General features: G+C 60.7%; 53 protein-coding genes (1 of these 53 running past the window's edge). 29 read left to right on the top strand and 24 right to left on the bottom strand.

Annotated features, from left to right (window positions below):
* The 5 genes from RS75_RS20995 to RS75_RS20975 all read right to left on the bottom strand — a co-directional run.
* A protein-coding gene (locus RS75_RS20995; protein WP_045024101.1) for an inorganic phosphate transporter crosses the window boundary here: on the bottom strand, positions 1–1,056 show its 5' portion. The gene continues 450 nt to the left of window position 1, outside the view; 1,056 of the gene's 1,506 nt are visible here — the first part of the coding sequence; it begins with the start codon at positions 1,054–1,056; its stop codon lies off the left edge, out of view.
* A gap of 160 nt (positions 1,057–1,216) precedes the next feature.
* Positions 1,217–1,657 carry an NUDIX hydrolase gene (locus tag RS75_RS20990; RefSeq protein ID WP_045024098.1) on the bottom strand — a complete coding sequence of 147 codons (441 nt, stop codon included), beginning with the start codon at positions 1,655–1,657 and terminating at the stop codon, positions 1,217–1,219.
* A 280-nt stretch (positions 1,658–1,937) separates the two neighbouring features.
* On the bottom strand, positions 1,938–2,711 hold the full coding sequence (locus tag RS75_RS20985; protein WP_045024096.1) for an HAD family hydrolase: 774 nt from the start codon (positions 2,709–2,711) through the stop codon (positions 1,938–1,940).
* Complete coding sequence (locus tag RS75_RS20980; RefSeq protein WP_162484817.1) at positions 2,708–4,054, bottom strand: glycosyltransferase family 4 protein; 1,347 nt, start codon at positions 4,052–4,054, stop codon at positions 2,708–2,710. The genes RS75_RS20985 and RS75_RS20980 overlap by 4 nt, the downstream gene beginning before the upstream one ends.
* A gap of 102 nt (positions 4,055–4,156) precedes the next feature.
* Positions 4,157–4,930 carry a FadR/GntR family transcriptional regulator gene (locus RS75_RS20975; protein ID WP_045024092.1) on the bottom strand — a complete coding sequence of 258 codons (774 nt, stop codon included), beginning with the start codon at positions 4,928–4,930 and terminating at the stop codon, positions 4,157–4,159.
* Positions 4,931–5,224: 294 nt separating this feature from the next.
* On the opposite strand from RS75_RS20975, the gene RS75_RS20970 reads away from it, so the two are divergent.
* A complete protein-coding gene (locus RS75_RS20970) occupies positions 5,225–6,499 on the top strand; it encodes a DUF3422 family protein (protein WP_045024090.1) in 1,275 nt (424 codons plus the stop codon).
* Positions 6,500–6,526: 27 nt separating this feature from the next.
* On the opposite strand, the gene RS75_RS20965 is transcribed toward RS75_RS20970, so the two are convergent.
* Positions 6,527–7,426, bottom strand: coding sequence for a LysR family transcriptional regulator (locus RS75_RS20965; protein ID WP_045024131.1), 900 nt, complete (start codon positions 7,424–7,426; stop codon positions 6,527–6,529).
* A 98-nt stretch (positions 7,427–7,524) separates the two neighbouring features.
* On the opposite strand from RS75_RS20965, the gene RS75_RS20960 reads away from it, so the two are divergent.
* The 3 genes from RS75_RS20960 to glcF all read left to right on the top strand — a co-directional run bounded on the left by RS75_RS20960 (position 7,525) and on the right by glcF (position 11,752).
* The gene (locus RS75_RS20960) at positions 7,525–8,973 is read left to right on the top strand and encodes an FAD-linked oxidase C-terminal domain-containing protein (RefSeq protein WP_407691587.1); all 1,449 of its coding nucleotides are present in this window, start codon (positions 7,525–7,527) and stop codon (positions 8,971–8,973) included.
* 259 nt (positions 8,974–9,232) lie between these two features.
* Positions 9,233–10,447, top strand: coding sequence for a glycolate oxidase subunit GlcE (gene glcE, locus RS75_RS20955; protein ID WP_045024088.1), 1,215 nt, complete (start codon positions 9,233–9,235; stop codon positions 10,445–10,447).
* 3 nt (positions 10,448–10,450) lie between these two features.
* Positions 10,451–11,752 carry a glycolate oxidase subunit GlcF gene (glcF, locus tag RS75_RS20950; protein WP_045024086.1) on the top strand — a complete coding sequence of 434 codons (1,302 nt, stop codon included), beginning with the start codon at positions 10,451–10,453 and terminating at the stop codon, positions 11,750–11,752.
* Between the two features lie 228 nt (positions 11,753–11,980).
* Here the strand turns inward: glcF and RS75_RS20945 are convergent, their stop codons facing one another.
* Positions 11,981–12,640, bottom strand: a complete 660-nt coding sequence (locus tag RS75_RS20945) for an outer membrane beta-barrel protein (protein WP_045024129.1) — start codon at positions 12,638–12,640, stop codon at positions 11,981–11,983.
* A gap of 262 nt (positions 12,641–12,902) precedes the next feature.
* Positions 12,903–13,679 carry a L,D-transpeptidase gene (locus RS75_RS20940; RefSeq protein WP_045024084.1) on the bottom strand — a complete coding sequence of 259 codons (777 nt, stop codon included), beginning with the start codon at positions 13,677–13,679 and terminating at the stop codon, positions 12,903–12,905.
* A gap of 236 nt (positions 13,680–13,915) precedes the next feature.
* Here RS75_RS20940 and RS75_RS20935 point away from each other — a divergent pair, with 236 nt between their 5' ends.
* Together RS75_RS20935 and RS75_RS20930 are read left to right on the top strand one after the other, a co-directional pair.
* Positions 13,916–14,545 carry a DNA-3-methyladenine glycosylase I gene (locus tag RS75_RS20935; protein ID WP_045024082.1) on the top strand — a complete coding sequence of 210 codons (630 nt, stop codon included), beginning with the start codon at positions 13,916–13,918 and terminating at the stop codon, positions 14,543–14,545.
* Positions 14,542–14,985: a hypothetical protein gene (locus RS75_RS20930; RefSeq protein WP_045024080.1), complete on the top strand. Its 444-nt coding sequence runs from the start codon at positions 14,542–14,544 to the stop codon at positions 14,983–14,985. Before RS75_RS20935 ends, RS75_RS20930 begins: the two co-directional genes overlap by 4 nt.
* A 15-nt stretch (positions 14,986–15,000) precedes the next feature.
* Here RS75_RS20930 and RS75_RS20925 read toward each other — a convergent pair whose 3' ends face one another.
* Complete coding sequence (locus RS75_RS20925) at positions 15,001–16,044, bottom strand: YeiH family protein (RefSeq protein ID WP_045024078.1); 1,044 nt, start codon at positions 16,042–16,044, stop codon at positions 15,001–15,003.
* Positions 16,045–16,125: 81 nt separating this feature from the next.
* On the opposite strand from RS75_RS20925, the gene RS75_RS20920 reads away from it, so the two are divergent.
* On the top strand, positions 16,126–17,043 hold the full coding sequence (locus RS75_RS20920; protein ID WP_045024076.1) for a LysR family transcriptional regulator: 918 nt from the start codon (positions 16,126–16,128) through the stop codon (positions 17,041–17,043).
* A gap of 52 nt (positions 17,044–17,095) precedes the next feature.
* Here the strand turns inward: RS75_RS20920 and RS75_RS20915 are convergent, their stop codons facing one another.
* Genes RS75_RS20915 through relB form a run of 3 tightly spaced genes read right to left on the bottom strand, consistent with a single transcriptional unit; the run spans position 17,096 to position 18,353 of the window.
* Positions 17,096–17,860, bottom strand: a complete 765-nt coding sequence (locus RS75_RS20915) for a hypothetical protein (protein WP_045024074.1) — start codon at positions 17,858–17,860, stop codon at positions 17,096–17,098.
* 6 nt (positions 17,861–17,866) lie between these two features.
* Positions 17,867–18,136, bottom strand: a complete 270-nt coding sequence (locus RS75_RS20910) for a type II toxin-antitoxin system RelE family toxin (protein ID WP_045024071.1) — start codon at positions 18,134–18,136, stop codon at positions 17,867–17,869.
* Positions 18,120–18,353: a type II toxin-antitoxin system RelB family antitoxin gene (gene relB, locus RS75_RS20905; protein ID WP_045024069.1), complete on the bottom strand. Its 234-nt coding sequence runs from the start codon at positions 18,351–18,353 to the stop codon at positions 18,120–18,122. Before relB ends, RS75_RS20910 begins: the two co-directional genes overlap by 17 nt.
* A gap of 156 nt (positions 18,354–18,509) precedes the next feature.
* Between relB and hisS the strand changes: the two genes are divergently transcribed.
* From hisS to hisG, 4 genes are all read left to right on the top strand, one after another.
* Complete coding sequence (hisS, locus tag RS75_RS20900; RefSeq protein ID WP_045024067.1) at positions 18,510–20,030, top strand: histidine--tRNA ligase; 1,521 nt, start codon at positions 18,510–18,512, stop codon at positions 20,028–20,030.
* Between the two features lie 278 nt (positions 20,031–20,308).
* Positions 20,309–20,677 (top strand): VOC family protein, encoded by a 369-nt coding sequence (locus RS75_RS20895; protein ID WP_045024065.1) that lies wholly within the window; start codon positions 20,309–20,311, stop codon positions 20,675–20,677.
* A gap of 16 nt (positions 20,678–20,693) precedes the next feature.
* On the top strand, positions 20,694–21,821 hold the full coding sequence (locus RS75_RS20890) for an ATP phosphoribosyltransferase regulatory subunit (RefSeq protein ID WP_045024063.1): 1,128 nt from the start codon (positions 20,694–20,696) through the stop codon (positions 21,819–21,821).
* Positions 21,818–22,510 carry an ATP phosphoribosyltransferase gene (gene hisG / locus RS75_RS20885; RefSeq protein WP_045024061.1) on the top strand — a complete coding sequence of 231 codons (693 nt, stop codon included), beginning with the start codon at positions 21,818–21,820 and terminating at the stop codon, positions 22,508–22,510. The genes RS75_RS20890 and hisG overlap by 4 nt, the downstream gene beginning before the upstream one ends.
* Before the next feature lie 68 nt (positions 22,511–22,578).
* Here the strand turns inward: hisG and RS75_RS20880 are convergent, their stop codons facing one another.
* The 4 genes from RS75_RS20880 to groES all read right to left on the bottom strand — a co-directional run bounded on the left by RS75_RS20880 (position 22,579) and on the right by groES (position 26,299).
* Positions 22,579–23,025, bottom strand: a complete 447-nt coding sequence (locus RS75_RS20880) for a DoxX family protein (RefSeq protein ID WP_045024059.1) — start codon at positions 23,023–23,025, stop codon at positions 22,579–22,581.
* A gap of 142 nt (positions 23,026–23,167) precedes the next feature.
* Positions 23,168–23,602: a hypothetical protein gene (locus RS75_RS20875; RefSeq protein WP_045024128.1), complete on the bottom strand. Its 435-nt coding sequence runs from the start codon at positions 23,600–23,602 to the stop codon at positions 23,168–23,170.
* 691 nt (positions 23,603–24,293) lie between these two features.
* On the bottom strand, positions 24,294–25,928 hold the full coding sequence (gene groL, locus RS75_RS20870) for a chaperonin GroEL (RefSeq protein ID WP_045024057.1): 1,635 nt from the start codon (positions 25,926–25,928) through the stop codon (positions 24,294–24,296).
* Positions 25,929–26,002: 74 nt separating this feature from the next.
* Positions 26,003–26,299, bottom strand: coding sequence for a co-chaperone GroES (gene groES / locus RS75_RS20865; RefSeq protein ID WP_045024055.1), 297 nt, complete (start codon positions 26,297–26,299; stop codon positions 26,003–26,005).
* 369 nt (positions 26,300–26,668) lie between these two features.
* On the opposite strand from groES, the gene RS75_RS20860 reads away from it, so the two are divergent.
* From RS75_RS20860 to RS75_RS20845, 4 genes are all read left to right on the top strand, one after another.
* Entirely contained in the window at positions 26,669–27,517 is an 849-nt protein-coding gene (locus RS75_RS20860) for a TIGR01459 family HAD-type hydrolase (protein WP_045024053.1), read from the top strand.
* Positions 27,518–27,550: 33 nt separating this feature from the next.
* Positions 27,551–28,531 carry a bifunctional riboflavin kinase/FAD synthetase gene (locus tag RS75_RS20855; RefSeq protein WP_045024051.1) on the top strand — a complete coding sequence of 327 codons (981 nt, stop codon included), beginning with the start codon at positions 27,551–27,553 and terminating at the stop codon, positions 28,529–28,531.
* A gap of 268 nt (positions 28,532–28,799) precedes the next feature.
* Complete coding sequence (gene ileS, locus RS75_RS20850) at positions 28,800–31,703, top strand: isoleucine--tRNA ligase (RefSeq protein WP_045024049.1); 2,904 nt, start codon at positions 28,800–28,802, stop codon at positions 31,701–31,703.
* A gap of 142 nt (positions 31,704–31,845) precedes the next feature.
* The gene (locus RS75_RS20845) at positions 31,846–32,496 is read left to right on the top strand and encodes a hypothetical protein (protein ID WP_045024047.1); all 651 of its coding nucleotides are present in this window, start codon (positions 31,846–31,848) and stop codon (positions 32,494–32,496) included.
* A 51-nt stretch (positions 32,497–32,547) separates the two neighbouring features.
* On the opposite strand, the gene RS75_RS20840 is transcribed toward RS75_RS20845, so the two are convergent.
* Positions 32,548–33,006: a nucleoside deaminase gene (locus RS75_RS20840; protein WP_045024045.1), complete on the bottom strand. Its 459-nt coding sequence runs from the start codon at positions 33,004–33,006 to the stop codon at positions 32,548–32,550.
* Between the two features lie 71 nt (positions 33,007–33,077).
* Here RS75_RS20840 and RS75_RS20835 point away from each other — a divergent pair, with 71 nt between their 5' ends.
* From RS75_RS20835 to RS75_RS20825, 3 genes are all read left to right on the top strand, one after another.
* Positions 33,078–35,072: a pseudouridine synthase gene (locus RS75_RS20835; RefSeq protein ID WP_045024043.1), complete on the top strand. Its 1,995-nt coding sequence runs from the start codon at positions 33,078–33,080 to the stop codon at positions 35,070–35,072.
* On the top strand, positions 35,053–35,610 hold the full coding sequence (gene rsmD / locus RS75_RS20830) for a 16S rRNA (guanine(966)-N(2))-methyltransferase RsmD (RefSeq protein WP_045024041.1): 558 nt from the start codon (positions 35,053–35,055) through the stop codon (positions 35,608–35,610). Before RS75_RS20835 ends, rsmD begins: the two co-directional genes overlap by 20 nt.
* Before the next feature lie 87 nt (positions 35,611–35,697).
* Positions 35,698–36,624: a patatin-like phospholipase family protein gene (locus RS75_RS20825; protein WP_045024039.1), complete on the top strand. Its 927-nt coding sequence runs from the start codon at positions 35,698–35,700 to the stop codon at positions 36,622–36,624.
* Positions 36,625–36,822: 198 nt separating this feature from the next.
* Here the strand turns inward: RS75_RS20825 and RS75_RS20820 are convergent, their stop codons facing one another.
* Entirely contained in the window at positions 36,823–38,652 is a 1,830-nt protein-coding gene (locus tag RS75_RS20820; protein WP_045024037.1) for a monovalent cation:proton antiporter-2 (CPA2) family protein, read from the bottom strand.
* A 116-nt stretch (positions 38,653–38,768) separates the two neighbouring features.
* Here RS75_RS20820 and RS75_RS20815 point away from each other — a divergent pair, with 116 nt between their 5' ends.
* The 6 genes from RS75_RS20815 (at position 38,769) to lpxK (ending at position 44,796) form a co-directional block, all read left to right on the top strand.
* Positions 38,769–40,115, top strand: a complete 1,347-nt coding sequence (locus tag RS75_RS20815; RefSeq protein ID WP_045024127.1) for a TldD/PmbA family protein — start codon at positions 38,769–38,771, stop codon at positions 40,113–40,115.
* Between the two features lie 93 nt (positions 40,116–40,208).
* Entirely contained in the window at positions 40,209–41,015 is an 807-nt protein-coding gene (locus RS75_RS20810) for a 3'(2'),5'-bisphosphate nucleotidase CysQ (protein ID WP_045024035.1), read from the top strand.
* Between the two features lie 61 nt (positions 41,016–41,076).
* Positions 41,077–41,316 carry a DUF4170 domain-containing protein gene (locus RS75_RS20805; RefSeq protein WP_045024033.1) on the top strand — a complete coding sequence of 80 codons (240 nt, stop codon included), beginning with the start codon at positions 41,077–41,079 and terminating at the stop codon, positions 41,314–41,316.
* A 215-nt stretch (positions 41,317–41,531) separates the two neighbouring features.
* Positions 41,532–42,854 carry a lipid IV(A) 3-deoxy-D-manno-octulosonic acid transferase gene (waaA, locus tag RS75_RS20800; protein ID WP_045024032.1) on the top strand — a complete coding sequence of 441 codons (1,323 nt, stop codon included), beginning with the start codon at positions 41,532–41,534 and terminating at the stop codon, positions 42,852–42,854.
* Positions 42,848–43,585, top strand: coding sequence for an HAD family hydrolase (locus tag RS75_RS20795; RefSeq protein WP_045024031.1), 738 nt, complete (start codon positions 42,848–42,850; stop codon positions 43,583–43,585). Before waaA ends, RS75_RS20795 begins: the two co-directional genes overlap by 7 nt.
* A 164-nt stretch (positions 43,586–43,749) precedes the next feature.
* Positions 43,750–44,796: a tetraacyldisaccharide 4'-kinase gene (gene lpxK, locus RS75_RS20790; protein ID WP_045024030.1), complete on the top strand. Its 1,047-nt coding sequence runs from the start codon at positions 43,750–43,752 to the stop codon at positions 44,794–44,796.
* A 205-nt stretch (positions 44,797–45,001) separates the two neighbouring features.
* Here the strand turns inward: lpxK and RS75_RS20785 are convergent, their stop codons facing one another.
* Both RS75_RS20785 and mutL read right to left on the bottom strand, forming a co-directional pair.
* Positions 45,002–45,223 (bottom strand): DUF2093 domain-containing protein, encoded by a 222-nt coding sequence (locus tag RS75_RS20785; RefSeq protein WP_045024028.1) that lies wholly within the window; start codon positions 45,221–45,223, stop codon positions 45,002–45,004.
* 149 nt (positions 45,224–45,372) lie between these two features.
* Entirely contained in the window at positions 45,373–47,193 is a 1,821-nt protein-coding gene (gene mutL, locus RS75_RS20780) for a DNA mismatch repair endonuclease MutL (RefSeq protein ID WP_045024026.1), read from the bottom strand.
* Between the two features lie 408 nt (positions 47,194–47,601).
* On the opposite strand from mutL, the gene RS75_RS20775 reads away from it, so the two are divergent.
* Both RS75_RS20775 and RS75_RS20770 read left to right on the top strand, forming a co-directional pair.
* Positions 47,602–49,221, top strand: coding sequence for a response regulator (locus RS75_RS20775; protein WP_045024126.1), 1,620 nt, complete (start codon positions 47,602–47,604; stop codon positions 49,219–49,221).
* A gap of 141 nt (positions 49,222–49,362) precedes the next feature.
* Positions 49,363–50,715: a putative bifunctional diguanylate cyclase/phosphodiesterase gene (locus RS75_RS20770; RefSeq protein ID WP_045024024.1), complete on the top strand. Its 1,353-nt coding sequence runs from the start codon at positions 49,363–49,365 to the stop codon at positions 50,713–50,715.
* Between the two features lie 48 nt (positions 50,716–50,763).
* Here the strand turns inward: RS75_RS20770 and RS75_RS20765 are convergent, their stop codons facing one another.
* The 4 genes from RS75_RS20765 to RS75_RS20750 form a co-directional block, all read right to left on the bottom strand.
* Positions 50,764–51,651 (bottom strand): SMP-30/gluconolactonase/LRE family protein, encoded by an 888-nt coding sequence (locus RS75_RS20765; protein ID WP_045024023.1) that lies wholly within the window; start codon positions 51,649–51,651, stop codon positions 50,764–50,766.
* Between the two features lie 4 nt (positions 51,652–51,655).
* Entirely contained in the window at positions 51,656–52,285 is a 630-nt protein-coding gene (locus RS75_RS20760; RefSeq protein ID WP_084687130.1) for a 2-dehydro-3-deoxy-6-phosphogalactonate aldolase, read from the bottom strand.
* A 79-nt stretch (positions 52,286–52,364) separates the two neighbouring features.
* A complete protein-coding gene (locus RS75_RS20755; protein WP_045024021.1) occupies positions 52,365–53,279 on the bottom strand; it encodes a 2-dehydro-3-deoxygalactonokinase in 915 nt (304 codons plus the stop codon).
* Positions 53,279–54,049, bottom strand: a complete 771-nt coding sequence (locus tag RS75_RS20750; RefSeq protein ID WP_045024019.1) for an SDR family NAD(P)-dependent oxidoreductase — start codon at positions 54,047–54,049, stop codon at positions 53,279–53,281. The genes RS75_RS20755 and RS75_RS20750 overlap by 1 nt, the downstream gene beginning before the upstream one ends.
* A gap of 83 nt (positions 54,050–54,132) precedes the next feature.
* Between RS75_RS20750 and RS75_RS20745 the strand changes: the two genes are divergently transcribed.
* From RS75_RS20745 to RS75_RS20735, 3 genes are all read left to right on the top strand, one after another.
* On the top strand, positions 54,133–55,002 hold the full coding sequence (locus RS75_RS20745; protein WP_045024017.1) for an IclR family transcriptional regulator: 870 nt from the start codon (positions 54,133–54,135) through the stop codon (positions 55,000–55,002).
* Positions 55,003–55,189: 187 nt separating this feature from the next.
* Positions 55,190–55,930, top strand: coding sequence for a helix-turn-helix transcriptional regulator (locus RS75_RS20740; protein WP_045024015.1), 741 nt, complete (start codon positions 55,190–55,192; stop codon positions 55,928–55,930).
* Between the two features lie 79 nt (positions 55,931–56,009).
* Positions 56,010–56,753: ABC transporter substrate-binding protein (locus RS75_RS20735; protein ID WP_045024013.1), on the top strand; the 744-nt coding region annotated here is incomplete at its 3' end.

The raw sequence follows: 56,753 nt of genomic DNA, 5'->3' as shown, positions 1-56,753 counted from the left end.
CCAGAGCGGTGCGCGGGCGGATGTCTGCACCGCTTCGTCGTGCAAAGCCCGCACGATGGCCACCACCGGGCCGATGGCGTTGGAAACGTCATTTGCCCCATGCGCGAAGGACATCAGCCCGGCGGCGAGAACGAGCGGCCACTGGAACAGCGTTCGCAGCGACTGGTTGCGGTTCTCCAGCCCCACCGATTGTTTGCGAATGATCGGCACACAGAGCCGCCAGGCGACGAGGCCCGTCGCCAGTCCGATAGCGCTCGCCTGGCCAAGCGACACATGCATGAGCTGCCGTAATCCGACCCAGATGAGGTAGGCGGTGAAAACGCCCGCCATCAAGCCGATGAGAACCGGCACCCAGCGCCGCGCAGAACTGATCTTGTCCTCGCGGTAGATGATGAATTCCTTGATGAAGGCGAGAATGGCAATGGCGATGGCGGCACTGATGAAGGGTGCGAGCACCCAGGCGAAGGCGATGCTGCCGAGCGACAGCCAGTCCACCGCTTTTGCTCCGTAGGCCGCCATTCCCGCGCCGGCGACCCCGCCGACCACCGTATGGGTGGTGGAGATAGGCGCTTTCGTCCAGGTCGAGATATTGACGAGAAGGCCGGCGGCGAGCAGAGCGGACAACATCGCCCAGGAAAAAGCCGTCCTGTCGGGAATGGTCTGGATGTTGATGATGCCGCTGGAAATGGTCTCGACGACGTTGCCGCCGGTGATCAGCGCGCCCGCGATCTCGCAGATGGCCGCGATGATCAGCGCTGCCGCAAGCGGCAGGGCCTTGGCGCCGACCGCGGGGCCGACATTGTTCGTCACGTCGTTCGCGCCGATGTTGATCGCCATATAGGCGCCGATGGCGACGGCGGCGATGATGATCGCGGCACCCGCCGTGCCGGTGACGAAAACGCCGGCGAATATGGCGGCGAGAACGACGAACATCACCCCCGCGCCAAGCCCGGCAAGCTGCTGCGTGACGTGCAGCGTCGCCTCTTCGACACGGGTGATCTTGTCGAGATCCTTGTCGAGCGTCGACTTCATCTTCGGTGACGGCTTTATTGCCATTCAGACCTCGTTCGCCAGCATTCCTTTTCGTCCGGCAATTTCGCGGGCTGAAGGCAATTACAGAAAGACTGTTACATCTCGCACATCTTTCCAAAATGAAAGACGGTAAAAGCCATGTTGGAAAAACAAACCGCAAATTGCCACTATCAGGGCATTCGCGCTATTTCGAAAGCGCCATCCGCTTGTCGAAAGCCAGCATAAGCGCTTTCAGTTCCGGTTCGTTAACCCGCGCGGCCGCCTCTTCGGGGCTGACCCATTCCAGCCGCCGGGACTCTTTTTCCGGAAAGCTGTCCTGCAACTCCGCCACTTCGAGCAGATGGACCTGAACCTTGCACAGCACATTGATGCCGCTGTTCAGCTTTTTCTCATATTCATAAAATCCGAAGGGGGCCTTATCCACCCTGCCTTTGACGCCGGCTTCCTCATAGGCTTCCTGTTCGGCCACCGCATGGGCCTTCTTGTTGGCCATGGGCCAGCCTTTGGGAATGACCCAGCGTCCGGTATCCCTGCTTGTCAGCAACAGGACTTCCGGTTCCGGATGTTTTTTGGAAAATCGATAGCACAGCGCTGCATATTGCTGTCGCGGCGGTCTGCGCAACATCAAGCCAACATCTGTCGCCAATCGATTCAAAATCTTCAATCCGAATAAGTCCTTATTATTGGTCAGCCATAGTTGCTAATATAGACATCCCGCATGCTGCGCCAATCCCCCATTGCCCTTAACCCACTACTGTCTTCACGCTGATGAAGCCTTTGGGGCAAAAATGGAGGCGGCAGTTTTGCGAACGGGAATTTCGTCCGGGCGGTTCCCCAGACAAACAGCCGATTGCGGCAATTCCGCATCTGTCTGCTTTCACGTTGTCCGGAGTGCTAAACCGCTATCAATCGGTGTCGGAATTGCGTTGACCGGGATGCAGTCCCAGTCCCCAATGCCGGAGACCTTCGATTACACCGTTTGCTTCCGTCGCGCTCGAGAGGAAAAAACGGCTGTCTTGATCCGCCAGCGAGACAAGCTCCGGCAGGGCATTACCCACGATCACGCCGCGAACGCCGTTCAATTCGAACATTGCCCGGTCGTTGCCAGTATCGCCCGCCACAACTGATTCGTCGAGGCCGATACGCAGTTGTCCACATAACCATGCCAATGCCGCGCCCTTGTCGGCGGCCTTCGGCAATATGTCGAGGTCACGATTGCTGGAATAGACAATCCGGGCATCGATATCCGCCGCCACAAGTGCGGTTTCGATCTCGCCGAGCGTCTTTTCCTCCGCGCCATGCAGGAACCAGCTGGATTTCAGGCCGTGCTGGTATCGTTCCGCCTGCATGGTCACGCCCGGCAGGCCGGCCATGACATCCGCGATCTTTTGCCGGTCGAAACCCGTGCCGAGCGAATGCGTATAGGCGCTTTCCAGCTCGCTTCGCTCCCTGGCGTGCAGCATGGTGCCGACGCCGCCAATGATATAGTCAGGCCGGGGCAGGGGCACCTCTTCGATGAGCGCAAGCTGATCGTCGATCAGCCTGCCGCTGTTGAAGACGAGGACCGGGCGAAGATCGTCCGGCAGCGATTGCCAGAAATCGCGGAACCGGCGCGTGGCGTCATTATCGCCGACGACGGTTCCGTCGAGATCGGTGGAGAAAAGGCGAAGCGGTCTCAATCGCCGTCGTTCCATGGTTCGGCCCAGTCGGATTCTTCCAGAACCGGCATCATCGTCCTGCCTTCCACCAGCGCCAGCAATTGCTGGGCGATACCCGTCCAGGTGAAGAGGCTGCGCGCCTTATGCGCGCCCATGCGGGAAAGCCGTCCGTAGAGCCGCTCATGCTTGAACGGCTTCATCATGGTGATGCCGAGATCTTCCTTGTCGAAGGGATCGGCAAACAGCGCGTGGCGGCCATAACTGACGGCGCGGAACAGCCCGCCATGGATCGTCACGACGGTCGGCGTGCCGCTGGCCATGGCCTCGATCGCGGTCATGCCGAAGGGTTCGTAACGGCTTGAAAGCACGAAAAGATCGGCTGCCCGATAGATATCAGGCAAATCCTCGTCCTCGACATAGCCGGAGAACGCCACCTTGTCTTCCAGATCGAGCGATTTGACCCGCTCTTTCAGTTGGTTGAGGATGGTCGTTTCCTGCTCGTCCATGTTTTCGCCGCCGACGGCCAGATGCAGCCTGGCTTCCGGTTCCCGCTGCGCCAGCACGGAAAATCCGTCGATCAGCAGATCGTAACCCTTGTTGGTGGCAAGGCGTCCAAGCGCCAGCACCGTCTTGCCTTCAAAGCCGAAACGCTGCCGGATCATCTGCCGCGTCGCATCCGAGACGGGGAAGAAGCGGTTGTCGTCGTAACCCGGCGGGATCATGTGGATATGCTTGCGCTTCAGACCATAATCCTCGATCAGAACGTCGAGCTGCACCGGGGTCGTGGCAATCACCATGTCGCAGCTGCGATAGATGATGAGTTCGTGCTGGATGCGTTCCCTGAAATTGAACTCCAGTTCGAACGTATCGGCCTTTTCCGGATAGTCGGTCTCCATCTGGCGTTTTTTCCAGAGGCCGAGCGAATGCGGCGTATGCAGATGGGGGATTTTCAGCGCTTCGGAAAGCCGCTGCCCGGCCACGCCTGCATCCCAGTAATGGCTGTTGATGAAAGAGTAGTTGAGGTCGTTTTTCTTGATGAAGCGCAATGCGTTTTCGCACCATTCCATCAGGTGGCGGTGCAGATATTCCTTGGGAATGAAATCGCGGCCGCCGCAGGGAATGCGCACCACACGGACGCGCTCGTCAACTTCGTCGAATTCCGGCTGGTCTTCGAAGCGGCGGGTATAGAGATCGACAGTGTAACCGAGCTGGCCGAGTTTGCGTGCAAGCTCAAGCACATAAACCACCTGTCCCCCGGTGTCTGCCGCGCCGAGTGGCGGGTGCGCGGCGACATAGCCATGCGTCGATATGAGAGCTATCCGCGGATAACGTTCAGTTTCGCTCGTGGTTGTCATGGGTCCCATCTTGGTAAATTTTTCCAATTAACCCGATAAAAAGACCGAAACGGACAAAAGGTTCCATAAAAATGTGAATAAAAGCGACTGCGTATTTCGTCTGGCGACGGTTTAGGCGTTTCGCTGCTGTTGCCGCAGACGTGAAATCCGGTCCCATTCCTGAGCCTGATGCGCCTTCGATGTGGTGTCGACGATGAAGTCGATATGGGCTTCCGCCGCCGCCCTTGCCGCCGCCGCATCGCCACTCGCAATGGTGTCGTGGATGGCGATATGCTGTCTCAGCACCTCGTCATGTGCGCCCGCAACGGTGAAGATGAGGTGGCGGTTATAGAAGATGTCGTCGCTTAAAAGCCGGTAGCAGGACCGCAATGTGTGCATCAGCACGATATTGTGTGCCGCCTCGCCAATGGCGTTGTGAAATTCCACATCACCCGTCAGCTCGTCCTCGAAATGGCCCGCCTCATGGGCGAGACGCATTTTTTCGACGATGGCCGCGAGGTTGCGCCTGTCCGGTTCGGTCGCGCGCTGTGCCGCAAGCTCGGCGGCCATGCCCTCGATATAACGGCGATATTCTAGAAAATCCCGCGTTGCCCGGCTGTGGCGGGTGATCAACGCGCTTAAGGGATCGGAAAAGACCGGGCCGACAATATCGGCGACATAGGTGCCGCCGCCATGCCTGCTGGTGAGAAGGCCGCGCGTTTCGAGTTCCTTCAACGCTTCCCGCAGGATCGGCCGTGAGACGTCGAGCTTCTGCGCCAGTTCCCGCTCGCCGGGCAGCCGGTCGCCATCGCGCAATATGCCATCGAGGATCAGCTCCTCGAAACGTAAGATCACCTCCTGCGATGTGCGGCTGTGCTCTATTCGGGCGAATAGTGTTTCGTCCATCGCAACATTCTCCGGCGAAATCCCGCCCCGTATTCGATGGGGCAAATTATCAGCGAAGCATCGCACTGGTCAAATATTCTGTCCAGTTCTGCCGCAAGCTTTGCGTCATGCCTGCGGCAACACGGCACCTGCCTTTTTAAACTGGCTTTTGTTAAAGCTGCACCCGGACAGGGTGGTGATGGCGGTTTTTTTGCCGTCAGGTGCATCAAAACAATTACATCGGCCTCGATTGCGGTGTCATCATCGCGATGGATGCTCTAGAAAACCGGCGAAGCAGGCGGGGACGATATCGCAATGGCCAAGGGTAGATTTGCTTTCGCAAGCGCGCCGGAGAGGTCGCTGGCTCTCGGCGAGGTTCATGCGCGCCCGACAGTGCTTTTGGCCCCGTCGCGCATCATCGTCCAGCTTGCTTTCATGATGGATGGCGGCTCGGCCGTGCATCACTCGGTCATTGCGGAAATGTCGCGCAGCCGTGGCGTTGCGCCGCCGGAACGCGATGCCCGCCATCACGCCATGCCCTGGGGGCAGGGCACGCTGCGCTGGGAGCGGCATACCGAATTCTCGACCTGGTTCTGGGACGGCCCCGCGCCGGAAAAATTCGGTGGCGACATTGTCGGCGACCCCTTCGGCGACGGCTTTTCGCCGCCCGGCTCGCTGATCTCAGGTGTGCGGCTGGAAATCCGTCCCGAAAGCGGAACGCTCGCCAATGCGGAAACCATGTTCGAACCGACGAGCCTCTGTCACAGCGACGTGCGCGACGGTCAGGCAACGATCCTCACCGATTTTCGGCAGGATCGCGATGGGCTGACGCAGATATTGGTAATCGACCGGGGCTTGAGCGATTATAGCCGCGGCGCGCTGGTGCAGCGGCTGCTGGATATCGAGACCTATCGAACGCTCGCCATGCTCGGCCTGCCGATGGCGCAGACGCTGTCGCCGGAAATCCGCCGCATCGAGGACGGTTTGACGGGCATTACCCAGCGCATGAAAAACGGCGCGCGCGACGAGGCCGATGCGCTTCTGGCGGAGATGACCCGGCTTGCGGCGGAACTGGAAGCCAACGCCGCGCTCAGCCTCTATCGCTTCGGCGCGAGCCGCGCCTATGACGGCATCGTGCGCGAGCGCATCCGCGCGCTTGCGGAAACGCCGGTTCAGGGGCACGAGACCATGGGCAGCTTTCTGGAAAGACGGCTGGCGCCCGCCATGCGCACCTGCCAGTCCGTCGAGGAGAGACAGGCCAACCTGTCACGCAAGCTCTATCGCGCCACGGCTCTCGTCAGAAGCTGGATCGACGTGGAGCTGGAGCGGCAGAACACGGTGCTCCTGAACACCATGAACAAGCGCGCCGCCATGCAGCTTCGCCTGCAGCAGACGGTGGAAGGGCTGTCGGTGGCCGCCATCTCCTATTACGTCGTCGGCCTTATCGGTTATCTCACCAAGGCGATCAGCCACGACATGCTGCCGGTCGATCCCGCCGTCGTCACCGGCCTCTCCGTCCCCTTCGCCGTGCTCGGCGTCTGGTGGGTGGTGCGCCGCGTCCGTCGCTCCCATGTCGAGGGTGGCCACTGACTAGCCGACCACTGGCAGACCGGGCCTTCAGCCCTCTTCCCAATAGGGTGACGGCCCATAAAGCCCGGCCAGATAGTCAATGAACAGCCGCACTTTCGCGGGCAGGAACTGCCGGCTCGGGTAAACCGCAGAAAGCGTGACGTTTCGCGATCCTTCATAGGCGGGCAGAACCTGCACTAGCCGACCGGCGCGCAATTCGTGGCCGATATCCCAGGTGGAGCGCAGCGCGATCCCTAGCCCTGATATCACCGCCTCGCGGATCACCTCGCTGGAATTGGTGACCAGCATGCCTTCCGGGCGGATGCTGAGCGCGCCGCCCGGTCCTTCCAGCCGCCAGATATCGTTGTTGTGGGCCGGCAGGCAGCGGTGCTTCTTCATATCCTCGATCGACGCCGGCATGCCGTGGGCGGCCACATAGTCCGTCGAGGCGCAGAGCACCCGACGAACCGGCGCCAGACGGCGGGCGACGAGGCTGGAGGAATTGAGATCGGCGATACGGATCGCCAGATCGTAGCCGCCTTCGATAATATCGATGAATTCATCGCTGAGCACCAGATTGACCGACAGGTCCGGGTGCCGCTCCATGAATGTCTTCAAATGCGGCGCGATATGCATGCGCCCGAAGGAGGTGGGGGCGGAGACTTTCAGCGTGCCGTTGACGGTATTGGCCCGGCCGGACACGAAATCCTCGGCGTCCTCCAGCCCTTCCAGCACGGCAAGCACCCGCTCGTAAAAGCCCTGGCCTGCTTCCGTTAGCGAAATTCGCCTGGTGGTGCGCTGGAAAAGCCGCGCGCCGAGCTTTTCTTCCAGCCGCTTGATGCGCTTGGAAATGACGGCGGGCGAAAAGCCAAGCTCCTTGGCGGCCAGCGACATACTGCCGGAGGCGGCAACGCTTGCGAAGACTTCCAGATCGCCCAGATTTGTCACAGTTGCCTCCCGATTGTTTCCGTAAGGGAAAAAATCCATAACATTTGATTGCGCTCCTTCAAAGTGGTAAAGAAACAATACCACTTGGCAAGATGTGCATGGAGGAGGGGGCGGTGACGCAGCCGATCAAGTTTCTGGAGCCGCGTGCGGCGGTTTTATCAAGCCGTGACCGCATCATATCCGATCTGAAGGATATTCTTCCTGAAGACTGTCTCGTGCATGAGCCGCGTGAGCTTGTGCCTTTCGAGACCGATGCTTTCGTTTCCTACCGCCGCCTGCCGCTGGCCGTCGCCTTGCCGAAGACGACCGAGCAGGTCGCGGCGGTGCTGAAATATTGTCACCGTTACGGCATTCCGGTCGTGCCGCGTGGTGCTGGCACCTCGCTTTCCGGCGGCGCGATACCACAGGAAGATGCGGTGGTGATCGGCCTTTCGAAGATGTTCTCGATCCTCGAACTCGATTTTTACAATCGCACGGCAAGGGTACAGGCGGGCGTCACCAATCTCTCCATTTCCGATGCGGCCGGTGCGGAAGGCTTCTTTTATGCGCCGGACCCAAGCTCGCAGCTTGCCTGCACCATCGGCGGCAATATCGGTATGAATTCCGGCGGTGCGCATTGCCTGAAATACGGCGTCACCACCAATAATCTGCTCGGCGTGAAAATGGTGCTGGTGGATGGCACGGTGCTGGAACTGGGCGGCAAACATCTTGACGCCGCCGGTTATGATCTGCTCGCCCTCGTCTGCGGTTCGGAAGGCCAGCTCGGCATCGTCACGGAGGCGACGGTGCGGCTGATCGCCAAGCCCGAAGGTGCACGCCCGGTGCTGTTCGGGTTCGAAACCTCTGAAAGTGCGGGTTCCTGCGTGGCCGATATCATCGGTGCGGGCATCATTCCGGTCGCCATCGAATTCATGGACAAGCCGGCAATCGAGATTTGCGAGGCCTTCGCCAAGGCCGGATATCCGCTGGATGTCGGCGCGCTTTTGATCGTCGAGGTCGAAGGCTCCGATGCGGAAATGGACGCCATGCTGGCCGATATCGTCGCTATCGCGAAAAAACACGGCGTAAAGACGGTGAGGGAATGCCAGTCGGCCATGGAGGCGGCGGCGATCTGGAAAGGTCGCAAATCCGCTTTCGGCGCGACGGGGCGTATCGCCGATTATATCTGCATGGACGGCACGGTGCCGCTCTCTCAGCTTTCTTACGTGCTGAAAAAGACGAGTGAGATCACCGACCGGCTCGGCCTGCGTGTCGCCAATGTTTTTCATGCGGGCGATGGCAACATGCACCCTCTCATCCTGTTCAACGCTAACGACCCGGACGACGCCGCCCGCGCCGAAGAGGCGGGCAACGAGATATTGAAGCTCTGCGTCGATGCCGGCGGCTGCCTCACCGGCGAACACGGTGTCGGCATCGAAAAACGCGACCTGATGCGGCATCAATTTGGCGAGGCCGATCTTGCACAGCAGATGGCGGTGCGCGCTGCTTTTGATGAGGACTGGTTGATGAACCCTTCTAAGGTGTTTCCGTTGGAGGGACGAAATTGAGGTGCTTTAACTTAATTGCCTTGGAGGGTGCGGTTTACCCCCCTCTGCCCTGCCGGGCATCTCCCCCACAGGTGGGGAGATCGACTCGCGGCAAGGTCTCGCCTTTCTTATCGGCCGAGATAGAGCGACGCAGGTGCGTCTTGCCGATCTCCCCACCTGTGGGGGAGATGCCCGGCAGGGCAGAGGGGGGTATCTCTTGCTCGGAGGGGTATATCGCACACTCGGAGCGCGCTCCCTCTTGCTCAAAGGCCGCCACTCCATGCTGACGCCCTACGCAGAAACGCAAGCCGCCGACATCATCCGCGACCACGCGGCCCGAAAGGCCCCGCTGAAAATCTTCGGCGGCAATAGCCGCGCCGGTTTCGGCAACGCGGTGGCGGCAGAAACCATCCTCACCTCCCGCGCCATCACCGGCATCGTTTCCTACGTCCCTGCCGAAATGGTCATGACCGTAAAGGCCGGAACACCGCTCGCCATCGTTGAAGCCGCCCTTGCCGAAAACCGCCAGATGATGGCCTTCGAGCCGATGGATCACCGCCCGATCATGGGAACTAAAGGCGAGCCGACCGTTGGCGGCGTTTTCGCCGCCAACGTCTCCGGCCCGCGCCGTTTTGTGGCGGGTGCTGCGCGCGACAGCCTGCTCGGCATCCGTTTCGTCAACGGTCAGGGAGAGATCATCAAGGCTGGCGGCCGGGTGATGAAGAATGTCACCGGGCTTGATCTCTCGAAGCTTCTGGCGGGTTCACACGGCACGCTCGGTTTCCTCACCGAAGTGACCTTCCGCGTGCTGCCGAAACCGCCTTCGGAGAAAACGATTGTCGTCTCCGGTCTGGATGACGAGGCGGCGACGCGGATCATGGCGGCGGCGATGGCGATGAGCGTCGAGGTTTCCGGCGCCGCACATCTGCCGGAAAGCGTTCGCGCCCATTTCATCGATGGCGCTCTGCCGGAAGGTCCGGCGACAATCCTGCGGCTGGAAGGTCTCGGGGCTTCTGTCGAGGCGCGCGCGGCCAAACTCCTCTCCGTCATGGATCGGGTCGGGCCGTGGACGCTGCTGGAAGGCGAGGAAAGTGCTGTTTTATGGCGGCAGGTGCGGGATGTCGCGCCCTATGCGGGGCAAGACGCCAAACCGCTCTGGAAAGTCTCCGTTGCGCCGACTGAAGGCCACAAGCTGGTTTCCGCCCTGCGCATGGAAGCCGGCATCGATGCTTTTTACGACTGGCAGGGCGGCCTCGTCTGGATGCAGATGGAGGCGGACCCGGAGGCGGAATTGCTGCGCGGCGCCATCCGGGCGCTCGGCGGCGGGCATGCCACTTTGATGCGGGCGAGTGACGCAATACGCGCCACCGTGCCGGCATTCGAACCACGCCCCGCGGCGGAGGCCATATTGTCTGCGCGCATCAGGGAAAAGCTCGATCCGGCGGGCATCTTCAATCCTGGCAAGATGGCCAGAACGATAGAGAGGGCCGTCTGAACCATGCAAACATCCTTCACGCCCGAACAGCTGGCCGATCCGCATGTGGCGGAATCGGAAAAGATCCTGCGCAAATGTGTGCATTGCGGCTTCTGCACCGCCACCTGTCCCACCTATGTCACGCTCGGCAACGAGCTGGACAGCCCGCGCGGCCGCATCTACCTCATCAAGGACATGCTGGAAAACAGCCGCCCGGCCGACCGCGAAGTCGTCACCCATATCGACCGCTGCCTGTCGTGCCTCGCCTGCACCACCACCTGTCCTTCCGGCGTGGACTATATGCATCTGGTCGATCACGCCCGCGCCCATATCGAACAGACCTATAAGCGTCCTTTCATGGATCGCCTGATCCGCAATCTTCTGGCGGCGGTGCTGCCCTATCCCGGCCGTTTCCGGTTGGCCCTGCATCTGGCAAGGATTGCTCGGCCTTTCGCCGGGCTGCTTGCGAAGTTTCCGGCGCTGAAACCGCTGCAATCCATGCTCGATCTCGCGCCCGCTGCCATCCCTGCCGCCTCCACTTCCTCCCGCCCGGGTGAACGGGCGGCGGAAGGCCAAAAGCGTGGTCGCGTCGCGATCCTCACCGGCTGCGCCCAGCCGGTGCTCGATCCCGGCATCAATGAGGCGACGCTCCGTCTTCTGGCGCGGCTCGGTGTCGAGGTTGTTGTGCCGAAGGGTGAAGGCTGCTGCGGATCGCTGGTGCATCACATGGGGCGGGAGGCGGAGGCACTGGCCGCCGCCCGCCGCAATGTCGATGTATGGACCCGGGAGATGGAGAGCGGCGGTCTTGACGCCGTTATCATCACGGCCTCCGGCTGCGGCACCACGATCAAGGATTACGGCCATATGCTGCGGCTCGACCCTGCCTATGCCGAAAAAGCCGCGCGGGTCTCGGCGCTCGCGAAGGACATCACCGAATATCTCGCCACGCTCGATCTGCCGCAACAGGAAAGCCGGGGTCTGACGGTCGCCTATCATTCCGCCTGCTCCATGCAGCACGGCCAGAAGATCACGATGGCGCCGAAGCAATTGCTGAAGGCGGCGGGTTTCACCGTGCGCGATCCGGCGGAAGGGCACCTCTGCTGCGGGTCGGCCGGAACCTACAACATCATGCAGCCGGAGATTTCCGGAAAACTGAAGGCGCGCAAGGTCAAGAACATCGAGGCGACGAGGGCGGATGTCATCGCCACCGGCAATATCGGCTGCATCACGCAGATCGCCACCGGCACGGAAATGCCGATCCTGCACACGGTCGAACTGCTGGACTGGGCCTATGGCGGGCCGAAACCGGCAAGGCTTTCCGCTTAGAGCGCCGTTTGCTTGTAAGGGTTATGGTACACGACACAAATTCGGGCCGGTGCGTCGTTCGCTCTCCTCATCCCTGTGCTTGTCACAGGGATCCAGCAAGCCCAAGTCCTTGGGCTTAAAGGCCTCTTCTCGCCGCGCAGACGCGCGTCGGCTGGATTCCTGTGACAGGAATGAGGTTTGAGGATGCCTTGGCAGCTGCCGGAAAGCCCCTCTATTTCAAGGCCAGCCTTAGAACTTGTAGGCCACGCCGAAATTCACTGCATTGGTCATGATATCGGTCTTGAGCTTGCCGCCATTGTCGATATCCACGTCGATAAAGGAATAGGTGCCCTTATATTCCACGAAGGTCGACCAGTTGTCGGTGATGCGGTAGCTGAGGCCGGCCTGTGCCTGCAGGGTTGCGCCGCCGAGTTGGTATTCGAAGGTTTTACCCGAAGGGCGGGTCACTTCCACATGCGGCACGTTGATGCCGATGCCCGCGCCGACATAGGGCGTCACTGGCCATGTCTCCAGCGGGAAGCGGTAGAGCGCGTTCAGCGTCAAGAGGTTCAGGCCATCGGTGAATTCGAAATGCGACCAGCCGGAGCGGGCAAGCGTCTGATCGTCGGCATAGACCTTGTCATGTGTGAAATCGAGCGAGAGGCCGAAATTGTTGAGTTGGCCTTCCTCGAACCAGTAGGTGCCGCGCACCCCCCAATAGGGCGGGCTGGAAAACGACTTGCCTTCCCACCCGGCCCGGAAGTCCGGCCCGTCCGAAACCGTCACGTCGCTGTGTGGCGCGCTCTGCCAGCCGCCGTAACCGGAAATTTCAAATTCTCCCGCCATGGCGGTTGAGAGGGAAATGCTGCTGAACAACAGGGCGCAGAGAAATGAGGCGTGGCGCGGCATGGGGAGAATCCAGATTGACATCTGAAATGCACCAAACCGTTTTTCGGTAACATTTGAATGACAGAAACGAAAAACGGGCGGTCGTTTGACCACCCGTTTCAAGGCCGTTCCATCATCCCCCTGAGAGAGGTCCGGCGCCTGGCGTCCCCCGCCAAGTCTCGTCAATCAATCTAGCAACGATTGTATCGCCCTGGGACAACAATTCAAGCGCGATGCGCAGCCACGCCGACCAGGAGCCAGCGTATTACCGGCACCGTTGCCGTCATATCACAATGACTGTCGTTCCGACGATTACGCGCTCGTAAAGATCAGTGACATCCTCGTTGCGCATGCGGATGCAGCCGGACGAATTGTTGCTGCCGATCGTCCAGGGCTGGTTGGTGCCGTGGATGCGGTAAAGCGTGGAGCCGAGATACATGGCGCGCGCACCCATCGGGTTGGCGGGACCGCCCTCCATGAAGGCCGGAAGGTAATGCCCCTTCGTCGCTTCGCGGCTGATCATCTCCTTCGGCGGGGTCCAGCTTGGCCATTCCGCCTTGCGGGTCACCTTGTGCGTCCCGGCCCATTCGAAACCGGGCTTGCCGACGCCGACGCCGTAGCGCCGCGCCTTGCCATCGGCCATAACGAGGTAGAGGAAGCGGTTCGGCGTGTCGATGACGATCGTGCCGGGTTGTTGAGTGGTCTGGTAGCTCACGATCTGGGGCAGGAACTGTGGGGCGATCTGCCTGCGCACCGGCGCGTTCGGACGCACGGCGGCGTTCTGCACCCGTGCCGGGCGCTGCGAGGTGACGCCGGAGCTGGGACGTTGCGGCATGGCGGCCTGGCGCTGCTGGAAAAACGGTTGGCGTGCAGCAGGTGCGCGTGGATAAACCACAGGCCGCACATTGCCGCGTCCACCGAGCTGCGTGACCCAAGGAGCGGAAAGATCCGGGCTGACGACGACGGGCGGGCGCTCGCGATAACGCTCATTGGCCATGGCGGCCGGGGCGGCGAGGGTGGAAACGAGGCTCAGCGCCAGAAAAACGGACTTCATCGTCATCGGGTGGACTCTCTCTGCGGGATGTCGCAACAATAGCAATCGCGGGATCATTCACCCGCCTTGCCGGACACGTTCGCACCTTGACGCAAGTGAATCGTAAATGGCTGTTCATTAAAAAGCGCTTCATTAGCGCAACCTGCATTTAGGGTTAGCGCCCGGTTTTGAAACGTGGTGAATGAGTGGTAAGTGCCAGGCCGCGCCGGTGATTTGCGGGAGCGGAAAAGGGTTGTTGCGGAATGAACGAAGCGGGACTTGAAACGGGCGCGGATGGCCGTGTGCGGTGTTTCTGGCAGCAGGGGCTGGAGGACTACAGCCGTTACCACGATGAGGAATGGGGTTACCCCGTCACCGACGATCGCCGCCTGTTCGAAAAGATCTGTCTGGAAGGGTTTCAGTCCGGCTTGTCCTGGCTGACGGTTCTGCGCAAGCGCGAGGCGTTCCGTCTTGCCTTCGCCAATTTCGAGTTCGAAAAAGTGGCGGAGTTCGGGGAAGCCGAGATAGAGCGCTGCGTTGCGGACAAGGGCATTATCCGTCATCGCGGCAAGATCGTTTCAACGATCAACAATGCTCGCCGCGCCCTGGAGCTGCGGCACGAATTCGGTTCTCTCGCCCGTTATTTCTGGAGTTTCGAGCCCGCCGCCGTAGAAAGGCCGCAAAAGCTGGACTATGCGACGTTAAGGGCCAACCCCACCAGCGCCGCGTCCATTCGTCTTTCCAAGGATTTGAAGAAACGCGGCTGGAGCTTCGTCGGCCCGACGACCGTCTATGCATTCATGCAGGCCATGGGTATGGTCAACGATCATATCGAAGGTTGTCATTGCCGCCAGCCGATAGAGGCCATGCGGCGGGAGTTCGTACGTCCATGAAGGTAACGTCCCTTCTACTGGCTCTTACCATGGCCGTGGCGGCCGTGCCGCATCAATCCTTCGCGGAAAGCCGCAATGTCGACGGCATCTGGCTGGATGACGGCGAGAGGCTTAAGGAAGTCGGCCTGCCGCCCACCGGGCCGCTGAAGCTCGATGGCTGGACGCGGCGCGGGCGCGGCGATGTCTACCGCCTGAAGGTCAAGGCCGGACAGACGATGAAGGTCGAGCTTGCCTCCTCCAGCGAATTCGTGCTGATGGCGATCTTCGATTTTTCGACGCCGAATGAGGATGCTATCTTCTTCAGCGATTCCGGAGGTAAGATAGCGACGCTGACGCCGAAGACGGATACGGAATGGCTGATCCGTCCGACGCTTATCCTGGGATCACCGCGCCGCGGGCTGGGCGCGCATTATATCCTGACGGTCAGCACCGGAAAATAACGCCCCGGCGTATCTTCAGGCCGTCTGCGTCAACACGATCAGACCGAAGCTCAAAATTCCAAGCAGCACGAGCGAGAGGCTGGCGGCGACGATGACCTTGCCGCCGGCATGGCGAAGGCTGCGAATATCGACCGAGAGACCAAGTGCCGCCATCGACATGATGGTGAGGATGTTGGAGAGCGAGGCGACGGGGGCGAGCAAAGCTTCGGGAATGAGCCCGAAGGACCGGGCCATGATCATCAGCACGAAGCAGATGATGAACCATGGCACCATCTGCTGTAGCTTCAGGCGTTGCGTGCCGGACTGACCGTGGATGACGGAAAGGGCGGCGATGACCGGCCCCAGCATCAGGACGCGGATGAGCTTGACGATTGTGCCGGTCTGCACTGCGACTGCGCCGAGCGGCGCGGTGGCGGCCAGCACCTGCGGCACCGCATAGACCGTCAGGCCCGCAAAGATGCCATATTGAGTGGCGTCGAGACCGAGAAGCTGCGGCAGGAACGGCATCAGCAAAACGGCGACGACACCAAGGACTGCCGTGAAAGCGATCGAGGCGGCGACATCTTCCGGCTTGGCACCGATGGCGGGTGCAGCCGCCGCGATGGCGGAATTGCCGCAGATGGAATTGCCGCAGGCAATCAGCGTCGCGAGTTTCGGCGGCAATCCCAGCATTCGCCCGGCAGCATAGCTGACGATCAGCGACAGCGCGACGATCACCGCAATACCACCGATCAGCAGGCCGCCGGCACCTTTCAGGATGGCAAGGCTCAAGGATGCGCCGAGAAGCGCCACCGCGATCTCAAGCAACGTCTTGGCGCTGAACTTGATACCGGCCGAAGCGACCGCCGGCAGCGACACCAGCGAACGGACAAACGTCCCGATCAGAATGGCAAGCACGAGATCACCAAGCCATGCGTGCCCCGCAAACCGCACCTGAAAACGCTCCGCCAGAATAGCCGCGCAGCTGACCGCCGCGCAGAGCAGAATGCCCGGCAGAAGCGAGGTGAACCAGCGCAGGGAAAACTGAAAGGGGTGGGTGAGAGTGCGATGCTGTGCCATGGCCAGACAATGCCGTAGCGACATGTTTTATTCTATCAAATAATATGGCATATATTATTCGATAAAATCGAACGGAATGCCATGACCTTCGAACAGTTGCGCATCTTCATCGCCGTCGCCGAACGCGAGCATCTGACCAGGGCCGCGCAGGCGATCGGTCTGACCGCCTCGGCGGTCAGTTCCGCTATCAAGAACCTCGAGGCCTTTTATAATGTCGAGCTTTTTCATCGCGTCGGCCGCAATATCGAACTAACCGAAAGCGGGCGGGTATTTCTGGGGGAAGCGAAGGCGACGCTGGCGCGCGTCAGAAGTGCGGAACTTATCCTGTCGGAGATGGGCGGCCTGACGCGCGGCGAAATCACCGTTTGCGCCAGCCAGACGATAGCGAGTTACTGGTTGCCGCCGATCCTGATGCAGTTCAAGAAGCTCTATCCGGGCGTCACGGTGAAGCTCGATATCGGCAATACGAAAACGGTGACGCAGGCCGTGCTCGACGGCCTGGCGGAGGTCGGTTTCATCGAAGGCAGGATAGACGAACCCGCGCTGATGGTGCAACCCGTGGTATCCGACAAGCTTCTGGTCGTCACCGGGTCGGCCCATCCTTTCGCCGATGGCCGTTATCTGACTGCTCTCGATATGCTCTACGGAACATCCTGGGTTTTGCGCGAGCAGGGCTCCGGCACCCGTTCCGCTTTCGAGGCGGCGGTGCGGCAGATGGGTGTCGATCCGGCCGATCTTTCCGTCATGCTGGAACTGCCCTCCAACGAGGCGGTGGTGATGGCGGCGCGTTCGGGCGGAGCGGCGACGGCGGTCTCGGCCTCCGTCGCGTCCCTCTTCCTGCGGCAGGGATTGCTGGTCCGCTCAGGCATCGATCTGCCCGCCCGTAACTTCGCCCTGTTGCGCCACAAGGAACGCCACACCAGCCGCGCGGCGATGGAACTGGAGCGTCTCAGCCGCGCCGCCTCGGAGGATTACAAGGCCGGTCTCGCCGGCTTGTAGGCCCGAAAGCGGTCCGGCATCGTCTGACCGACTGCGCGGGCAGCAGGGACGATCACGTCAATTCACGGGCAACGACGTGATGAACGATGCGATAATCCCTGCTTTCTTCCCCAAACGGGGCAAGCGGCCATTCCCAGGAGGCGGCGGGCGCGGAAATACCGACGCCATGCAGCAAGTCCTCGTGCTGGTGTACGCTGCGGTCCTTGCCGATGACATCGAAGGATGTGTCCGTCACGAGGCACACCTTGCAGGGAAGGCTGGTCAACGCGTCCAGATGGGTCTGAATGAGCCTCGGCAGAAGGTCCTCCGGCGCGCCTGCAATTTTCTCCCGTTCCAGTCGATGCCGCGCGCCGGTGCCGATCTGCGACAGGAGATTGGCCGAGACGACGAAATCGAGATAGGGCACCCGCCGCAGGAACTCGAGCGGCTCCGGTTCTTTCCCGGCGAGGATTTCGTCGAAACCGGAGAGGTCGCGGTGGGCAATGCGCACATTCTTTTTGGAATTGAAGCGCAGCTTGGCCTGCACGCTGGCAAGGTGCACCAGATCGACCAAGACGACTGTGTCGAACATCGCCACCAGTGCGCCATAGGGCACGTCGCGCAGCAGGCCGGACCCCAGCACCACCGCCGTTCGCCTCTGTTTCAGCTTTCTTGCCGATTGCAGTACGAATTGCCGGCTGTTGTTCTCATGCTCCGCCCATGCCCTGGCGCAGCGGTTGGCGCGCGCCCAGAGGTTCACGGAATAGCGGATATGCAGCCGAAAAGGCTTCGGCGTCACCGCCTGGGTGGCGGCATATTGCAGGGCTTCGGGGATCATGGGTGCCTAACGGTAAATATCGCGACGATGGCCGATTTCGACCACCAGCACGACAAGCTTGTGGTCCTGTATATCGCAGATGATACGGTAATCGCCGACACGGTAGCGCCAGAAACTGCCGAGTTCGGAGCCTTGCAGGGCGGCGCCGGTCCTGCGGGGATTGTCGTCTTGGACGATCCGGTCCGCGAGAAAAGAAACGATACGATTAGCCTCGCTCTTCGTCAGTTTTTCCAGTTGCTTGAGGGCGCGGTGCTGGAATTCAATTTTCCAGGTCAAGATCGCGCATCACTTCTTCCAGAGTATAGGTGCGCTCTTTGTTCGCGATACGCCGCCGCGTCGCCTCTTCGGCGAGATAAAGATCTTCCATATCCTCGATATGTTTCTCGATTGCCTCGCGGATGTAAAAAGCGGATGTGCGGCCGGTGCGCTCGGAAAGCGCTTTCAGCCGTTCATAGGTCTCGTCCGGCAGGCGAATGGCCGTCTGTTTGCTCATGGTCTCGTCCTTTCCAAGCCGAAATGGGATACATGCATCCCATATAACACCACTCGCCTTGCGGGGCCAGCAGAACCGGAGCCTTTGCGGCTTGCCGCACCGGGCTTCATCCTCTAATACACCGGCATAATTTCAGGAAAATATCGGATCGGCATCATGAGCGAAAAGCAGAAAAAGCCTCAGAAACTGAAAGCCCGCCTGCCGCGCGGCTTCGTGGACCGTTCGGCTGCCGATATCCATGCCGTGAATGAGATGATTGACAAGATCCGCAAGGTCTACGAACTTTACGGTTTCGACCCCATCGAGACACCGCTGTTCGAATATACCGATGCGCTTGGCAAGTTCCTGCCCGACAGCGACCGCCCGAACGAGGGCGTGTTTTCGTTGCAGGACGACGACGATCAGTGGATGAGCCTGCGTTACGATCTGACCGCGCCGCTCGCCCGCCACGTCGCGGAAAACTTCAACGAAATCCAGCTGCCATACCGCACCTATCGCGCCGGTTACGTCTTCCGCAACGAAAAGCCTGGCCCCGGCCGCTTCCGCCAATTCATGCAGTTCGATGCCGATACGGTCGGTGCTGCTGGCGTGCAGGCCGATGCCGAAATGTGCATGATGATGGCCGATACGCTAGAAGCACTGGGTATTCAGCGCGGCGACTACGTCATCCGTGTCAACAACCGCAAAGTGCTCGATGGCGTCATGGAAGCCATCGGCCTGGGCGGCGAGGAGAATGCCGGTCGTCGCCTGAACGTGCTGCGCGCCATCGACAAGCTCGACAAGTTCGGTCCGGAAGGCGTGAGACTGCTGCTCGGTCCCGGCCGTAAGGATGAGTCCGGCGACTTCACCAAGGGCGCGGGTCTCGGCGACGAGCAGATCGAAAAGGTTCTGTTTTTCGTCGGCATCAAGGATTATGCGGAAAGCGCCGATGATCTTGCAAAACTGGTTGCAGGCACGTCGAAAGGCGCGGAAGGCGTTGATGAACTGAACATTATCGGCGCTCTGGTCTCGGGTGCCGGTTACGATGCGACACGCATCAAGATCGATCCCTCCGTCGTGCGTGGCCTCGAATATTACACCGGCCCGGTCTATGAAGCCGAGCTGACCTTCGATGTCACCAATGAAAAGGGCGAAAAGGTCGTGTTCGGCTCGGTCGGCGGTGGCGGACGTTATGATGGTCTCGTTTCGCGCTTCATGGGCCAGCCGGTTCCGGCCACGGGCTTCTCCATCGGCGTCTCGCGCCTGATGACTGCGCTCAAAAACCTCGGCAAGCTCGGTCAGGTCAAGCCGCTGGCACCTGTTCTGATCACCGTCATGGATGGCGATGTGGAGAGCATGGGCCGTTACCAGCGCTTCACGCAGGCGCTGCGCGCGGAAGGCATCCGTGCCGAAATGTATCAGGGCAACTGGAAGAAATTCGGCAACCAGCTGAAATATGCCGACCGTCTCGGTTCCCCCATCGCCATCATCCAGGGCGGTGACGAGCGCGCCGAAGGCGTGGTGCAGATCAAGGACCTGATCGAAGGCAAGCGCCTTTCCGGCGAGATTGAGGACAATGCCAGCTGGCGCGAAGCGCGCGTGGCGCAGGTCACCGCACCCGAAGCCGAACTGGTGGCGAAGGTTCGCGAGATTCTGGAGGCACAGGCCGAAGATTTGCTGCGGGCGCAAGGCAAGTAATGTGATGCGCGCCGTTTACCCCCCTCTGCCCTGCCGGGCATCTCCCCCACAAGGGGGGAGATCGATATGCGGCTATGTTCCGGCCATCTCGACGCTTGAAAATAAAGCGGCGGGTGTCCGCCTTGCTGATCTCCCCCTTGTGGGGGGAGATGCCCGGCAGGGCAGAGGGGGGTATCTCGCGGCCCAATCCTCATATTTGAGCCTTCTCGATCGAAAGAGCCGAATTTCCCCGAGAATCGTTGCAATAGTTCACCGCGCCGCCGAAGGGCGCTAGGGCCATGGCTATACTTGCGCTCGATCACGTTCAACTGGCGATGCCTGCTGGTCGGGAAGACGATGCGCGGGCATTTTATAGTGGCCTGCTCAGCTTTGCGGAGCAGGCAAAACCCGCCAATCTTGCCGCGCGTGGCGGATGCTGGTTCACCTGTGGCCCGATAAAACTCCACCTCGGCGTCGAGCAGGATTTCAGGCCGGCAAGGAAGGCCCATCCGGCCTTTCTGGTCGATGATCTCAAGATCTTGCGAAAAACACTTGAAACTGCGGGCTGCCATGTGGTTGAGGATGAGCCGCTTGAAGGATATCACCGGTTTTATGTCCATGATCCCTTCGGAAACCGCATCGAAATGATGCAGCCGCTCGAACCGTGACGAAAAGTACCGTTCCATGCCCCTGATCGACATGCCGGAATTTTCCGGAGAGCTATTGGAAGAATTCGCCGCGCGCCGCACAAGCCGTGTGAACACGCCCGTTATCCAGCCCGCTCAACCGTTTCTGGATATGGCGGGCGAGGATTTGCGCCGTCGTATTTTCATGACGGAAAGCGAGACGGGTGAGAGCCTGTGTCTGCGCCCCGAATTCACCATTCCCGTCTGCCTTCGCCATATCGAGACGGCGACCGGCACGCCGAAGCGTTATTCCTATCTGGGCGAGGTGTTCCGCCAGCGCCGTGAGGGGGCGAACGAATTTTATCAGGCTGGCATCGAGGATCTCGGCGATACCGATATCGCCGCTGCCGATGCTCGCGCCGTCATCGACGCAACCGCCATCCTGAAACGGCTGCTGCCCGGACGTTCGCTCTCCGTCACGCTGGGCGATCAGCAGGTGTTCGAGGCGGTGGTCGCAGCACTCGGCCTGCCGCTTGGCTGGCAAAAAAGGCTGGTGCACGCTTTTGGAGATATGGCGCAGCTCGACGCGCTGCTGGAAAGTCTTGTGCACCCCAAGCCCATGACCGGCCTTGACGCGCGGGTCGCCGGCCTTCTGGCGACGGGAGACGAGGCGGTGCTGGTCGAGTATCTCGACACGGTGATGCAGGAAACCGGTTATTCCACCAATGCCAGCCGCTCGCCGCAGGAAATCGCCCGCCGTCTGCGGGAAAAGCTGGCGCTCGCCGCCACGCGCTTGCCGGATGAGAGCTTCGAGCTGCTCAAGCAGTTTCTGGCCCTGCAGGCGCCCTTGCCGCAGGCATCACAAATTCTGGCTGACTTCGCCGCGAAGGCGAAGCTGAAACTGGACGGTGCGCTTTCCGCTTTCGACAATCGTGTCGCGGCGCTGGCCAATGCCGGGGTCGATCTCGAAACGGTCACCTATGGCGCGGCCTTCGGCCGTCCGCTCGATTATTATACCGGCCTTGTTTTCGAGGTGGCGGAAGCGGGTAGCGATAGCGTGCTGGCCGGTGGGGGGCGCTTCGACCGGCTGCTGACGCTGCTTGGCGCGCAGGAAAAAATACCGGCCGTGGGCTTTTCGCTCTGGCTGGATCGCATCGAGATGGTGCGCGGGAGCAACATGCCATGATCACCATTGCCTTGCCCTCCAAGGGCCGGATGAAGGAAGACGCCTCCGCCGTTCTGGAACGCGCCGGGCTGAAGGTTGCGGCCGTCGGCAACGACCGCTCCTATCGCGGCCGTATCGAAGGGCGCGACGATATCGAGATCGCCTATCTGTCGGCCTCCGAGATCGCCCGCGAGATCGGCGCGGGAAGCGTGGATTTCGGCGTGACGGGGGAAGACCTGGTGCGCGAAGGGCTGACCAATGCCGATGCGCAGGTGGAATTCTGCGCCCGCCTCGGTTTCGGCCATGCCGATGTCGTCGTCGCCGTGCCGGAAATCTGGCTGGATGTGGACAGCATGGCCGATCTCGGCGACGTGGCCTCGGAGTTCCGTGCCCGCCATGGCCGTAGGCTGGCGATCGCCACCAAATACTGGCGGCTGACGCAGCAGTTCTTTTCGCGCCAGCACGGCATCCAGCTTTATCGGATTGTCGAAAGCCTAGGTGCTACCGAAGGCGCGCCTGCGGCGGGGCAGGCGGATATCATCGTCGATATCACCTCCACCGGTTCGACGCTGAAGGCCAACCACCTGAAAATCCTGTCCGACGGCGTCATCGTCCGCTCGGAAGCCTGCTTTGTGCGGGCGCGCAAGCCGGAGCATGAGGGCGATGCGGCGGTTCAGGAGATCGCGGCGCGCATAAAAGCGGCCGTCTGAAACTGCAAAAAGAAAAAAGCCGCCGGATCGCTCCGGCAGCTTTTTCTTTGTCGGTCTGTTGAGTTGACTCAGGCGTGGGCCAAGGCGACGCCGCGCTTGGCGTCAACGGAATAGGCGCCGGGGCCGAAGGCCGCGAGCAGGATGTAGGCGCCGGCAAGGGTGATGTTCTTCACCAGCATGATGCCGTTCAGCGTGTTGATCCAGCCGAGAGCAGGCTCAGGCCAGCCGGGAACCGCAACGGTGCCGCTGTGGAACACGAGACCGGTGAATACGCAGAAGACGGCAAGCGCCCATGCGGCAATCTTCGTCTGGAAGCCGGCGAGAATGGCAAGGCCGGCAACGAATTCGAACAGGCCGGCAAGATAGGCGAGCGCGGTTGCGGCAGGCAGGCCTGCACCGGCGATCATGCCGGCGGTGCCGGCCGGATCGGTGAGTTTGCCAAAGCCTGAATAGATGAAAATGAAGGAAAGCAGAATGCGGGCAATGAGAACGAGGACGTTCTGGCTGCTGGACATGGATATCTCCGGTAAATGATCGGCGTGTCGCCGGTTGAGCTGCGAGGCAATGTCTGGAGATACCAATGACTGAAAATCATCCATCTATAAAGATGAACAATAGAAGACGAATTGTCTTCATTTTGTGAACGCTCGGCGGCGCTCAGGCGGCGAAGCGCATATCCTCAAAACGCGGAAACAGGAACAGGCCGGATATACGCCCTTGCTGGCCGACCTCGAAACCGGAGGATTCGCCCATGCAGATGAGCGGCTGCCGCATTGCCGGCAGGGTGAACAGGCCGGTGGAGAAACAGAAGCGCGAGGGTGCGGCGGAAGCCTGTTCGAAAAGTTCGAGGACGCGGGCGTGGTGGCCACGGTCATAACAACGGATCAGGCTCAGCAGGCCGCATTCGCCCTGTGGCAGGCCATGCATGAACGAGGCATGTTCGCCAAGCTTGATGACGCCGCTCGAAAGATCACCGCTCCATTCTTCCGAAACAAAGAAATGCGACAGGGTATGGGTATCCGGAATGGTTGTCGCGGCCGCAGGCAGAGCATCGTTGCGTCTTGATATTTCGAACAAATCGCGCCCCCGCATGAACATCGTATCAGCGCCGCAAGTCCAGGCTTCGCTGCAAAAGTTGATCTTTCATCGCCACCCGCGGTCGAACGTGGTTGCCAAGCATCGAACCCCTTCAATGCTTGCGTTCCGTCGCGGCACCCTTATGGGGCGGACTTATAGTTTATTTTCTTCTGCCTACAACAACCTGTCAGAGAGAAAATCAAAAATAATATGTATTCCTTCATCGTATTCGTGAAATATACGAAAAAATCAACTAAACGTCGTACTTATAAATTGGAGGGGATGAAGATCCGCCCCATTGACGATTGTGATTCGTCCCTCGTGGCGACCGGTTATTGCACACGCCGCCAAACACAAGCCGGCTAACGTTGCCACTGTTTCAAAAAGAAACAATATTTTTTAAGCCAATGCCCGGCAAAGAAAAAGGGCGATCCGAAGACCGCCCTTTCGTATTCCAGTGACAGGACTGATTGGAAGTCCATGCCGCCCGTCTGGCGCGCTTGCGACGCCAGACCTCTGAAAGGTATGGGCGGCAAAGAAAAAGGGCGATCCGAAGACCGCCCTTTCGTATTCCAGTGACAGGACTGATTAGAAGTCCATGCCGCCCGTCTGGCGCGCTTGCGAAGCCAGACCCCTGAAAGGTATGGGCGGCAAAGAAAAAGGGCGATCCGAAGACCGCCCTTTCGTATTCCAGTGACAGGACTGATTAGAAGTCCATGCCGCCCATGCCGCCGCCAGGCATCTGGGGCATTCCCGAATCCTTCTTCGGAAGTTCGGCGATCATGGCTTCGGTGGTGATCAGCAGAGAAGCAACCGAAGCTGCGTTCTGCAGAGCCGTGCGAACAACCTTGACCGGGTCGACGATGCCGAGCTGGATCAGGTCGCCATATTCGCCGGTCTGGGCGTTGTAGCCGTAGTTGTCTTCGTTCTTCTCGAGGATCTTGCCAACAACGATGGAAGCTTCGTCACCTGCGTTTTCTGCGATCTGGCGAACCAGAGACTGCAGAGCCTTACGCACGATGTTGATGCCGGCTTCCTGGTCGTCGTTCACACCCTTGACGGTGATCTTCGTGGAGGAACGCAGCAGGGCAACGCCGCCGCCCGGTACGATGCCTTCCTGAACAGCAGCGCGCGTCGCGTTGAGAGCGTCGTCGATGCGGTCCTTCTTTTCCTTCACTTCAACTTCCGTCGAACCGCCAACGCGGATCACGGCAACGCCGCCAGCGAGCTTGGCAAGACGTTCCTGCAGCTTTTCGCGGTCGTAATCGGAAGTGGTTTCTTCGATCTGCGCCTTGATCTGGGCAACGCGGCCTTCGATGTCGGACTTCTGGCCGGCACCGTCGACGATCGTGGTGTTTTCCTTGGAGATCGAAACCTTCTTCGCCTTGCCGAGCATGTCGAGAGTTACGGTTTCGAGCTTGATGCCGAGGTCTTCGGAAATGACGGTGCCACCGGTCAGGATGGCGATGTCTTCCAGCATGGCCTTGCGGCGGTCGCCGAAGCCCGGAGCCTTGACGGCAGCGATCTTGAGGCCGCCACGCAGCTTGTTGACGACGAGCGTTGCAAGAGCTTCGCCTTCTACGTCTTCAGCGATGATGACGAGCGGCTTGCCGGTCTGAACGACAGCTTCGAGAACCGGCAGCATGGCCTGGAGGTTCGAAAGCTTCTTTTCGTGCAGAAGGATGTAAGCGTCTTCGAGGTCCGCAACCATCTTTTCCGGGTTGGTCACGAAGTAGGGCGACAGGTAGCCGCGGTCGAACTGCATGCCTTCGACGACTTCGAGTTCGGTTTCAGCGGTCTTGGCTTCTTCAACGGTGATGACGCCTTCGTTGCCGACGCGCTGCATTGCTTCAGCGATGTCGAGACCGATCTGACGCTCGCCGTTTGCAGAGATCGTGCCGACCTGTGCAACTTCTTCCGAAGTGTTGATCTTCTTGGCCTTGGCCTGAAGGTCCTTGACGACTTCTGCAACAGCAAGATCGATGCCGCGCTTCAGGTCCATCGGGTTCATGCCGGCAGCAACTGCCTTTGCACCTTCGCGAACGATGGCCTGGGCCAGAACCGTTGCGGTGGTGGTGCCGTCACCGGCGATGTCGTTGGTCTTGGAAGCGACTTCGCGAACGAGCTGTGCGCCCATGTTCTCGAACTTGTCTTCCAGTTCGATTTCCTTGGCGACGGAAACGCCGTCCTTGGTGATGCGCGGTGCGCCGAAGGACTTCTCGATAACGACGTTACGACCCTTCGGGCCGAGGGTGACCTTCACTGCATCAGCAAGAACGTCGACGCCCTTGAGCATCTTTTCGCGCGCTGAGCGGCCGAATTTGACTTCTTTGGCTGCCATTTTCAAAACTCCTGGTTTCGAACGGCCGGACGGGGTCCGGCTTGAAATTTAAGGAAACGATGGGTTCGGCTAAATCAGCCGATGATACCCATGATGTCGGCTTCCTTCATGATCAGAAGGTCTTCACCGTTGAGCTTGACTTCGGTGCCCGACCACTTGCCGAACAGAACGCGATCGCCAACCTTGACGTCGAGAGCGACGATCTTGCCGGCCTCATCGCGTGCGCCGGAACCGATGGCGACGATTTCGCCTTCCTGCGGCTTTTCCTTGGCGGTATCGGGAATGATGATGCCGCCCTTGGTCTTTGCTTCGGACTCAACGCGACGAACGACGACGCGATCATGAAGCGGACGGAAATTGGTGCTTGTCATTGCCTAATCCCTCGATCAAATGACTTCACGAGCCGTGGAGGCTCGCGTGATGGGTGTTAGCACTCCCTTTGTTGGAGTGCCAGCGAAGCGGAGATAAGGAGGCGTCCTTCCGGAGTCAAGAACGCGCCGTCGGAAAAATTTCACGCCCTATGGTTATCAGCGTTCCATGACAGAAATTTCCACGCGCTGACGTGCGCGGGCAAACCGCCCCTTTCCGCAGGCCCGCCGTCGTCTCAGGCGTAGCGCGCTTTTATGGTCGGACAGTGGCGGGTCGGCTGCTGGCAGGCCCGACGCCGCTTTTTTCCTTGCCATTAGCGTCCTGCTTTGCCATTTGACGCACACCCTTTTCTCGCATCCGGAAAGCACATCATGGCCCATCGCATTCTCACCCTCGGCGAAATCACTGACGGGTTCGACGTTATTCTTTCGGATGTCTGGGGCGTGCTGCACAATGGTGTCAGCGTTTTTCCGGATGCGGCGGTTGCACTGCACGAAGCGCGCAAGGTCGGCAAGACGGTGGTGCTCATCACCAATTCGCCACGTCCCGCCCCCGGCGTCATCGCGCAGCTTCGCGTGCTCGGCGTACCGGATGAGGCGTATGACCGCATCATCACCTCGGGCGACGTCACCCGTGGCCTGATCGCGGAAGGCCCGAAAAAAGTCTTTCTGCTGGGTCCTGATCGGGACATGCCTTTGCTCGAAGGTCTCGATGTCGAACGTGTCGGCGAGGCGGATGCGCAATCCGTGGTCTGCACCGGTTTCTTCGATGACGAGACGGAAACGCCCGAAGATTATACGGAAATGCTGAAAGGCTTCATCGCCCGCAAGGTGCCGATGATCTGCGCCAACCCCGATCTGGTGGTGGAGCGCGGCGAGCGCATCATCCCCTGCGCCGGCGCCATGGCCGCTTATTACGAACAGCTTGGCGGCGAAGTCCGCATTGCCGGAAAACCGCATGCGCCGATCTACGAAGCCTGCCTGGCTGCGGCCGGAGAGGTGCGCGGCGCCTTCGCCAAGGATCGCGTGCTCGCCATCGGCGACGGCATGCCGACGGATGTGAAGGGCGCGATTGCGAGCGGCCTCAACCTTCTTTATATCAGCGGCGGCATTCACGCCGCCGAATATACGCTGAACGGCCAGACGGATGAGGCGCTTCTCAACGCCTATCTGAAGGGGCAGGGTGCTGCTCCCGGCTGGTGGATGCCCCGTCTTGCTTAGTGAATAGCTGGCGTAAAAATTGGATCGACTGCCATGACCGTCTTTCATCGCAATGAAAAAAAAGAGCCGTTGCCGGAAGCTCTTCGCGGCGGCGTCATCGCGATCGGCAATTTCGATGGTGTGCATCGCGGCCACCGCGCCGTACTGGACCGCGCGCTGGAACTGGCCGAGGCGCGCGGCGTTCCGGCGCTGGTGCTGACCTTCGAACCGCATCCGCGTTCCATATTCCGCCCCGAAACGCCGGTTTTCCGGCTGACGCCCGCGCCGTTGAAGGCGCGCATCCTCGAAGCCATCGGTTTCCGCTCCGTCATCGAATATCCCTTCGACCGGGAATTCTCGCAGCGCTCGGCGGACGAATTCGTCAATTCCATTCTGGTCGACTGGCTGGGCGCCAGCGCGGTCGTCACCGGCTTCGATTTTCACTTCGGCAAGGGCCGCGAAGGCGGTCCGGCATTTCTGATGGCGGCCGGCAAGCGCCATGGCTTCGACGTGACGCTGGTGGACGCCTTTCGCGACGAGGGCGCGGATGTCGTCTCCTCCAGCCGTATCCGTTCGCTTTTGTGCGAGGGTGAGGTGGCGGGCGCCGCAGGCCTGCTCGGTTACCGTTTCACGGTGGAGAGCGAAGTCATCGGCGGCCAGAAGCTCGGGCGCACGCTGGGTTATCCGACAGCCAACATGGCGCTCGCGCCGGAAACGGAACTGAAGGCGGGCATCTATGCCGTGCGGTTCCGCCGTCCCGATGGTGCGATCCACGATGGCGTTGCAAGCTTCGGTTACCGCCCGACGGTCACCGAAAACGGCGCCGCGTTGCTGGAAACCTATGTCTTCGATTTTTCCGGCGATCTTTACGGTGAGATCTGTTCGGTGTCCTTCTTCGGGCACCTGCGCGACGAACTGAAATTTGACGGCCTGGAACCGCTGGTCGCGCAGATCAGGCGTGACGAGGAAGAGGCAAGGGCGATGCTGTCAGGCGTGCGGCCGCTGAGCGAAGTGGACGCGAAGATCGCATTTTGAGCGGGCAGGTAATGCCATCCCCGATCGTCGTCGCTTTTCACTTCCTTTTTGCCGGAAAACCGCATAAACAACCGGCCATGTCCCAATACCGGTTGCTGTTTACAGTTCAGATTGGCCGAATTATTGGCCCGGCCTTCCGCCCGCTCTGAAGAGCCGGAAGGTCCGGGATTTTGGCGCTTGTCATGGCATTTGTGATGGCGCTTTCCGTATTTGCCCTCTTTGAAATTGAGATGGCGCGGCCGAAACGGCGCGCAACAACGGTACAATTATGAGCGACACCGCAGAAAAATTCGACTATTCCGCCACCCTCTATCTGCCGCAGACGGATTTTCCGATGCGCGCCGGCCTGCCGCAGAAAGAACCGGAAACGGTGAAGCGCTGGCAGGACATGGGCCTTTACAAGAAGCTGCGCGCTTCCGCCGCCGGCCGCGAGAAATTCGTGCTGCATGACGGCCCGCCCTATGCCAATGGCAACATCCACATCGGCCATGCGCTGAACAAGATCCTGAAGGACGTCATCACCCGCTCGTTCCAGATGCGCGGTTACGACGCCAACTACGTTCCGGGCTGGGATTGCCACGGCCTGCCGATCGAATGGAAGATCGAGGAAGCCTACCGCGCCAAAGGCAAGAACAAGGATGAGGTTCCGGTCAACGAATTCCGCAAGGAATGCCGTGACTTCGCGGCCGGCTGGATCAAGGTGCAGTCGGAAGAGTTCAAGCGTCTCGGCATCGAGGGCGACTTCGACAAGCCCTATACGACGATGAACTTCCACGCCGAAGCCCGCATCGCCGGCGAACTCTTGAAGATCGCCAAAAGCGGTCAGCTTTATCGCGGCTCGAAGCCGATCATGTGGTCGGTTGTCGAGCGCACGGCGCTGGCGGAAGCCGAGGTCGAATATCATGACGTCGAGAGCGACATGATCTGGGTGAAGTTCCCGGTGAAGGATGCAACGCCCGCTCTGTCCGGCGTCTCCGTCGTCATCTGGACGACCACGCCGTGGACCATCCCCGGCAACCGCGCCATCGCCTTCTCTTCGCGGGTCGAATATGGCCTCTACGAAGTCGAAAGCGCGCAGAACGATTTCGGCCCGCAGCCGGGTGAAAAGTTGATCTTTGCGCGGAAGCTTGCCGATGAGGCTGCTGCCAAGGCGAAGCTGACTTTCAAGTTCGTTCGCGATGTGAACGCCGAAGAACTGGCCGCCATCACCTGCGCCCATCCGCTGGCCTCGCTCGGTTACGATTTCCCGGTTCCGCTTCTCGATGGCGATCATGTCACCGACGATGCCGGTACGGGCTTCGTGCACACCGCGCCAAGCCATGGCCGCGAGGACTTTGACGTCTGGACCGCGCATCAGCGTGAGCTGGAAGCACGCGGTGTTTCGCCGGCCATCCCGTTCCCGGTCGGCGATGACGGTTTTTACACCGAGGACGCTCCCGGTTTCGGCCCGTCTGCCGAAAGCGGCGCTGCCCGTGTCATGGACGATAACGGCAAGAAGGGCGATGCCAACGACCGCGTCATCAAGGCGCTGATCGCTGCCCATAACCTCTTTGCGCGCGGCCGTCTGAAGCACAGCTATCCGCATAGCTGGCGCTCCAAGAAGCCGGTCATCTTCCGCAACACGCCGCAATGGTTCGTCTATATGGACAAGGAACTCGGCGACGGCACGACGCTGCGTTCGCGTTCGCTTGACGCCATCGACCAGACCCGTTTCGTTCCGGCGTCCGGCCAGAACCGCCTGCGCGCCATGATTGAAGGCCGGCCCGACTGGGTTCTGTCGCGTCAGCGCAGCTGGGGCGTGCCGATCGCCATCTTTGCCGACGAGAATGGCGAGGTCCTGGTCGACGAGGCCGTCAACGCCCGCATCATCGAGGCCTTCGAGGCTGAAGGTGCTGATGCCTGGTTCGCCGCAGGAGCCAAGGAACGTTTCCTCGGCAACGACCACGACCATGCCAAATGGCAGCAGGTCATGGATATTCTCGACGTGTGGTTCGACAGTGGCTGCACCCATACCTTCACGCTGGAAGACCGCCCGGACCTGAAATGGCCGGCGGATGTCTATCTCGAAGGCTCCGACCAGCATCGCGGCTGGTTCCATTCGTCGCTGCTGGAAAGCTGCGCGACCCGTGGCCGCGCGCCCTATAACGCCGTTGTCACCCATGGTTTCACCATGGATGAGCAGGGCCGCAAACAGTCGAAATCGCTCGGCAATGTGGTCGCCCCGCAGGAAGTCATGAGCCAGTCGGGTGCGGATATTCTGCGCCTGTGGGTCATGACGACAGACTATTGGGAAGATCAGCGTCTCGGCAAGGCGATCATCCAGACCAATGTCGATGCCTATCGCAAGCTGCGCAACACCATCCGCTGGATGCTCGGAACCCTTGCCCATTATGAGGGGGAGGAGGTCGCCTATGCCGATCTGCCGGAGCTGGAAAAGCTGGTGCTGCATCGCCTGTCCGAACTGGATGGCGTCGTGCGCGAAGGTTATGATGGTTTCGAATTCAAGAAGATCACCCGCGCGCTGATCGACTTTGCCAATGTCGAGCTTTCGGCCTTCTACTTCGACATCCGCAAGGACACGCTTTATTGCGACGCGCCATCGTCGCTGAAGCGCCGGGCATCGCTGTCGGTCATCGCCAAGCTGTTCGATTGCCTCGTCTCGTGGCTCGCGCCCATGCTGCCCTTTACCACCGAGGAAGCGTGGCTTTCTCGCTATCCGGATGCGGAATCGGTGCATCTTGTCCAGTTCCCGGAAATCCCGGCGGAATGGAAGAACGATGCGCTGGAAGCGAAGTGGGAAAAAATCCGCAAGGTCCGCACGGTCGTCACCGGTGCGCTCGAAGTCGAGCGCCGTGAAAAGCGCATCGGTTCCTCGCTTGAGGCCGCACCCGTCGTGCACATTGCCGATGCCGATCTTCTGGCGGCTCTGGCAGGGCAGGATTTTGCCGAAATCTGCATCACCTCGGCCATTTCGGTGGTCGGTGACGAAGGCCCCGCCGATGGTTTCCGCCTGCCGGAAGTTGCCAAGGTCGTGGTCGAGCAGAAGCTGGCGGAAGGCGCAAAATGCGCCCGCTCCTGGCGCATCACCACCGATGTCGGTTCCGATCCGGACTATCCGGAGGTTTCGGCTCGCGATGCGGCGGCACTGCGCGAGCTTGCCGCGCTTCGATAAGGAAAATAACCGGATGAATTGCGCTTTAGCTCTTCATCCGGTACACCTGCCTGAAAATGGCCGGATTTGCACGGCAATGCGGGCTACCGCCTGCCGAAAGACGATGTCTGGCGCAATGGGACGGACGGCTGGAAGGGTTTTTATGAAGACGATGAAGGCTTTTGGGCAGGATAACGCGCAGGGTTTGGGCATGTTTCGCACGGTTGCCGGTCTTACGGCGATAGGCGTGCTGCTTGGCGCCTGCACCAGCCCGACCTACGGTACGGGCAAGTCGGCGGCCGAACAGCTTGTCGACGATCTCGGCAGCGCGACCTCGATCACCGGCGACCAGAGCAAGCGCAACCTGAAATACAGCCCACGTCCGGGCCTTGTCGTTCCTGCCCAGTCCCGCGCCGAACAGCTGGCCGAGCCGCAGCAGAACATGGCAAGCCGCGAAAACAACCCGCAATGGGTCGAATCGCCGGAAGAGACCCGCGAACGTCTGCGCGACGAGGCGGATGCCAACAAGAACAATCCGCACTACCGTTCGCCGCTGCTCGCCGGTAACGGCACGGCCGGCCAGATGACCGAAACCCAGAAATGGGAAGCCTTCCGCAAGGCGAAGGCCGAGTCCCAGGGCGGCTCCGTCGTCAACGCCCAGCGCAAGTTCCTGACCGATCCGCCGGCGGAATATCGCAGCGTTCCGCAGGATCAGCTGACCGATCTCGGTGAGCCGGAACAGAAGAAGGAAAAGCGCCGCAAGAAAGAAGCGGCTGTCGCCAATACCGGCAAAAGCTGGTGGAACCCCTTCTGATAAAATGAATGGCTGATGGCCTGCGGGAAACCTGTGCCTCCCGCCGGCCTCTTATTCGTCGAGACGTTTCTCGCGAAAGAATTGCCGCAAAATTGCAGCGCTTTCGCTTTCCGCAAGCCCCGAATAGACCTCCGGCGCATGGTGGCATGTCGGCTGGCTGAAGAAGCGCACGCCACTTTCCACCGCGCCGCCCTTGGGGTCTTCCGCCCCGTAATAAAGACGACGGATGCGGGCAAACGAGATCGCCGCCGCGCACATGGTGCAGGGTTCCAGCGTGACATAGAGATCGGCGCCGGGCAGGCGTTCCTGTTCCAGCGCCTCGCAGGCCATGCGGATCACGGCGATTTCGGCGTGCGCCGTCACATCGTTCAATTCACGGGTGCGATTGCCGGAACTGGCAATGATGCGACCGTCCAGAACCAGGACTGCGCCGATTGGAACCTCCTGCCGCTGACCTGCGGCACTGGCTTCCGCCAGCGCCAGTTCCATGAAATGCGTCCTTTCGGCCATTGCGTTTCAATTTCCTCTTAACCCTTGTGCTTGGACCTGATAGGACAGCCCAAACAACAGGCAAACAGCAAATGACTTTTAAAGACAAGCCGAAGCGTGACGGTGGCAAGACTTTTAGCCGCGACAAGAAGCCGAAAGGCCCCGGCAAGCCCGCCATCGAGCGTGAAAAGAAACCGGTAGAAGCCAAGGCGGCTCCGGTGCAGGAGGCCGTTATCGGCACCAAGCCCGAGCGTATTTCCAAGATCATGGCGCGCGCCGGTGTCGCTTCGCGACGCGATATCGAGCGTATGATCATGGAAGGTCGGGTGTCGCTGAACGGCGTCAAGCTGGACACGCCCGTGATGAACGCCACGCTTTCGGACAAGATCGAAGTGGATGGCATGCCCATTCGCGGGGCTGAGCGCACGCGCCTGTGGCTTTACCACAAGCCCGCCGGTCTGGTGACGACCAATTCCGACCCGGAAGGCCGCCCGACCGTTTTCGACAATCTGCCGGGTGAATTGCCGCGCGTCCTGTCCATCGGCCGCCTCGATATCAATACCGAAGGCCTGCTGCTGCTGACCAATGATGGCGGTCTTTCCCGCGTGCTGGAACTGCCGACCACCGGCTGGCTGCGCCGCTACCGCGTGCGCGCCCATGGCGAAGTCGATCAGGCCGCACTCGACAAGCTGAAGGACGGTATCGCCGTCGACGGCGTGCTTTATGGCGCGATCGACGCGACGCTCGACCGCACCCAGGGCCACAATGTCTGGATCACCATGGGTCTGCGCGAAGGCAAGAACCGCGAGATCAAGAACGTGCTCGGCGCGCTCGGTCTCGAGGTCAACCGCCTGATCCGTATTTCCTACGGCCCGTTCCAGCTCGGTGATCTGGCTGAAAGCAAAGTGCTTGAGGTGCGTGGCCGCATGCTGCGCGACCAGCTCGGCCCACGCCTGATCGAACAGTCCGGCGCCAATTTCGATGCGCCGATCTATGATGCACCTGTCGCCGACGACGAGGAAGAAATCGCTCCCAAACGTGCCGCCAGGCCCGAATGGGCGAAGGGCGACGCTCCGGAAGGCAAGCCACGTTTCGACAAATCCGCTGGCAAGCCGGAAGACCGCCGCGAAAAGGCGCTCGGCCGTCTCGACACCAAGCGCAGCGACAAGCCCGCCGGCAAGTTCGGCTCCAAGCCTGCCGGGAAATTCGGCGCGAAAACCCGTGGCGAGGATGAGGGCGAAGAGCGCCGCAGCCCCCGCCCGCCCGCCGGCACCAGCCGCACGGCCAATGTCTGGATGGCGCCCGGCGCAAAGCCGACCCGTGATGGCAAGGAGCGCAAGTCTTTCGTCCGTGCGGAAGCGGAAAGCCTGTTCAAGAAGCCATCCGCCCAGGCGGAAGCGCGCCGCAACGTCGTCAGGCACGCCGACGCCGAGGGCGAGTGGATCCGTTCGGATTCCCCCCGCGAAGAAGAAAATGGTCGTGGACGCGGCGATGGCCCGCGTGGCGGAAAGAGCTTTGGAGATCGCGCCCCGCGCGGTGAAAAACCCTTCGGCGACCGTCCGTTCCGTGACAAGCCGCGCGAAGCGGGTGATCGTCCGCGTGGCGACCGTCCGCGTGGCGAGAAGAGTTTTGGAGATCGCCCTTCACGCGGCGGAAAACCGTTCGGCGACCGTCCGTTCCGTGACAAGCCGCGCGAGGAGGGTGACCGCCCGCGCAGCGACCGCCCCCGTGGCGAGAAGAGCTTCGGAGATCGCACCGCACGTGGCGAAAAACCTTTCGGTGACCGTCCGTTCCGCGACAAGCCGCGTGAAGAGGGTGAACGCCCACGCAGCGATCGTCCGCGCGGCGACCGGCCTTTCGGTGACAAGCCGAGAGGCGCGAATCCGGGTGGAAAACCGGGCGGCAGGCCCGCATCGGGCAAGCCATCCTTCGGCAAGCCGGGCGAGCGCTCGGGTTTTTCGGGCAAGGGTAAAGGTCCCGGCGGCGGCAGCGGCGGCCCCGGTGGCGGCAAGCCGGGCGGCAAAGGCCCGGGTGGCAAACCTTCTGGTGGCAGGGGAATGACACGTAATGCGGATCGTAGGCGGTGAGTTCCGCGGCCGAAATCTGGCCGCGCCGAAAACAAATTCCATTCGTCCGACAATCGACAGGACACGGGAAAGCCTCTTCAACATCTTAAGCCACGCCTATCCGGAAAGTCTTGACGGTACGCGCGTTCTGGACGTTTTCGCCGGAACGGGCGCGGTCGGACTGGAGGCGCTTTCGCGCGGCTGTCGTGTGGCGCTCTTCGTCGAAAACGGCGTCGAGGGCAGGGGGCTGTTGTGGGAAAACATCGATGCGTTGGGATTGCACGGGCGCGCCCGTATCCTGCGGCGTGACGCGACCAAGCTTGGCGGCGTCAACAATATCGAGCCTTTCGATCTTCTGTTCGCCGATCCGCCCTATGGCCAGGGCCATGGGGAGAAGGCTTTCGCTGCTGCCCACGGCGGTGGTTGGCTGGCACCCGGCGCACTCGCCATTCTGGAAGAACGCGGCGATGTCGTGGTCAATGTCGAGCCGGTGTTCAAACCGCTCGAAAGCCGCATCTTCGGCGACACGAAAATGCATTTCTACCGCTACGAACCCTGACGGGAGCACTTTCCGTCAGGCCACGGTCTTGTCTTGTTTGCCGAATAGGCAGAGCGTTTTCCGTGGAAAGAGTTTTGGGTATTTGGCATGGAGCAGGGTGTAAACGAGAGCGTCACGATGGTCCGCGCCGGGGAAGAAGTCCTTGAGGCCAACCGGGCGGGCGGCCATGAGCCGACGTTCGGACTGGCGCTCGGCGGCGGCGGCGCGCGCGGCATCTGCCATATCAACATCATCGAGGCTTTCGACGAACTCGGCATTCGCCCTGTGGCGCTTTCCGGCTCCTCAATCGGCTCCATCATCGGCGCGGGCATGGCGGCCGGCATGTCCGGCCGGGAAATCCGCGAATTCACGCTGGAACTCATGGGGCGGAAGGGTTCGGTCGCAAACCGGCTCTGGAGCCTCGGCCCGGCGTCGATGCGCCATGCGGTAGACGGTTTCCGTCTCGGCCAGTTCAATCTCGAACTTATTCTGCACGCCCTGATGCCGCAGGTCCTGCCGAAGGATTTTTCGGACTTCGCCATTCCGCTGAAGGTGGTGATGACGGATTATTACGCGCAGACCGAAGTGGTGGTGGAGACCGGCGAGGTCATTCAGGCGCTTGCGGCTTCTGCGGCCATTCCGGCGCTGTTCATGCCGGTGCGCGTCAACGGCCGCATCATGATCGATGGCGGCATCTTCAATCCCGTGCCCTATGAGCACCTGATGGATCAGGCCGATATCGTCATCGGCGTCGATGTGGTCGGTGGCCCCGAAGGCGACGGCACCACTATGCCGAACCGGCTGGACAGCCTGTTCGGCGCCAGCCAGCTGATGATGCAGGCGGCCATCGCGCTAAAACTCAGATTGCGCCCGCCGCATATTTTCCTGCGCCCGCCGGTACACCGTTTCGGCGTGCTGGATTTCCTCAAATCGGAGGAAGTGCTGAATGCATCCGCCGGGATCAAGGACGATCTGAAACGGCAGATCGAAATGCAGGTGGAGCTGTTCCATCGCGGGCAGGGCGTGGAAGCCTGATTTGTACTCGGTATTCGCTATCGAGCGAGCGTGTACCCCTTGTTTCTTCTCCCCGCCGGGGAGAAGGTCGGGGCAGCGGGATGAGGGGGCGAGGGTAGAGATATTCGGCAACGTTGCCCCCTCATCTGACCCTTCGGGCCATCTTCTCCCCGGCGGGGAGAAGAAACAAGGGGCAACGTCGTGCCATGTACTGGTACATCACAGCGACACTTCTGTTTCGCTGTCTTCCGTGTCCTCTTCCTCCTCGCGCCTCTCCGCCTTGTTCTTCGGCTTCATCAGCGGCTCGGGCTTCACCTCGCGCACCGGCTTGTTGTGCAGCATCTGCCGGCCTGCGGCCAACCCCTCCACGGCCTGTAGCTGCAATCGCTCTTCGTCGCGTTCGCGTATGTCGTCGGAGATTGCAAGCGCCCGCTCGCTGTCTATGTCCAACCCCTCCAGAATGCGCCTGCCGAACAGCAGGCCGGATTCCAGCGTCTCGCGGATTTCGTATTCCACGCCGCGTTTTCTAAGGTCGAGGGAATGCACGCGGTCATAGGAGCGGGCATAGATGCGCACGCTTGGAAATTCCGACTGGATCATGTCGATGATGCGGTCGGTGATCTCCTTTTTATGGGTGCAGACCGCCACGAGATCGGCGCGTTCTATGCCGGCCGCGATCAGCACGTCCTTGCGCGTGCCATCGCCGAAAAAGATGCGGAAGCCGAAACGGGAAGCCTGGCGCACGCGATCGGCCGAACTGTCGATCACGGTAACGTCGCGCCCGCCCGCCAGAAGGATCTGCGAGGCGATCTGGCCGAAACGTGAGAAGCCGATCATCAGCACATCGGCCCCGGCTCCGTCGAAATCCTCGTCCAGTGTGTCCTCGTCGGCATCCTCCGCCGTCAGCCGGCGCGAAACCACTGCTAGCAGCGGCGTCAGCGCCATGGAAAGTGTGACGATGGCAACGAGGATGGAAGCGGTTGCCTGCGGAAACAGGCGGGAGGCGGCGGCCGTGCTGAACAGCACGAAGCCGAACTCGCCGCCCTGCGCCAGAAGCAGGGCAATACGGCTCGATGCATAACGGGACGAGCCGGCGATGCGGCAAAGGCTGTAGATCACGGCCGCCTTCACCGCCATCATCGCCGGTACGGCGATCAGGATGAGAAGAATATGCTCGTAAACGATTTTGATATGCAGCGACATGCCGACTGCCATGAAGAACAGCGCCAGAAACAGCCCGCGAAACGGCTCGATATCCGCTTCCAGCTCATGCCGGTAGGAGGATTCCGACAGCATCAGCCCCGCCAGAAGCGCGCCCATGCCCATCGATAGCCCGACGGCTTCCATGATGGCCGCAGCACCGATGACGACGAAGAGCGCGGCGGCGATCATCACCTCCCGCGCACCCGTGCGGGCGATGATCTGGAACATCGGCGTCAGAAGGTAACGCCCGGCCAGCACCATGCCCGCCACCGCGATGATGGAGGCGACGAGATCGTAAGCCATCGAATCCGTCGGTACGTCCGGGCGGTTGGAAAGAATGGTGACGAGGGCGAGAAGCGGCACGATGGCGAGATCCTGAAACAGCAGGATCGAAAAGGAGCGGTTGCCGTGCCGCGTGTTCATGTCGCCGTCATCGGCGAGTATCTGCAGCGCGAAGGCGGTGGACGAGAGCGCAAGGCCGAAACCCGCGACGAGGCTGCCGCGCGCGTCGATCAGCCCGGCCCACCAGGCAATCGCCGCCAGCACGCTGCCCGTTACCAGCACCTGCGCCAGCCCGAGTCCCAGAATATCGCGCCGCATCTGCCATATGCGCGTCGGCTTGAGTTCGAGGCCGATGATGAAGAGCAGGAAAACGACGCCCAGTTCCGAGACGTTGAAGATGTCCTTCGCATCCGTCACAAGATGCAGGAACGGCCCGATGATGATGCCCGCCACCAGATAACCGAGCACGGTGCCAAGCCCGAGTTTGCGGAAAACGGAGGCCGCGATGACCGCGCCGGCCAGAAGCAGCAAGGGTTCGGAAAAGAGAGCGTCGTGCTCGGTCATGCGGGCTAACTTTCGAATATGGTGGCGACAAAGCCTTGCCGATGGAGAAAGCGGCGTTTCGCCCTTGATGCGGGGTTCCCGGCACAATAAATGGAACAGGAATGAAAGGCCAACTCATGTCCTCAGAAATAGATTCTTCCAAACTTCTCGATCGCGCCAGCCAGCTTGTCGACCTTGCCCGTGCCGCAGGCGCGGATGAGGCCGATGCTGTCGTCGTCCGCTCCCGCTCGCAATCGGTCGGCGTGCGGCTTGGCAAGGTGGAAAGCACCGAATCCTCCGAAAGCGATGATTTTTCCCTGCGCGTTTTCGTCGGGCGGCGGGTGGCGAGCGTTTCGGCCAATCCCGGCTTCGACCTGAAGACGCTGGCGGAACGGGCGGTGGCCATGGCGAAAGTCTCGCCGGAAGACCCTTTTGCCTGCCTCGCCGACAAGGAGCGGCTTGCGACCTCCTACGACGATCTTGAGCTTTTCGATGCGACAGAGGTCTCCGCCGATCAGCTGCGTGAGGCGGCACTTGCCTCGGAAGAGGCGGCGCTTGGCGTCAAGGGTGTCAGCAATTCCTCCGGCGCCGGCGCATCGAGTGGCATGGGCGGCCTCGTCCTTGCCACCTCGCACGGTTTTTCCGGCAGCTACATGGGCAGCCGTTTCAGCCGTTCCGTCAGCGTCATCTCCGGCGAAGGCACGAAGATGGAGCGCGACTACGATTTCGACAGCCGCCTTTATTACGCCGATCTCGATGCGGCCGAAGAGATCGGCCGCCGCGCCGGTGAAAAAGTCGTGCGGCGGGTCGGTCCGCGTCAGGTCGATACCGGCAGCAACATCACGGTGGTTTTCGATCCCCGCATCGCCCGTGGTTTCGTCGGCGCCATTGCCGGTGCGATCAACGGCGCTTCGGTTGCCCGCAAGACCAGCTTCCTGCGCGACAGGATGGGGCAGCAGGTTCTGAAAAAGGGTCTTCATCTGACTGACAATCCGCAGATCGTTCGCGGCCCTTCGTCAAGGCCCTTCGATGGCGAGGGTGTCAGGGGCGAAAAAATGACGATGATCGAGGACGGGGTGCTGAAACATTGGTTCCTCTCCACCTCGGCCGCGCGTGAACTCGGCCTTGAAACCAACGGTCGCGGCGTGCGCGGTGGCACTTCGGTATCGCCGTCTTCCACCAATCTCGCGCTGGAGCCGGGCGATATTTCGCCGGAAGATCTGTTGAGGGACGTCGGAACCGGTTTTTACGTCACTGAACTGATTGGCCACGGCGCCAATATGCTCACCGGTGAATATAGCTGCGGTGCGAGCGGGTTCTGGATCGAGAATGGCGAAAAGTCCTTCGCGGTTTCCGAGGTCACGATCGCCTCGAACCTGAAAGACATGTTCATGCGGGTGACGCCGGCTAACGATATCGACCGCAAATACGGCGTTGCCGCACCGACGCTTGCCATCGAAGGCATGACGATCGCGGGCAAGTGAGGCGACCTGCGGGTTGTTTTCGTCAGCGCTTTGTGTGCAAGTGCGAAGAGAAAAACAGGCGCGCCGCCTGAGGCGCGCGGAAAAGACGGCAAAATGAACGACATTGCAGAGGCCCGCTGGGCTTCCGATTTGAGGCTTGTCCTCGAAGCCGCGCGCAAGGCGGGTGAGACGGCTCTCGGTTTCTTTCGCAAGGATCCCGAGGTCTGGTGGAAGAATGGCGGCCTTTCGCCGGTAAGTGCTGCCGATTACGCCGCAAATGAAATTCTCGAAACCATCCTGCGCTCCGCCCGGCCGGAATACGGCTGGCTATCGGAAGAGACGGACGACGATACGACACGGCTTGCCCGCTCCACCGTCTTCGTCGTCGATCCCATCGACGGAACGCGCGCCTTCATTGGCGGGCGGGATACGTGGTGCGTCAGTGTCGCGGTCGTGCATGAGGGCCGGCCGGTGGTGGCTGTCCTTGTCGCCCCGGCGCTCGCCGAGGAATTTACCGCATTTGAAGGCGGCGAGGCGCTGAAGAATGGAAAGTCCATTTTCGCCGCGCGCGAAAACACCGGCATCTTCCATCTGGCAGCACCTGAAGATGTGATCACGCATCTGCCGGATGAGGTGCGGGGCACCGTCAAGCGCATTCCGCATGTGCCCTCGCTCGCCTACCGGCTGGCGATGGTGGCGGACGGCCGCATCGACGGAACGCTGGTGAAGGCGAACTCGCACGAGTGGGATCTTGCCGCCGCCGACCTGATCCTCGAAAGGGCGGGCGGCCGTCTGGTTGGCCTTGATGGAAAACCTCTGATGTATAATCGCCGTGAGGTGAACCACCCCGCATTGTGCGCCGCAGCAGATTATGCGCTGCCGGCGCTTTTGAAAGCGTTTTCGCACCTGTCCGACGGTTGACGTTTGGCGGGAAATCCCGCAGATGAAGGCCTCTCTCAGTGCTTAAGAAAGAGACAAAGACATGACGGAATCCGGCAAACAGAAACAGCTGCTGCACCTTGTATTCGGCGGCGAACTGGAAAGCCTTCAGGATGTTCAGTTCCGGGATTTGAATGCGCTCGATATCGTCGGCATCTATCCCGACTACGCTTCCGCGCTCACGGCATGGAGATCCAAGGCGCAGATGACTGTCGATAACGCCCATATGCGTTATTTTATCGTGCATATGCACCGTCTTCTCAATCCAGACGATAAAAATTGAGTACCTTTGCCCTTGCGTTGTAATACTATCGGGTGAAGGCGCGTATTTCCGTGATTCCTGCCAAGAACCGCAGGCCGGGAATTCGGTTGCGCGAAAATGTGATCGCGCTTTCGTTTCCGATGATAAAAAATGACGCAATTTGAGAAGAAGTAGGCGGCAATAACAACAAAGAACTGGGGAAGGGCATTGCGCGGAATGATCAAGGGCAGAATGTCATGAGCAGCCGTATCGCACGTTTCGCTCTTTCCGGTTACAGGATTGCCGGTATTGCCGCTTATCCGTTTGCCCGGCCCTATCTTTCCTATCGGGCCGCAAAGGGCAAGGAAGACAAGCGCCGCCGCCTCGAACGTTTCGGTTACGCCAGCGCGGAGCGCCCCCGTGGCCCGCTCGTCTGGTTCCATGCCGCAAGTGTGGGCGAAACGCTCGCCCTCATTCCGCTGATCCGCGAAATACGCAAGCGCGATATTTTCGTGCTTCTGACCACCGGCACCGTCACCTCCGCCGAGTTGACCCGCACCCGGCTTGGCGACGACGTGATCCACCAATATGTGCCGCTCGACATCAAGATCGCGGTCAATCGTTTCCTGTCCTATTGGGCGCCAGACGCCGCCATCACCGCTGAATCGGAAATCTGGCCGGTGACGATGATGGAGCTGGAGCGTCGGCACATTCCGCAGATCAGGGTCAATGCGCGGCTGTCCGACCGGTCGTTCGATCGCTGGAACAACCGGCACGATATTGCTGAAACGCTGTTTTCCAAGTTGGCGCTGGTGGTTGCGCAATCCGATGTCGATGCTGAGCGCTTCCGTGATCTCGGCTCCTGGCCGGTCGTCATTTCCGGCAACCTCAAGGGCGATACCGATCCGCCGCCCTGTGATGAGGCCCTTCTGGAGCACTATCGCAGGCAGGTCGGCACCCGCAAGACATGGGCGGCGATCTCCACCTTCGACGGTGAAGAGAAGGCCGCCGCCACCGTGCATGCGGCGATCAAGTCGCGCAACGGCCAATTGACCATCATCGTGCCGCGCCATCCCGAGCGTGGCGACGATGTGGAGGCGATGCTGAAGGGCATGGGGCTAACTGTGGCCCGCCGCAGCCGCAACGATGCGATCACGCCGGAAACCGATATTTTCCTCGGCGATTCCATCGGCGAAATGGGGCTTTACCTGCGGCTCACCGAACTTGCCTTCGTCGGACGCTCGCTGACGGCCGAAGGCGGGCAGAACCCGCTTGAGCCGGCAATGCTCGGCTGCGCCGTATTGTCAGGCGCGCATGTGCAGAATTTCCGCGAGGCCTATCAGAAGCTCATCCGCGCCGGCGGCGGTCGCATCATCCGCGATGTCGAGATGCTGGCCAAGGCGGTACATTATCTGCTGGTCAACGATAATGAGCGTTACAAGATGATCGATGCCGGCAACCGTGTCATTCAGGATATGCGCGGTGCGCTGTCCGCCACCGTCAAGGCGCTGGAACCCTATATCAACCCGCTCACCGTAACCGCCAAGCTGCAACCGCGGAGCGCCATCGGTTCATGGTAGCGGATATCGAACGTGATGCGACGCAATCGATCGCCGCTGTCCTTTTCGACAAGGACGGCACGCTTTTGGGTTATGACGCAAGCTGGGGGCCGGTAAACCGCGAGCTTGCGGCGATCGCTGCCAAGGGCGACCCCATTCTCGCCGACCGGCTGCTCGCCGCCTGCGGCATGGATCCCGTCACCGGTCATGTGTTTGCCGACAGCCTGCTGGCCGCCGGCAATACGGCGGAAATCGCCGCCGGTCTGGTCGCCGCCGGTTCGCCCTGCGATGTCGGCGAACTGACGAGGCGGCTCGACCGGCTGTTCACCGAGGCGGCGGATAAATCCGTTCCCGTGACCGACCTCAAGGCATTTTTCGCAAGGCTGAAGGCGCGCGGCTACAAGCTTGGCATCGCCTCCAGCGACAACGAAAACTCCATCCGCCAGACGGCCATCCGCTTCGGTTTCGAAAACGATGTCGATTTCGTCGCGGGTTACGACAGCGGTTACGGCACCAAGCCGCAACCCGGCATGGTTCTCGGTTTCTGCAAGGCGATAGGTCTCGGCCCCGAACGTGTGGCGGTGGTCGGTGACAATAATCACGATCTGCACATGGCAAGGAGTGCCGGTGCGGGATTGCGCATCGCGGTTCTGACGGGCACCGGTTCGCGCGAAAGCCTTGGCGCCGATGCCGATTATTGTTTCGATGACATTACGGCACTTGAAGCGCTGCTGCCGGAACGGGTTGCTTAATAATATATGGTTCCACTTTTCGGCTTGCGCTGGAAGTCGAGACAGACAAGGGAAACCCACCCCAGTCCATTTTTGCAATTTGCGGTTTTTTCTGGCAAACAACCTCCCTGACATGTGACATCCGAACGGAATGCCGTGGGCGACGCGGCCGGGAGCGGGAATAGATGGTTTCTGAAGCGCCGCCGTTCTGGTGGCAGAAGGCGGGCTGGCAGGCCTGGCTGTTATCACCTTTTTCGCTTCTCTACGGCAAGGTCGCGGGACGGCGGATGCGCACGGCGAAACGGGCGAGCGTTCCCGTTCCGGTCATCTGCATCGGCAACTTCACCGTGGGCGGAGCGGGCAAGACGCCGACGGCGATGGCGATTGCCAGAGCCGCCGTCGCAAAAGGCCTGAAACCCGGCTTTCTCAGCCGTGGTTATGGCGGCACGCTTGATGTCACCACCCTTGTCGATCCCGCGCAGCACCGCTCGGCCGATGTCGGCGACGAACCCTTGCTGCTGGCGCGCGAGGCGGTGACGGTCATTTCCCGCAAGCGGGTAGAGGGCGCACACCGGCTGGTGAAGGAGGGGGTCGATCTCATCATCATGGATGACGGTTTCCAGAGCGCGCGCCTGACGCTGGATTATGCGTTGGTCGTCATCGATACGGTGCGCGGCATCGGCAACGGCCATCTCGTGCCGGGCGGCCCGGTCCGGGCGCCGCTTGCCGAACAGATGCGGCATATGACCGGAATTCTGAAGGTCGGTAACGGCCATGCGGCCGATCCGCTGGTCAGAATGGCGGCAAAGGCCGCCAAACCCGTTTTCGTCGCCGCGATCAAGCCGCAGGAACCGCAGGATTTCAGGGGAAGGCGTGTACTCGCTTATGCCGGCATCGCCGATCCGGCCAAGTTCTTCAGAACCGTCGAGGCGCTGGGCGGCGAAATCGTGCTGCAGCGCTCTTTCCCGGACCATCACCATTTCAGCGAAGACGAGATTTCCGATCTTCTGCAGGACGCCAACAGAGAGAACTTGCAGCTGGTGACGACAGCCAAGGACGCCGTACGCCTCAACGGGCACCAGGGTCGTGCGGAAGAATTGCTGTGGAACAGCCTGGTGATCGAGATCGACATGGTGTTCGACGATCCCAATGCGACGACAACGATCATCGACACGGCGGTGGGGAATTGCCGCGCCCGCCTGCGTCGGGAAAATGCGCGCCCGTCGATTTAGAGGGTGATGGTGAAGTTCGAAACCTCTCCTCCGTCATCCTCGGGCCTGTCCCGAGGATCTGCAACGTATTAATTTTATTGACGTGCTTAGATCCTTGGGACAAGCCCAAGGATGACGCCGCGTCTGGGCGTCGGCAGTCTATTGGAGCTTTTCCCGGACCAAAACCCTGCGCATTTACTGGAAATGCCCCACGCGCCGTTCCCGATCAAGCGGGCAGATTGCCCGCCCTGCGTTCGGCTTCCAGCGAGGCGGCGGCATCCACATAGGCTTCCTGCCGGAGGACGCTCCAGTAGCGCAGCTCGTCGACCGGAATGGTTTGGCCGGTGATGGCGCATATGACATGCGAGCCGGTCTGCACGATCCGGAAGTCACCGTCGAGATATTCGATGACGGCGATGCGGTTTCCGCCTCCCTCAAATCTGTTCATCCGTTTTCGTCTCCTACTATGTCCTGTCAGTGCATCCAACCCGAAACGGCGCAGCGTTCTTCTGAACAATCCGGATGCTCCAGTCCCTTGAATTTATATCGTTGGGCGAGGCCCAAAGCCACCCCCGCCTGCTGCCCCGGGGTTAAGGCTCAGCTTCGGCCGAAGAGACGTTCTATATCGGAAAGTTTCAGCTCGATATAGGTCGGCCGGCCGTGATTGCACTGCCCCGAACCCGGCGTGTTTTCCATTTGCCGCAAAAGCGCGTTCATTTCCTCCGGCCGCATGCGCCGCCCGGAACGCACGGAGCCGTGGCAGGCCATGGTGGCGGCGACATATTCCAGCTTGTTGGCAAGCGTGGAGGCGGCGTCCCATTCGGCGATTTCGTCGGCAAGCTGCCGCACCAGCCCCTGCACGTTGACCTCGCCGAGCATGGCGGGTGTTTCCCGAACTGCGACCGCCCCCGGCCCGAAGCGCTCGATGACCAGACCCAGCGCATCGAAGCCCGCCGCATGGTCCATCAGCCGGTCGCAATCCTCTTCGGGAAGGTCGATGATCTCAGGGATGAGCAGCACCTGTGAGGGCGGGCGTCTGGAATGCAGCGCGTTGCGCATTTCCTCGAATACCAGCCGTTCATGTGCTGCATGCTGGTCGACGATGACGAGGCCGTCTTCCGTCTGCGCGACGATGTAGTTCTGGTGCAACTGCGCACGCGCGGCCCCGAGCGGGTAAAGCGCCGGTTCCGGCGACGGGCTTGCGGAGGCCTCGTAAGCCTCGCGAGGTTCCGCGCGCGCGGTCGGCATGGTGATGTCGGAAAAGCGCGATTGCACGGCTTCCGCAAATTGCATGTCCCCGGAAACGGCAAGCGGCCGCGAAGGGGAGGTCGCGGCGGACCATGCTGCGGAGGGAGAAGGGCGAAGATTGGACGGGCTGTAGCCGGGGCGGAAGGCGTTCATCATCTGGCTGGCGCCAGTCGTCGCCGCCCTATCGCCGTCACGCGTCAGCGCCTGGCGGATTGCGCCGACGATCAATCCGCGAACGAGGCCGGGATCGCGGAAGCGCACATCGGATTTGGCCGGATGCACGTTCACATCCACAAAGGCGGGATCGAGCGTGAGCGACAGCACCGCGACCGGGTATCGCCCATGTGGTACCGTTTCGGCATATGCACCGCGAATGGCGGACAAGAGTAGTTTGTCCTGCACCGGGCGGCCGTTGACGAAGACATATTGATGCGCCGAGTTGCCACGATTGAAGGTCGGCACACCGGCAAAACCGGTGAGCGTCACATCCTCGCGCCCGGCATCGATCTCGATGGCGTTGTCCTTGAATTCTGCGCCCAGAATTTGCGCCATGCGGGCCAGATGGTCGTCGCCGGTCGAGGGGATTTCGAGCGTGGAACGGTCGGTGCCTGACAGCACGAAGCGGATATGCGGAAAGGCAATCGCCATCCGTTTGACGACCTCGGTAATGGCGGCCGCTTCCGCCCGTTCCGTCTTCAGGAACTTCAGCCGCGCGGGCGTGGCGAAAAACAGGTCGCGCACCTCGACGATGGTGCCGGCATTGGACGCGGCGGGCCGCACCTCGGAGACCTTGCCGCCCGTGACCGAAATCACCGAACCCTGTTCGGCACCGTGTTGCCGGCTGGTAATCGAAAGCTTGGCAACCGAGCCGATGGAAGGCAGGGCCTCACCGCGAAAGCCGAGCGTGCGGATATCGTCAAGCGTAGTGGATATTTTCGAGGTGCAATGACGTCGAACCGCAAGCTCCAGATCGGCGGGCGACATGCCGGAGCCGTTATCGGTGATGCGCACCAGTCCCTTGCCGCCGCCCGCCGTGGCGATCTCGATCCGCGTTGCGCCGGCGTCGATGGCATTTTCCACCAGTTCCTTCGTAGCGCTGGAAGGTCTTTCGATGACCTCGCCGGCGGCGATCTGGTTGATGAGGGTTTCTGAGAGCTGCTTGATGGCCATGATCGTCATTTTCGCGGATTCGTCACGGCTTCGAAAGCAAAAAACTCAACTCGTGAAAGTTTGCACATGTTTTGCGGCATGTTCGGCATTTGATCATTTCCGTCCACATCCGGTTAAGCGTTAATCCGCCTTTAATCGGCCTTGCATATGGTGAGGCGGCTTGAAATGACCGCAGGAACGAGGCCTCCTTCGCAGGGTGGTGTGTGACGTCGACTATGGGTGAACGTCATCTTCCCCTCAAGACTGCTTCAAGTGGCGAACCCTGATGTCTCTTTTTCGGAATTTACCGTTTCATCCCGGCATTTGCCCCGGACGATTCCAATAGAAACATAAGCCTGACCCTGAAAAACAGGTGGGAGTTTGCAGTTGAGTGATTTGGCGTCCTCCGGCGCGGGCGTTCATACGGTGATGCTTGATGCCCTTTGCGACGCGCTTGGCGCGGCGATCGTCGTTTACGACCGGAACGATCACATTGTTTTCGCAAGCCGGAAGCTTTTGAGTTTTTTTCCTCTGGAAGAGGCCGTTATCGGGCCGGGCGCGCGGCTGCGCGACTATCTGAGCGCGCTTTACGATTGTTATCTTCTGGAAGTGGAAAGCCTGTCCGGCAATGCCCGGCAGCTGGGACGCGAGGAATGGATCGGCGAGCGGCTGGCGCTGCACTGGAAGGAACGGTCGGAAAAAACCGAACGGCTGAAGGGAGAGCGCTTCCTGCGCTTCGTCATGAACCGGCTGCCTTCCGGCCTCGGCATCAGTGTCGTCGCCGATATTTCCGAACAGAAGAAAAGAGAAGAACAGTGGCGCATCGACCTTGAGCGTGTGCAGCTGATCGAGGACATTCTCGACAATCTGCCGTTTCCGGTTTTCGTCAAGGATCGAAACCTGGCCTATGCGGCCGTGAACAAATCCGGCTGCGCCATGGTCGAGACCAGCGCCGAGAGCATTCTTGGCCGCACCGTTTTCGATCTGCATTCGCGCAAGGTCGCAGGCCGGATCGACGCCGCCGATCGCATGGTGCTGGATAGCGGCACACCGAGCATTCTTCCCGAAAGGGTGAGACGCATGAATGGCGAGGAGGTGCTGGCGATTACCCGCAAGCAGCGCGTGGGCCGGCCGGGCCGGTATTTCCTGGTGACGACGATGGAGGATGTGACCGCGCTCGCCACCATCGACGCGAACGGCATGCCGGTCATCCCCTCGCTCGAACATGTCGCTTTCGTCGCCTCCACCTATGGCAAGGATGACGACCACGATGCCGCAGGCGGCGCGCTGAAAAGCAAGGCGGTGCTGGTGGTGTCCGAAAACGGGCGCTTCACTGACGCTGCCGGCCGCCGGCTGACCGCAGGCGGTATCGATCATGCCGCGGTGACGAGCGAGGAGGAACAGCGCAGCTTCATCGATATCGCCGCCTCCGCAGGTGTGGGTATCGATGTCGTCGTCGTCGACGCCCAGATGAGCGTCGCATGCCTCGATATCGCGGCCGCGCATGGCCTGCCCGTCGTTACAATCGAGGAAGAGGAGATCGACGCTTCCCTGCTGCATTATCTCGCCGTCGGCTTCAAATCGCCTCCTGGTGAGAAATCCTCCGAGGAAGATTGGGAGATCATGACCGAAGACCTGCCCAAAATTCTCAAGACTGGCGGTGTCGGCGAGATACTTCTTGTTGAGGACAACAGGGTCAACCAGATCGTTTTTTCGCAGATTCTTGAAGGTCTGGGGCTTTCCTACCGGCTCGCCACATCGGGTGAAGAGGCGTTGCGCCTTTTTGCGGAACTGGCGCCGTCCGTCGTCCTGCTCGATACGACGCTCGGCGATATCGACGGTTTCGAGGTCGCACGCCGCATGCGCGCACTGGCTGGCGATGAGCGCATCCCCATTGTCGGCGTCATCACCCACGCCTTCGAGGGCGACCTCGACAAATGCCTGGCGGCGGGCATGGAGGACATGCTGCTGAAACCCGTCAGCCCTGATATGGTCGAGGCGGTTTTCCTGCGCCTTTTCGGCAAGGATACCCTGCGGCTGCAAGCCTGAAATTTTTCCACTCGGGCATTTTTATACGAGTTGCTGACCTTCCGAAAACGCCGCCGCATTTTCGGTTCGCGGTTCTATGGCTTTTTTAATACTTGCCCTGCATTGTGATCGCGGTCGACACGGGATTCACGAGATGCAGGAATGAAAAGGGCAGAGCCGCAGGCGTTGCAGGTCAGCCAGAACGAGCTGCAAGCGATGGCTTACAGCGATCCGCTGACGGGGCTTGGCAATCGTTATCGTTTGCGGGACAAGATCCGCATGCTCGCCAGCGAGCGCTCCAGCGACCCCGCGCCCTTCACTGTCGGCATTGCGAATATAGACGGTTTCAAACCCATCAACGATCTTTTCGGCGTGCAGGCGGGCGATGAGATTTTGTGCCAGGTCGCCCATCGCCTGAAGGCCTGCGTTCCTGATGGCGCCATCGTCACGCGCCATGACGGCGACGAATTCGCTTTCGTGCTGCCGCTGGTGTTCGAGCGCACCGGTGCGGAGCGCATCGGCAACATGATCAAGGACGTGCTCTCTGCCCCTTACGATCTCGGCGATCGCAACGTTCGGCTTTCCTCTTCCTTCGGTTTCGCCATCTACCCCTTCGCCGGCGATGATTTCGACGACTTGCTGAAAAGCGCCGAGACGGCGCTTTATCGGTCCAAGCGGCGCGGCCGTGGCCAGATAACGGTCTATTCGCGTGAGATCGCGCAGGAGATGAAGCGCGCCACCCAGCTAGAACAGGCTTTGCGAAACGCCATCATCACCGATGTGATCGATGTGCATTTCCAGCCCATCGTCAGGCTGGAAGAAGCGAAGGTCATCGGTTTCGAGGCGCTAGCCCGCTGGAACGACCCCGATCTCGGTTTCGTGTCGCCGGCCGTTTTCGTGCCGCTGGCTGAAGAAAGGGGTTTTATCGACGCGCTGTCCGAAGCGCTGCTCCGAAAGGCGGCGGAAGCGGCCCTGTTCTGGCCGCGCGAGCTTTTCCTGTCCTTCAACCTGTCCTCGGCGCAGTTGATGGACCCCGGCACGGCGGATAATATTCTCTCCATCCTGTCGCGTGTCGGCCTCGACCCGCATCGGCTGGAGCTTGAAATCACCGAAACGGCTGTCATGACATCCGCCGATACCGCGCAGCGCATCATCAGCGAATTGCAGGGCGCGGGCGTCCGCATCTCCCTCGACGATTTCGGCACCGGCCAGTCAAGCCTCGGCCGCCTGCGCGACTTCACCTTCGACAAGGTCAAGATCGACCGCGCCTTCGTGTCCCGCATCAGCAGCGACCGTCCCTCGGAACATATCATCAAGGCCATCGTCGCCATGTGCGAAGGGCTGGATCTCGAGGTCGTGGCCGAAGGGATAGAGGAGCGGGCGGAAGAGGAAAAGCTGCGCGCTCTGGGCTGCGCCATGGGGCAGGGCTATTTCTACGGCCGCCCCGTCGATGCCGCCGCCACCCAGCGTTATCTGCACGAGAATTATCGCGAGATCCTGTCTGATATTCCCTGAGATGGGGGGCGTGGGGACCGCCGCATATGCCAGCGGTCCCGGCGTCTCCTAGAGCCTGTAGAGCGGCTCGAACCTACCCTTGACCTCGATCCCGAGTTCGAATGTCTTCCCATGCTGCGGATTGGCGGCCATGGCGTCGTCGTCGAGATGTTCGCAGGCGGAGGTGACGAGAAGGCGCGATGCATCGGGACCGATGAAGGCCGGGCAGGTCGTCTGTTTCGCCGGCACCAGATATCGTTCGATATGGTTGCCGTCCGCATCGTAACGATCGACAGCGCCCACGCCCCAGCGGGCGTTCCAGATATGCCCTTCGGCATCGCAGACCGAGCCGTCCACACCGCCGTCTATGCCGGCGGAATCGATGAAGACCTCGGCCTTGCCGGATGGAAGGCCCGTCTGCGCATCGAGCGACACCTTCATCAGCCGGTTGACCTTGGTGTCGACGTAATATCCGGTCTCGCCATCAGGTGAAAAGCAGATCGAATTCGGAATGCTGATGTCGGCAAACAGCTTCGTCACGGTTCCCCGGGCAACGTGGTAGATGCTGCCCGCGCCGGGTTCCGCCTTCCTGCCCATGGTGCCGATCCACAGCGCGCCGGAGGGATGCACGCGTCCGTCATTGGAGCGGTTGCCGGGTAGGTCCTTTTCCAGCTCCGCATGCAGCGTCAGCACGCCGGTCGCCGTATCGCGAAGAAAAAGACCGTCATCGGAGGCGATCAATTGTTTACTGTCGCTGATCTTGGCCAGCGCGCTGCCCATGAAGGGCAGGGCATGCACGCTCTTGCGGCCGGAAGCGAGATGCAGTTCATGCAGCTCCCGCCCGAGAATATTGAACCACCATGCGGTGCCGGTCGCCGGATCGAAGGTCGGGCCTTCGCCGAGCGTCAACGGCGTTTCGTCAAGGGTGCGTCCGGCAAAGGGAAAAACACTCGCCAAGCTCTTATCCTCCGATTGCTGCATCATAGGCCGAAAGCGTGACGGTGGCGCGCTCGCGCACGTCCGCCGCTGTCATGCCGGGCTTGTAGAGGCTGGTGCCAAGGCCGAAAGCAAGGATACCGGCCTTGGTATATTCGGCGAAATTCCTGTCCGAAACGCCGCCGACAGCGGCGATGAGCAGATCCTTGGGCAGGATTGTCCTGATGGCATTGATACCGGCGGGGCCGATGATGCTGGCGGGAAAGAACTTCAGCCCGGTTGCCCCGGCCTTTGCCGCAACCAGCGCCTCGGTGGGGGTCAAAACGCCCGGCATCGTCACCATGCCCTTGACGCGGGCGGCGACGATCACGTCGGCATCGGCATTGGGGCTGACCATCAGCTTGCCGCCGGCTGCGTCCAGAGACGCCACGTCTTCTACGCTGAGCACCGTGCCTGCGCCGATCAGGCAATCGGCGGGCGCCATTTTCGCGGCGATCTCGATCGAACGAAAGGGATCGGGCGAATTGAGCGGGATTTCGATGGCGCGGAAGCCGGTGTCGATCAGCGCGCCGACGACGCCTTCGGTTTCCTCGGGCTTGACGCCGCGCAGGATGGCGATCAGCGGATATTGCATGGAAGGGAAGGGAATACGCATGATGGGGTCTTTCGTCCTGGAGCGGGATGGCGAAAAGTGTGAGCGGTTTTCGCCTGAAATCCCGCTCTGATGATAAATTCTATGACCAGATGGCATTTGCGGCGGCCAACAATCCGCGCCGCACGGCCTCATCTGCGTCGATGACTGTATAGTGAATCTCAAGGGCTGCGAATGCACCCTCGTAAAGCGCACCGAGCGCGCCGGAGCCGATCAGCACCACCGGCGTGTCCCGCCGCGCGGTGGAATGCGCACCGGCGATTTCCAGCCCGATCATGATGCCGGAAAGCCTGGCCTTGGCGTCTGTTGCGGTGAGGCCATGCAGCAATTGCCCGGAGCGCAGGGTGAACAGGCGGTTGGTCGCCAGTTGCGGATTGGCGTAGATGTCGCGCACGGCCGCCCTGAAGGCCTCATGCTCGCCGGTAAAGGCTTCCGCCTCGGCCACCGCATGGGAAAGGATGGTCTGTTTCGAGACGACCTCGAACAGTTCGCCGGTCATGAAGGTGGCAAAGCCGGTTACGTCGCTGCCTTCGACCGTTACCCATTTGGAATGGGTGCCGGGCATGCAGACCAGCTTCTTGCCAGCGCTCGAGGAGGCAAGCGCGCCGAGCAGTTGCGTTTCCTCGCCGCGCATCACATCCGGCGCGTTTTTGTCCCGTTGCGCCAGCCCCGGCAGAATGCGGACATCCCGCTCCTGACCCGGCACGCGAACCGCACCATCAAGAACTGCGGAAAGCGATGTCGGCACGTCTATATAGCCCGCCTCGACCCAGCCCTGCCGCGCGCCCGCCATTCCGCAGACGAGAACCGGCAGGTTTTCCGGTGCGCCGATGGCGTCAAGATGCGATTGCAGCACCTCGGCAAAACCGGTCCGCATGGCGGTCGTCATGCCTTCAGCGCTTCTGCGCTCGGCCAGCACCGCGCCGGACCGGCTGAGCAACCAGAGCCGGAAACTGGTCGTGCCCCAGTCGACGGCGATAAAAGCGGGTTCGGACATTATAACAGGCCTCCGTCTACGATTATGGATTGTGCGGTGATGGCGCTCGATGCCGATGATGCGAGAAACAGGCACGGCCCCGCCAGATCGGCGGCGACCAGCATGCGCTTGAGGCATTGCCGCGCCGTGGTCGAGGTGACGGCGTCGTCCGTCAACCACAACTCCTTCTGCCGCTCCGTCACGATCATGCCCGGCAGCAGCGTATTGACGCGGATATTTTCCGGCCCCAGCCTGCCGGCGAGGCTTTTCGTCAGGCCGATGATGCCGGCCTTGGCCGCAGCATAGGAGGGAAGCTCGCCCATGTTCAGCAAAAACGAGATCGAGGAAAAATTGATGATGGAGGCGTCCTTGGCCTGCCTCAGATGCGGAAGCGCGGCCTGAACCGTGAAGAACATCTGCTTGAGATTGACGGCCTGATTGGCGTCCCAATAGGCTTCCGTCACGGTGTCTATATCGTGGCGGTCGTCCCATGCGGCATTGTTGACGAGCACCTTGATGCCGCCGGTCGCAGACGCCGCCGCATCCACGGTCTGCCTGATTGCAGCTATGTCGCGCAGATCGGCCCTGAAAAAATGGACCGGATGGCGCGTTGTCTCCTCAAGCCGCGCAACGAGCGCCACGCTCGGCTCTTCGGCGATGTCGATGAACGAGACCTTCGCGCCCTGCATCGCAAAGGCTTCCACCAGCGATGCCCCGATGCCGGAGCCGCCACCGGTGACGAGCACGCCCGCGTCCTTGAGGTCAGGGAAAAGGGCTTGGGTCATCGGCATGTCTCATCCAGAATGGGGCTTGATTGTTCCAATATGTGGAACTAGATTTTACTAAATGGAATTATTCTCTTGGCCGCAGGCTTATGTCAAGACAGATGACGGTGGATGTTGCCATGCCCGATGGTAAAAAACCCAACGGTAAAGAGCACGAGGCAGTTCCGGTTGCGGAACGAAAAGCGGAAAACGTGACCGGCACGCTTGGAAAGGCCGTTTCGCTTCTGGAGCTTATCGCCTTTGCCGAAAAACCGATGCGCTTCACCGATGTGGTCGAGGCGTGTGGCCAGCCGCGCGGCACGGTCCACCGCCAGCTCGCCCATCTCGTCGCCGAAGGTCTGGTCGACCATGCTAGCGATCAGACCTATGCCGTCGGTCTGCGGCTCCTGCAATTTGCCGCCAAAGCCTGGAGCGGCAACGATCTGCGTAGCGTTGCCGCCCCTCATCTGGCGGCGTTGCAGGAGGCGACGCAGGAATCCGTGCATCTCGCCGTCCTGAACGGCAAGGAAATCACCTATCTGGACAAGATGGAGGGCAGGCACACCTTGCGCATGCATTCGCAGGTCGGCAAGACCTCGCCGGTCTATTGCACGGGGGTGGGCAAAGCCGCGCTGACCCTTCTCCCTGCCGGTGTTCTGGCAGAGCTTGCCGCAAAACTGGACTTTCACCGTTTTACGGAAAATACGATCGTGACGCCGGAAGCATTGATGGACGATGTGACCGCCATTCGCGGCAGGGGCTACGGTTTCGACCTTCAGGAACATGAGATCGGCATTCATTGCGTCGCCGCGCCGGTCCGGGCGTCCGGACGCAATTTTCACGCGGCGATTTCAGTCACCGGTCCAGCCTATCGCGTGGATGTGGAACAGCTTCGGCAATGGGGTCGTCTGGTGCGCGAAACGGCCGATAAAATTTCAGCGGAGCTTGCCTGCCGATTATCTCCGGTTGCGGATGATTGAGGGGAAAAACCGTGAATTTCCGCCACGGAAGCTGCGGATCGAGCGTAAGCTAAGTCTTATTTTCGATTATTCGGAATTAAGTTTCAACTTTTGTTTGCATGAATCGTTTTGGTGAGTAACATCCTCACAATTTCCGGGCAAAGGCAGCCTTTGCAGCGGTTTCTCTCATTTTCAAAGAACAGCTTTCATGCAGAAAACAGAGACGGCCGCCGTTCAGTCGATTGGTGTTGATTGCGTTCGCGAGATCGCCGGTCTGAACACGCAATTCGATATATTCCGGTTTTTGAAGCGGTTGACGGAGGCGTGGGAGTTCAGGGCCTTCATGGTGCTTGACCTGTCGTCCGAAATGGCGAGCGAACTGTCGCAATGTACCATCATCACCAGCTGGCCGGCCGAGCTTTTGCAGCGTTACGACGAAGAGGGCATGCTGCAGAAAAGCAAGGTAATGGCGCAGTTGAAAAAGTCGACCGCGCCCTTTTCCGTCTCGATGGATTTTCTGGGGGAAGACGACGAACAGATCGCCAGAAAAACGGTGATCGGTCTCTTCGAGCGCTTCGAGATGATCAACTCGGTGTGGTTTCCCGTGCATGACATCACCACGATGCGCGGGGCGGTGTCCTTTTCCGGCAACAAGACGATATTACCCACCAGCCGGCTCGCGGAACTTTTTTACATTTCCAGCCACATCTTTGCCCGGCTATCTGAAATCCGCCGCCTCGATCTGCGGGTTCCCGAGACATTGAACGAGCGGGAGATAGACTGTCTGAACTGGACGGCTGCCGGCAAGACCAGCGCCGAAATCGCTGAAATCATGAAGCTGTCGGAACATACCATCAATCATTACCTGAACCGCGCGACGAAAAAACTCGACACGGTCAACCGCACCCAAGCCGTCGCCAAGGCTCTCCGCGTCGGTCTGATTAAATAGCGAAACCGCAACTTTATCATTGTGATAAACGGGTTCCTGGGCGATCCTTCTTTCGAATCACCGGAAAAGGAGAAATCGTTTGCCGGAACGGCATAAGCTAAAAGCGGGTTTTTCTCCGACTGTCGATTGCGCCGTGCTGATAGCCGCTGCCGAAAAAGGCTTTGCTGCCGATGAAGGCGTTGAACTGGAACTTGTGCGAAAACAATCCGCGCGCGCCGTGCTTGCCGCACTTGGCGAAGACGAAGTTCAGATCGCCCATTTGCCCGCCCCGGTTCCGGTCGGTTCTGCGGTCGGCCTCGATGACCTGCCGGCCGATATCATCGGTGTCTTCACGCTCTCCCTCGGCGGATCGGCAACGACCGTTTCGCATGGATTTTACGACGAACTTTACCGTGAAGGGCTGAAGCTGCCGGACCCGGCGGCCTTTGGGCGGGCGATGGCCCGTGTCTGCGCCGCACGCCGGGCGGCAGGGGAAGGCCTGCCGGTCTTTGCGGTCGAGGATATCGTGTCCACGCCGTTTTATGTGTTGCGCTATCTGCTCGCAAGCTGCGGCGTGCTGCTCGGCAGGGACATGGAAATCGTCGAAGCTCCGCCGAAGTCGATGCCGGCGCTCTTGGCAAGCGGCAAGGTCGATGCGCTCTGTACCGCCGAACCGGCCGGCAGCGCCGCGGTGCTGGGCGACACCGGACGGATCGTCACGACCGGAGCGCTGATCTGGCACAATGCGCCGGAAAAAATACTGGCGGTGAAACGGGTCTGGGCGGAGGAGAACGCCACCCTGCTGGAAGGGCTGCTGCGCGCGCTTTACCGCGCCGGAGAATGG

The sequence above is a fragment of the Rhizobium nepotum 39/7 genome (genome assembly GCF_000949865.1).
Taxonomy (GTDB): Bacteria; Pseudomonadota; Alphaproteobacteria; order Rhizobiales; family Rhizobiaceae; genus Agrobacterium; species Agrobacterium nepotum.
The sequence above is the reverse complement of the archived record's forward strand: the minus strand, read 5'-3'. Positions and strand labels throughout refer to the sequence as shown.

Bases quoted from the DNA above. Each gene is read 5' to 3' on its own strand.
- RS75_RS20990 (WP_045024098.1), bottom strand. From the start codon at position 1,657: ATGTTGCGCAGACCGCCGCGACAGCAATATGCAGCGCTGTGCTATCGA.
- RS75_RS20980 (WP_162484817.1), bottom strand. From the start codon at position 4,054: ATGGGACCCATGACAACCACGAGCGAAACTGAACGTTATCCGCGGATA.
- RS75_RS20975 (WP_045024092.1), bottom strand. From the start codon at position 4,930: ATGGACGAAACACTATTCGCCCGAATAGAGCACAGCCGCACATCGCAG.
- RS75_RS20970 (WP_045024090.1), top strand. From the start codon at position 5,225: ATGGCCAAGGGTAGATTTGCTTTCGCAAGCGCGCCGGAGAGGTCGCTG.
- RS75_RS20960 (WP_407691587.1), top strand. From the start codon at position 7,525: ATGGAGGAGGGGGCGGTGACGCAGCCGATCAAGTTTCTGGAGCCGCGT.
- glcE (WP_045024088.1), top strand. From the start codon at position 9,233: ATGCTGACGCCCTACGCAGAAACGCAAGCCGCCGACATCATCCGCGAC.
- glcF (WP_045024086.1), top strand. From the start codon at position 10,451: ATGCAAACATCCTTCACGCCCGAACAGCTGGCCGATCCGCATGTGGCG.
- RS75_RS20945 (WP_045024129.1), bottom strand. From the start codon at position 12,640: ATGCCGCGCCACGCCTCATTTCTCTGCGCCCTGTTGTTCAGCAGCATT.
- RS75_RS20940 (WP_045024084.1), bottom strand. From the start codon at position 13,679: ATGACGATGAAGTCCGTTTTTCTGGCGCTGAGCCTCGTTTCCACCCTC.
- RS75_RS20935 (WP_045024082.1), top strand. From the start codon at position 13,916: ATGAACGAAGCGGGACTTGAAACGGGCGCGGATGGCCGTGTGCGGTGT.
- RS75_RS20930 (WP_045024080.1), top strand. From the start codon at position 14,542: ATGAAGGTAACGTCCCTTCTACTGGCTCTTACCATGGCCGTGGCGGCC.
- RS75_RS20925 (WP_045024078.1), bottom strand. From the start codon at position 16,044: ATGGCACAGCATCGCACTCTCACCCACCCCTTTCAGTTTTCCCTGCGC.
- RS75_RS20920 (WP_045024076.1), top strand. From the start codon at position 16,126: ATGACCTTCGAACAGTTGCGCATCTTCATCGCCGTCGCCGAACGCGAG.
- RS75_RS20915 (WP_045024074.1), bottom strand. From the start codon at position 17,860: ATGATCCCCGAAGCCCTGCAATATGCCGCCACCCAGGCGGTGACGCCG.
- relB (WP_045024069.1), bottom strand. From the start codon at position 18,353: ATGAGCAAACAGACGGCCATTCGCCTGCCGGACGAGACCTATGAACGG.
- hisS (WP_045024067.1), top strand. From the start codon at position 18,510: ATGAGCGAAAAGCAGAAAAAGCCTCAGAAACTGAAAGCCCGCCTGCCG.
- RS75_RS20895 (WP_045024065.1), top strand. From the start codon at position 20,309: ATGGCTATACTTGCGCTCGATCACGTTCAACTGGCGATGCCTGCTGGT.
- RS75_RS20890 (WP_045024063.1), top strand. From the start codon at position 20,694: ATGCCCCTGATCGACATGCCGGAATTTTCCGGAGAGCTATTGGAAGAA.
- hisG (WP_045024061.1), top strand. From the start codon at position 21,818: ATGATCACCATTGCCTTGCCCTCCAAGGGCCGGATGAAGGAAGACGCC.
- RS75_RS20880 (WP_045024059.1), bottom strand. From the start codon at position 23,025: ATGTCCAGCAGCCAGAACGTCCTCGTTCTCATTGCCCGCATTCTGCTT.
- RS75_RS20875 (WP_045024128.1), bottom strand. From the start codon at position 23,602: ATGCGGGGGCGCGATTTGTTCGAAATATCAAGACGCAACGATGCTCTG.
- groL (WP_045024057.1), bottom strand. From the start codon at position 25,928: ATGGCAGCCAAAGAAGTCAAATTCGGCCGCTCAGCGCGCGAAAAGATG.
- groES (WP_045024055.1), bottom strand. From the start codon at position 26,299: ATGACAAGCACCAATTTCCGTCCGCTTCATGATCGCGTCGTCGTTCGT.
- RS75_RS20860 (WP_045024053.1), top strand. From the start codon at position 26,669: ATGGCCCATCGCATTCTCACCCTCGGCGAAATCACTGACGGGTTCGAC.
- RS75_RS20855 (WP_045024051.1), top strand. From the start codon at position 27,551: ATGACCGTCTTTCATCGCAATGAAAAAAAAGAGCCGTTGCCGGAAGCT.
- ileS (WP_045024049.1), top strand. From the start codon at position 28,800: ATGAGCGACACCGCAGAAAAATTCGACTATTCCGCCACCCTCTATCTG.
- RS75_RS20845 (WP_045024047.1), top strand. From the start codon at position 31,846: ATGAAGACGATGAAGGCTTTTGGGCAGGATAACGCGCAGGGTTTGGGC.
- RS75_RS20840 (WP_045024045.1), bottom strand. From the start codon at position 33,006: ATGGCCGAAAGGACGCATTTCATGGAACTGGCGCTGGCGGAAGCCAGT.
- RS75_RS20835 (WP_045024043.1), top strand. From the start codon at position 33,078: ATGACTTTTAAAGACAAGCCGAAGCGTGACGGTGGCAAGACTTTTAGC.
- rsmD (WP_045024041.1), top strand. From the start codon at position 35,053: ATGCGGATCGTAGGCGGTGAGTTCCGCGGCCGAAATCTGGCCGCGCCG.
- RS75_RS20825 (WP_045024039.1), top strand. From the start codon at position 35,698: ATGGAGCAGGGTGTAAACGAGAGCGTCACGATGGTCCGCGCCGGGGAA.
- RS75_RS20820 (WP_045024037.1), bottom strand. From the start codon at position 38,652: ATGACCGAGCACGACGCTCTCTTTTCCGAACCCTTGCTGCTTCTGGCC.
- RS75_RS20815 (WP_045024127.1), top strand. From the start codon at position 38,769: ATGTCCTCAGAAATAGATTCTTCCAAACTTCTCGATCGCGCCAGCCAG.
- RS75_RS20810 (WP_045024035.1), top strand. From the start codon at position 40,209: ATGAACGACATTGCAGAGGCCCGCTGGGCTTCCGATTTGAGGCTTGTC.
- RS75_RS20805 (WP_045024033.1), top strand. From the start codon at position 41,077: ATGACGGAATCCGGCAAACAGAAACAGCTGCTGCACCTTGTATTCGGC.
- waaA (WP_045024032.1), top strand. From the start codon at position 41,532: ATGAGCAGCCGTATCGCACGTTTCGCTCTTTCCGGTTACAGGATTGCC.
- RS75_RS20795 (WP_045024031.1), top strand. From the start codon at position 42,848: ATGGTAGCGGATATCGAACGTGATGCGACGCAATCGATCGCCGCTGTC.
- lpxK (WP_045024030.1), top strand. From the start codon at position 43,750: ATGGTTTCTGAAGCGCCGCCGTTCTGGTGGCAGAAGGCGGGCTGGCAG.
- RS75_RS20785 (WP_045024028.1), bottom strand. From the start codon at position 45,223: ATGAACAGATTTGAGGGAGGCGGAAACCGCATCGCCGTCATCGAATAT.
- mutL (WP_045024026.1), bottom strand. From the start codon at position 47,193: ATGGCCATCAAGCAGCTCTCAGAAACCCTCATCAACCAGATCGCCGCC.
- RS75_RS20775 (WP_045024126.1), top strand. From the start codon at position 47,602: ATGCTTGATGCCCTTTGCGACGCGCTTGGCGCGGCGATCGTCGTTTAC.
- RS75_RS20770 (WP_045024024.1), top strand. From the start codon at position 49,363: ATGAAAAGGGCAGAGCCGCAGGCGTTGCAGGTCAGCCAGAACGAGCTG.
- RS75_RS20760 (WP_084687130.1), bottom strand. From the start codon at position 52,285: ATGCGTATTCCCTTCCCTTCCATGCAATATCCGCTGATCGCCATCCTG.
- RS75_RS20755 (WP_045024021.1), bottom strand. From the start codon at position 53,279: ATGTCCGAACCCGCTTTTATCGCCGTCGACTGGGGCACGACCAGTTTC.
- RS75_RS20750 (WP_045024019.1), bottom strand. From the start codon at position 54,049: ATGCCGATGACCCAAGCCCTTTTCCCTGACCTCAAGGACGCGGGCGTG.
- RS75_RS20745 (WP_045024017.1), top strand. From the start codon at position 54,133: ATGTCAAGACAGATGACGGTGGATGTTGCCATGCCCGATGGTAAAAAA.
- RS75_RS20740 (WP_045024015.1), top strand. From the start codon at position 55,190: ATGCAGAAAACAGAGACGGCCGCCGTTCAGTCGATTGGTGTTGATTGC.